This window comes from Brevibacillus sp. FSL K6-2834 (genome assembly GCF_038592925.1).
GTDB classification, from domain to species: Bacteria; Bacillota; Bacilli; order Brevibacillales; family Brevibacillaceae; genus Brevibacillus; species Brevibacillus borstelensis.
On the sequence record NZ_CP151945.1, the window covers coordinates 4,647,060 to 4,704,730 of the forward strand.

The window sequence follows — 57,671 nt, forward strand, 5'->3', positions numbered from 1 at the left end:
ATGTCGTCGTCTTCCTCCGTGATCGGCCGATTGACCTCGATCGCCCATATATACCCCAGGACCTCGCTCCCTTTGCGAATGGCGATGGCTACCCGCTTGCCCAGCCCGACCTCGTCCTTTGCCGGGATGTGCACAGGCTCATCCTTGGTCAGCAGCTCCTGAAACACGCCGTCTTTCCACAGCCGGGTCAGCACCTTCTCAGGCACGCGCCGGCCCATGATCGTCGACCACCTGGCCTGATCGGTGCTCTCGCTGTGAGAGCTGTAGGCGATCAGCTTGTGGTCGGCATCCTCAATTGTGATCGGGTTCTGCAGCAGCTCGCCGATGACATCAGCCAGCTCGTCGATATCGGCATGCTGAAATTGTTGGAAAACATTCGGTTGGTTTGACACGGCTCCACCCTCTTAACGCTCGTGTATTGCTATTTGTTTATTATAACGAAAAGACGTCCCGGTTCGTATCAAAAGTGAACGAAAAAAGCCGCTCCCGCAAACGAGAGCAGCTTTTCATACATTTACACCAGACGGGAAATCGCGTCCAGAATCTGTTCCTTTTGAAAGGGTTTGACCAAAAAGTCGCGGGCACCATTTTTCATTGCTTCCAATACTTTTTGCCGATGGCCGATAGCAGAGCAGATGAGTACCTTTGCTTCCTGGTCGATGGCCAGAATCTCACGCATCGCTTCGATTCCCTGCATTTCCGGCATGGTAATGTCCATCGTGACGACGTCAGGCTTCAGTTCCTTGTACTTTTCAATGGCCTCCACACCGTTGGCCGCCTCTCCGCACACCTCGTGCTTCCCGGCTACCATGTCGGCCAGCATTTTCCTCATAAACGCCGCATCGTCTACAATCAACAAACGGGCCACGTAGTTTTCCCCCTTGAATTGTCTCGCACTTATCCTTTAACTTTTACAAAAAATCAGAGACTTGTCCACGAGAGAAAATGGCTATTTTTGTCGAACGTACAGTTTGCGATCCGGCTGGGTTCCCTGAGGGAAAATGCAGATGAAACACGAGGAGCAGCGGGCTTTTTGACTCTCCTTCTACTCCGCTAAAAAGCCGACGGACCGTTCGGTTTCTCCTGTCTGGACGGAAGGGCTGCTTGGTTTTGGATGTGGGGTCGTCTCGCCAATCTCGGGAAGATCTACCTGCCTGATTTCATCGGGAATGTCGATTTGGGGAATTTCAATCAGATCTTTTTCCACCTGCCGCACCTCTCTTTTTTGTCTTTCGTAATTGCTCACGGTTATCATTCCCTGCCGTCCACTCCCCCATTCCCCTTTCGCATGATCACGCGCCAGTTGGACATAATGTAAAAGGCGAACTGCCGAATTGTTTGCGCACGTCTATTCCATTTACTGGAGGGTATGCAGATGAACAATCGTCATCAATACGATCTGGGACAAGCTCACCAACAATATGCCCACCTGCACCAAAGCCACGCTCAGGCTCACCAGCAGCAAGCGATGTACCATCACCAGCAGGCCGAAATGCACCAGCGAAACGCCCACGCCTACTCGATGCAACAAGGTCAGGGCCATATGATGTATCCGAATCAGCCTGCCTACAACGAGAAAAACACCGCGTACAACGACCAGGTTTCCCCGGCCGCCCTGGTTTTCCGCGGTCACATTTCTCCTGAGGCGATTCAATCGCTCAGCCAGTACCAAAACCCGTATGCCACTCCAGCCAACCCTGCCCTGTCGCAGCATGCGGCTCACGCGGTTGAGAATCAACGCGCTCTGCAAAGCGGCTATCGTTTCTAAATCGGTTTTCTGTAATTCAAAAGGAGGTCTGTACTCTAGGAGTACAGGCCTCCTCTTTTTTCCTGCGGGAGGATTTTTGTCTCATTTTGTAGAAATGTGTTCAATTACGTTTTCATTTTTGTGGAGGAGACACTCATGCCCAAGCTTCAACCGTTTCCCGCTTTGTTTGCCTGCCTGGTGATCGGGTTGCTTTTGCTGAATACAAGTCAATTTTTGACCAGTATGAAGCATATACGGCAAATGGAGGAAAAAGGAGTGCCTGGCCATCGGCTGCACGTCGCCCTGATGCTGGAAGGTCCCACCTACGACCAGGGGTGGAACAGCAGCGCCCTTGAAAGCTTGACAGAGCTGCAGAAGCAATATGGGTTCTCACTGGAAGTAGCAAGCAATCTGGACCCTGAAAAGATTACAGCGGCCGCCGAGCAGTACGCCTCCAATGGCTATGATCTCATATTCGGACATGGTGTCATTTTTTCCGAACCTTTTACAAAAGTGGCTCCGTTTTATCCGGAGACCCGTTTTGTTTCCTTTAACGGAGAAGCTCCACACTCCAACCAGACCACCATCCGCTACGATATGTGGCCCGCAGGATACCTGGTAGGAAAGCTCGCCGCGCAGATGACCCGTACGCGAAAGGTCGGCTATATCATCGCGGACAAGCCCACCGAATACGATCAATTGAATGGCTTCACACAAGCAGTCAAAGACACGAGCGGAAAAACAAAAGTGATCGTCGGCAAGGTTAGCGATTTCAATGACATCGCAGGAGCCACCAAGGCGGCAAAAGAGATGATCTCCAAAGGGGTCGACGTGGTCTACACCACGGGGGACAGCTTGAATCTGGCCGTCATTACCGAAGCGCAGCGTGCCAATATCTACGCGATCGGCTACATCGCTGATCAACGCTACATCGCACCCAATCACGTAATCGCGTCGATGATTCAGGACGTTCGACAATGCTATCGGACGGTCATGTCTCAATTTACTGCCGGAAAATTGCCTTCGGGCAGCGTTACCTACGGGCTGAAAGAAGGAGTAAACCGTCTGAGCTCGTTTGGACCCATGGTTCCCAAAGAAATACGCGAAGAAATCAAGCGGGAGCTGGACAAGTTGATTCAGCGCCGCTAGATGTTTGGAGGATAGACATGATGTCTCCGTTTCGCAGCTTAGGTTTTCAGAAGAAAATCATGCTCAGCTACTTGGTCATGATGCTGCTGATCGGGTGTGTAACGACCTTGTTCAGCTACCAGATGACCAAGGTGACATCCGATGAGATGCATCTGACCCAAAATGTTCTTCCTCAGGCCAGTGCTCTTTTGGATGTGAAAAACCAGCTCTACCTGAAGACATATGCCTTGAAAATGTACACCTTGACGCGACAGCCATCTTTCCTTGATCAATACTACACAAATCTTGTCAACAGTGCCCGGTTCTCCTCTGTTCCCAAAACGGAAGAAAACGGTGAGCTGCTCACGGTCATCGATTTGATCTCGCAGCTCGATTTCATCTTCTTGAACAAAATCAATCCCCTGCTGCAAGCAGGCAACGTAACGGCTGTCAGCTATGTACTTGAGACAGACGTGCAGCCAAAAATCAACGAATTGGAACGGCATCTGACCTATTCCCTCAACCGCCTGGAGTACCAGACGAACAAGGAATTTCAGAAAACGAATGAGACCTTGAAGGTTTCCCTGATCCTGACGTACAGCGTATCTGTCGCTTCTATTTTATTCGGACTGTTTTGCACGTTTTACTTCCGAAGAGAGCTGCTGCGTCCAATCCGGTCTTTGATCGAACAAGTCCGGGAAGTGTCCAAAGGAACATTCGGCCAGCAGATTGTCTACGACACCAAAGATGAATTTCATGAACTGGCGCAGGAGTTTAACAAAATGTCGACCAGCATTGCCCGACTGTTCCAGCAGGACGAAGCCCGCAGACAGGTGCTGGAGGAAGAAAAGAATGTCAGAGAGCAGATTCTCAACTCCCTCCCGGTCGGCGTCATTACCCGCCATTTTCATTCGGAATGGGTACACATCAACCAAAAAGCAAAAGAACTCGTCCGCCTGGATTCCAGTCATTTCCCCATGACCAAAGACCCCGACCTCTGGAGTGGCGGACCGGGGGAGCAGACACCCTGGTTTGAAAATCGGAAAATCTCGCTCTATCGCGAGAATGAAACGCCATTTACTGCGCTTGTCTCCTACGTGCCGCTGCGGAATCAGCACGACCAGGAAGCTGGATGGATGGTCGCTTTTTCTGACATCACCGAACAAGAGCAAGTCCAGGATTACCTTCACCAGTCGGAAAAACTGGCGATGGTCGGCCAACTGGCCGCAGGCGCTGCCCACGAAATTCGAAACCCGCTGACTGTGATCTACGGGTTTATTCAATTGCTCCAGCAAAGGCTGCCTGAGGAAGAAAGAGACCGCCACTACCTCCCTTTGATCTTGCAGGAAATCGAACGGGTCAATCATATCGTGACAGAGCTTTTGATGCTCTCCAAGCCGTCGGAGCCCAACTATCGCGAGGTGTCGCTGACAGAGGTGCTGCACTCCATCCTGCCGTTGATGAAGGGCGAAGCTGCCCTGCACGGAATTGAAATCGTCGACCTGCTGGAAAAAGATACGCGGCTGGAGGTTGACGTCGAGCAGCTCAAGCAGATTTTGCTCAACCTGATGAAGAACAGCATCGAGGCGATGAAGCACGGGGGATCGCTCTGCATCGGAAGCAAGGTGATTGATTCGACTGTCCAAATCCGCGTGGCCGACACCGGTTCGGGCATTCCTCCCGAGCATCTGGTACGCATCTTTGATCCTTTCTTCTCCCTCAAGGAAGAGGGAACGGGACTTGGCTTGCCCATCTCCCGCCGCATGGTTGAAAACCACGGCGGGAGCATGCAGATCTTCAGCGAGCCGGGCAAGGGAACAGAAATTGTCATTTCCCTGCCGCTCTGCCGCCATGGACGCGCTTAGGCCCGAGGAGCTGCCAGCCAGTCAAACATCCGCCTCGTGTACGCCTCCAGTACTTCTCCTTTGAACAAGTGGCTGGCACCCTCCGCCAGCCACAGCTCATGGGGCTTTCCGTTTGCTTTCAGCGCATCGGCCAGGCGCCGGGCGTGCTCAACTCCGACATTCCCATCTTCTGTACCGTGGATGATCAATACCGGACAGCTAATTTCCGCTGCGCGAAAAATCGGCGAGCGCCATCTGTAGGCCTCTTCCTGCTTGCGTGGGTGGCCGACCACACGGCGAAGCATTCTCCTTAAATCAATGCGCTCCTCGTACGTCAAAAACAGATCGGATACACCTCCCCACACAACCGCAGAGCGCAGACCTGGGCACTCGATCGCCGCCAGAAGCGCCATAATTCCGCCTCGTGAAAAGCCATAGACGCTGATCCTCCCGCTGTCTACACCGGGCATCCGGCAGAGCAGCTCATAAGCGGAAAAGACATCGTGCCGATCCTCACCGCCAAACTCGTCTCGCCCCTCTCCTCCTTCATTGCCCCGATAGTGAGGGGCAAGCACGACATAGCCAAACGAGGCCATCTGGCTAATCCGCTCCGGCCGGACCTTGCCCACCCCCTTGATGCCCCCGCGGCAATAAAGCAGCGCGGGCAGGCATTCCCCCAACTGGGCATCGGGCACAGCGAGCGCCGCTTTGACCAGAAGTCCCTGACTGTAATAGCTGACTGTGTAGAGACGGACACCGGGCTCAACAGAAAGCTCCGGGACAGCTTCTACAAACGGCTCCAAATAGTTGCAGGCGGTTTCTGCTTCCACTTTACTCTCCCTCTCCTTTCTGATCCTCGAAGCTGGCGTCAGCCCCGATCAAATCAGCCAAAGACTGCGACAACCATTTCTTATATACTGTCTGCTGAGGACCTCTTTAGATTCCCCACAAGAAAAAAAGACGGGTGCTCCCGTCTTTTTCCTGCTCTGATATGGTTAGGCCCTAGTAGCCGCGTTTTGCGTTCTTTTTGTTGATCGTAGCAAGGTTCTCCTCACTGTGCTTCAACCATTTTTTCATCTTGTCCTCGAAGGAAGCTGCGCTATCGCGTCTTGAATTGCCCCCGCGGTCGCCTCCACGAAATCCACCCCCGCGACGCTCTTCACGCTCTGGACGCTCCGGCGCAGGCAGTGCGGCGCGAACCGAAAGCGAGATCTTACCTGCATCATCAATGGAGAGGACTTTTACTTTGACCTGATCTCCTACGGAAAAGTGATCGTTGATATCTTTGACAAAACCGTTTGCTACTTGGGAAATGTGGACTAGCCCCTGCTCGGTTTCGCTGACTGCTACGAACATCCCAAACGGTTTAATTGCTGTCACTTTTCCCTCGATGATGCTTCCCACTTGTACTGCCATTCAGTTTGCACTCCTTTTATCATTTCCCAAAAATGGTGAGAACCTCTACTAGAAGCCTCATTACATTAGTATAGCAGAGATAATCAATGACTGAAAAGCCTATTCTTTCTAGGAACGCTCTATTACCAGCTTACCCCGTCTGGGATGATCGGTAGAATGCTCCTGCTATTCCGATCTCCGCTATTTTTTTATTTGGCAGCAGATGCAATCATTGGTTCCACTCCCATCTTTTCCTCCAGTCTGTCCTTCATCCTAGGATGGATAACACTTTGCCATTTTATCACCTTGTTTTTCGGCTTCTCCAAAGCGACCATACGGCAATGATCAGCAGCATCGTACACACGCCGATCCCATCCAGGACTACATCGGCGACCTGTCCGGTCCTGTCAGGGGTAAACGTTTGATGCCATTCGTCCAGCACGGCCACAGCCAGGCTTAAAAAAGCGCTCCAGGGCAAAGCCACCATAGCAGTCAAGCGCTGACGCAATACCCGATACCACGCCGCCGCCAAAATGGCAAATACAGAAAAATGCGTTCCCTTGCGGAGAAAGAACTCAATAACCCCTGCTACTCCATTATTGTCAATACTGATCTCTTTTTTTCCATACTGAAAGGAAAAATCCTGCCAATTTTCTGAAGCCGTCCCTTCATCGACAAACTTTGAAATCGTACCGCGAATATCCTGCTTCCCGTACGGTGTCGATGATGAGATGAACAATCCCGCAAGTATGCCCACCAGCAGGATGATCTCAAGCACTCGTTTCGCTCTTCCCACTTGCCTCCTCCTTACCGCCGCTGCCTGTCTTATGCTGCTTTTCTTTCTTTTATCATAACAAAATATAGCAGCGGTCTGCCGCCAGCATGCAAGTTGTTTGTGAAAACGAGAAAATGCCAACCGCTATTGGTTGGCATCTCGCGGCGAAGCCGACAAGGGCAAGAAATCTTCTTTGGACAGCTCTCTCGGTCTCTCCGAAGCCGGCTGTTGCACCGAGTCTTCATACGAGTAAGGCTGCCCGTCCGGACTCTTTCGTTTCCGACCTCGGCTATCCAGACGGCGCACCTTTTCATTTTCCCGCCAGGTGTGCAGATGCTGCCGGATGGCGGGAACGCTCAATGGCTGACTGTACAATCGTCGATACTCGGAACCGAGATAGATGGCCGGTGTCAGAACGATGACGGCGTAGATGGCCAATAGCGTTCCGATCAAAAGAGCAGCCGCGAAGGGCGCGTGCAGATCATCCCCGTTGCCAAGTCCGCAGGCAAACGGCAGGCAGGCAACTGTCAGCGCTGCGAAAACACTGATCAGACCCGGGACAGACCTCGCAGCCTGGGCTCTGATTCCATCCAGAAGCGTTTCAGCGTCCTCTTTTGTTTCAGCAAGCCGGTTCAGGAAGATCACGGCTTGCTGCACCATGATCGCGGCCGCGGCAGCAATGCCGTAAAAGCCCATCACGTTCAGCGGCCGGTCAAACAGCAACAGGCCGAACATCACGCCGCCGGACAGCACAGGCAAAAGGGCAAGCGCAATGATACCGTCACGCATTCTGCGCAGAAGCAGCATGCTTGCCACTAGTATCGTCGCGATGGCGGCAAAGCCGGCGAGGAAACGTCCGGTCGCGTCTGTGTCATTTGTTGCCTCTTCCTGCTCTTTTTTCAATTCGGAAGCGCTTAAAATGCGATACCCCTCCGGAATCGGCGTTTCTTCCTCCATCTGGTGCGAAATCGAGTACGAGATGCCCTCAATCCAACTCTGTACGGAAACGGCGCTGCTTACCAGAAATACGTAATCGCCGTCCTCTCGCTGATAAACAGGCGGTTCATCCGTAAGCGACCAGTCGGCCAGCTCCTGCAGGCGAACGGCTCCCGCCGGAGTGCGGATCAAGATGTTTTTGACCTGGTCGGCATGCTCCATCCAGTTGTCGGGAAAGCGGACTGTCACCGGAACGCTCTGGCTGTTCCAGGTCATATTTCCCGCCGTCTGCTTTCCAAGATAGCTCTCCATCTGCCGCCGTACTTCGGCCTCCGTCACGCGGTAACGGGCAAGCACATCCTGTTTCGGTTTGATCGCGATATACGTACCTGTCGTACCGGAACCGAGACGCTCATCCGTGATGATTTCCTTGCCGTCTTTATCCAGCCAGCGCATTTCCTGCAAAAAGCTGACGACCTGCATCGCGATGCCTTTGGTCGTATGGAGAGACGGCCCCTTTACCGTGACCTCCAGGCGGGTCTTTTGATCATCCGAGACGACCATGGCAAACGGATCGGTACGGGGAATCTCCCTCAAGCTTTTCTCCAGCTCTTTTTCCAGGTCAATGCGGGTCCGCGTCCATTCGTCCTTCTCTTCCAGCTGAAGATGGAAAATTAGATTTTCCTTGGACGCCACCGTATAGACATCCCGTACCTCCTCGAGAGCCAGCAGACGCTCTTCCGCTGCTTTGGCAGCCTGCATGGCTTCATCGATGGTGCTGCCCTTGATCATCGCCAGGGAGAGTGTCTTTTTATGTCCGTCTGTTTTGCTGTACGGATCGACCGGCACAAATGAATGAAACAGAACCACTGCAATCAAGGAGACAGCCAACGCTATTCCAAATGGCAAAAATCTTTGCCCGACGGTTCGCTCCCAGCGGGAAACCAGATACTTTGTCCACTTGCCGCCTCTCCCCTGACGTGCTGGTCCAAAACCTTCGGGAAGCCAGGCAGCAATCAGGATCGGAACGATAAAGCCGTAGACGCCCAGCATTACCACCGTACCGATCAGCGTTACCGGCAGCACGTCATGCAGGAGCGGCAGGTCAGCAGACTTCATGATATCTGTCGTCATCAGCCCGGTCAGGCAGGCTGCGAGAATCACAATCGCAAGCAAGACCGGCTTCATCAACTCTCTTGCGTGATTCAGGCAATTCTCCTGGGAAGGAACCCCTTCCTGTCCGATCCGGTGAAAAAGCGGTACGCCCGCTCCTGCAAACAAAACGGCAAACAGCGCAACCGGCCCGATCGAGGTGAGCGTGAGCGGTATGCCGCAAAGCCACATGCCTCCCAGCAAGGCTCCCGTGGCCATCAGATGGGACAGAAGAGACAGGCTTCCTGCCATCAGGCTGCGGAGGATGATGCCCACAGCAAGCGCGTTGCCGAGTGTGAGCAGCATAACCAGCCAGCCTGTATCGCGAACAGCCGCGGTCAATTTGGCGGCAAAGTCATCCGCCAGGTCAATCTGGTACCGCCCTTTCGCCGCATTGTTCAATTCGCTGACCGTATTCATCACTTCAGCCCGGATCGAGGGAAGCTGGGAGCCTGCTGCTCCGTACACCGTGATACCGACAGCAGGCTCTCCTCTGTATACGTACACGGATTCCCCCTTGCTTCCTCTGAGGTCGCGGATGTCAACGAGCGTCTTCAAGGGGATGTAGCCCCGTTCGGTAGAGATGAGCTGTTTCCCCAGTTCCTGTGGACTCGTCCACTCCGCAGACCATTGAAGGTGAGTCTGATCCGTTCCCGTTCCGACGCTGCCGACTTGTTCCCGGGCAGCTTTTCCCTGAAGCTGGCCGATCACATCTCCGGGGGTCAGTCCGTATACCTGCAGCATCGATGGACGGAATACCAGCTCCATTTCCTGACGGAGGCTGGTATTGTCTACTTCCACACGCGCCACTCCCGGAATCGCCCCGATTTTTTCGGCCACTTCATACCGGGCCGCGTCAGAGATCGTTTGTACATCGGAGCCATGCACAAGATAGTAGCCAACGCGATCATCCGCCAGGTTGGACTGGCTAAGCTTCCAGTCGCTTACGGGGAGAGAGGCGGCCAATTCCCGCAGCTTGCTCTCCAGCTTTTCCCGGTCGTCCTCAAACAGACTGTTGCGTGTCTTGACCGTGATCATTGCTGAACCGGCCTGTGCTCTTGCCGATATTTTCAGGGCGAGACCTGTGGAGCGGATCGCCTCCTCAGCGGGTCTCGCCACTTTTTCATCGACCATCTCCGCGCTCATGCCTGAAGCGGTAAAACGAACCGTATACTCCGGCAGTGGCCGGTCGGGGAAAAGCCTGATCTCCATGCGGAGCGCGGCCCCCACGGCCAAAAGACAACAAACCAGCGCCAAAAGCTTGGCCAACGCAGGCCATGTAGAAGCAAACGTCCGGTTATTCATCTTCCACCTTCACCGCCTCGCCGTCCACCACGTAGGATAGTCCGGAGGAGACGATCTGATCCCCCTGCTGCAATCCTTCCAAGACCTCGTAATGGGTTCCGTACAAATTGCCAACCTTGACAGGCTGCTTTTTAATCGTGTTTTCTACAATTTTCATGACGTAGTAGGACTCCTCGGCAACACCTACGCTTGTGACGGGTACAAACAAGGAGTTGTTGGTCTTTACCTGGTAGACGCAGGTTACGGCCATTCCGCCTCTCCAGTGGTCCGCTTTTTCCCGGACAGTCACTTCCACCGGATAGGTGCCGGTCGCCGTATCCATCACAGGCGCGACAAAGGAGACGACCCCCTCCGCCTCCGTACCGTCCGCTGCCTTGACCACCACCGTCTTGCCTTTCTGCCAACTGCCGATCTGCCCGCTGTCCACTTGCAGCTTGACCAGCCACTGCGATGTATCCACCAGACGGATGACTTCGCTTCCCGGTCCGGTCTGCTCCGACTCGGTCTGCGCAATCGACGCAACCACTCCGTTAAAAGGAGCCTTCAGCACCGCGTCAGCCGCTTCCTGACGAGCTCGCGTCAACTGGACATTGGCCTGCTGGACTTCTGCGTTGGCCGCTTCGATCTCCAGCTTGTCGGCGCCTTTTTTCAGCTCGTCATAGCGAATCTGCTGTTCCTGGAAAGCAATTGCGGCCTGCCTGTCGGCAAGTGCCAATCGATCCAGCTCATCCTTGGCAATCGCGCCATTTGCATACAAAAGCTGTGCCTGGGCGTGCTCTTCGGCAGCCTTGGCAGCGTTCTGCTTTGCTTTTTCCACCTGCAGCCGCTGCGTCTCCAGCTCATGCTGCTCGGGTCCCTGCAAGGTCTTGGCGCGGCGGACGCTGGCACTGGCTACTTGCCCCTGAGCGGCAGACACTTCCTGCTGGAATACCGACGTATCGAGAGAAGCCAGGGTTTGTCCCGCTTTGACCTCGCTGCCCTTTTGCACAAATATTTGCGCGATTTTTCCCGAACGTGCAAATGAAAGCGAGAGTTCTTTCAAAGGCGAGATCACGCCGGAAATTTCCTGTGTCAATCCGTCTTGCGGCGGTTCAACTGTATAAGCGTTTACGGTCTTTACCTTGATGACTGTCTCTTCTTCCAGCCGCTTCAAACTTTGTACGCTCTCACTCAGCTTCCCGCACCCCGTCAGCAACAGCGCAACCAGCGTGAGCCCGATCCATTTTTTCATTCCATCAGCTCCTGCTCAAAACTTTTTTCCCTAAAATGAACATAAAATGACAAAATATATTTTACAGAAGGGTCGGATTATTTGTACCACTTTTCTGTCATTTTTTATTTTTCTTTATTAATCTCCGGCTGCGTTCGTCACTCGTTTGTAACTCTTCCTGTTATTATAGTAGAAAAAGTGGAAATCCTCACGCTTTTCAGTTCGCAGCATCTCCGTTTTCAGAGGGATTCCATTTTTGACAACGCTTTCAGCTGTGTGCAGTTCAATTTTGATGGTGGGAGTGAGCTTCATGGCAAAAATCTACACGTCCTACGCGGACATCGTGGCTGACATCCACGACGGAGCCACCCTTTTGGTCGGCGGCTTCGGTCTCGTCGGAATTCCTGAGAATCTGATCATTGCTTTGCGAGACAAGGGCGTGAAGGACCTGACTGTCGTCTCCAACAACTGCGGCGTGGACGACTGGGGTCTTGGCCTTTTGCTCAAGGAAAAGCAGATCAAAAAGATGGTCTCTTCATACGTTGGCGAAAACAAGGAATTCGAGCGGCAGTTCCTCTCGGGAGAGCTGGAAGTGGAGCTGACGCCGCAGGGTACACTCGCTGAACGGATTCGGGCAGGCGGTGCCGGAATTCCCGCCTTCTACACCCCTGCTGGAGTAGGAACACCAGTCGCAGAGGGCAGAGAGACCCGCGACTTTGGCGGCAAGGAATACTTGCTCGAATATGGCATCACAGGCGATTTCGCCTTGGTCAAGGCGTGGAAGGCAGACAAGATGGGCAACCTCGTCTTCCGCAAAACGGCTCGCAACTTCAACCCGATGATGGCAGCTGCGGGGAAAATAACGATCGTCGAGGTAGAGGAAATCGTGGAGACGGGCGAGCTTGATCCCGATCACATTCACACGCCGAGCATTTACGTGCAGCGCCTGATCCAGGCCCCCTCTTTTGAAAAGCGGATCGAGCGCAGAACGGTGCGTCAATAACGGGAGCCATCCAGTAAGAACGAAGGAGGACAACGCTATGTCTCTTACGCGTGAACAAATTGCGATGCGCGCCGCCCAGGAAGTGCAGGACGGCTTTTATGTAAATCTGGGAATCGGCATGCCGACGCTTGTGGCCAACTACATTCCCGAGGGGATGACCGTCGTGCTGCAGTCTGAAAACGGACTGCTCGGGATCGGTCCCTACCCCACTGAGTCCGAGGTAGACCCCGATCTGATCAACGCCGGAAAAGAAACGGTCACGGCAATACCGGGCGCCGCTTACTTCTCCAGTGCCGAATCGTTTGCCATGATCCGCGGCGGCCACATCGATCTGGCCATCCTCGGCGCGATGGAAGTATCCGCTGCCGGCGACCTCGCCAACTGGATGATCCCCGGCAAGATGATCAAGGGCATGGGCGGCGCCATGGATCTGGTGCACGGCGCCAAGAAAATCGTCGTGATCATGGATCATGTGAACAAGCACGGCGAGCCGAAAATTTTAAACGAGTGCGCCCTGCCATTGACCGGAAAAAGAGTGGTCAATCGGATCATCACCGACCGGGCCGTGCTGGACGTGACCCCGGAAGGTCTGCTGCTGGTGGAAGTAGCGGAAGGCTACACGCCGGAGGATATTCAGGCCTGCACGCAGCCAAAGCTGTTGGTGTCCAGCGTGTTAAAAACAGTCAAGGTCTAGGCAAAGTGAAAGCCGCCGTGAACATATCCCGGCGGTTTTTTCTTGGCAAAATGGATGCGATTTCTACGGGGCTGCCGCGCCGTCAGCGGGCAAACGGAAGAAATGAATCCGACCTTGTACTTACGCTAAACCAAAAAGCGGTTTTCCATTATGTGTATAATAACAAGAGAAAAACATTCGCTTTTTACCGGATCGGAAAGGAGAATTCCCGATGATGCCTGCTGTCGGTTGTCTTGTTTTGCACGGATTCGCTGGAGATATCCGCGATGTACTCCCCCTGGCCAACGCTCTGCGCGCCGAAGGGTATCACGTAGAATGCCCCACACTGGAAGGACACGGGCTGGACAGACGGGTACTTGCCAAAAGCACGCGCAAGGACTGGCTGCGTTCCGCAGACGAAGCCTACAAACGCCTTTCCCTGCGCGCCCAGGAGATCATCGTGATCGGTTTTTCCATGGGCGGCCTGCTCGCCATCAACCTCGTCCACCGCTATCCGGCGCGGCTTTTGATTACCATCAATACGCCTTACGCCTACTGGGATGTCGAACAGGCGCTTGCTTATTTGCGCGAGGATTTTTCTTCCCACTCGCGCAGGTATGTACAGGGACTGGTCAAAATTCCTGTCCGCAGCATGCTGCAGTTCCGTCAGTTGCTTGCCGAGACGAAAGCGATTCTGCCGCAGGTTTCGATCCCTTACGTCCTGCTGCAGTCGCGCCGGGATGACACTGTTCAGGCTCGCAGCGCCGAGCATTTGGCCAGCAGCGTTTCCCCCTCTTGCGCTCCACATATCACCTGGTATGATCGTTCCGGTCATATGATTTTTCACGATGCCGACCGGGATGACGCCATTGCCCGGGTTCTAGCTGCGGTACGCGAGCACTCTCCTGCTCCGCCACCCGAGGGAAACGAGAAGCAATGAGACACCCATGCCCGTGAACAGCAACGGCAAGCCTGCCCTTTCCTCTACCCAGAAGGCAAGCATTGGCCCTAGCGCCGCCCCCAAATCGGTCATGACCGAATAGACCATCATCGCTGACGAACTGTTTTCCCGGCGAGACGCGTCATCCGCCGCCAGTGTGTCCATGACTGTGGTCAAAATGGTGGCGGTTACCTGTATTCCAAGCAGAGCCAGCAAAAAAAGCGGCAAGGACAGGCCCGCTGCGACACAGATGAAAAGAATGGACGTTGCCAGCATCGAAATGACAAACAGCTTGCCGCGTCCGTATCGATCCGACAGCCTTCCAAACCAGGGCGCCAGCCACGGTTCCCACAGCCAGCGAGCTCCCTGCACCGCTCCGGAGATCACCGCCGAGCCGATCAGAATTCCGCCTATCACCATCGTCGGATGAAAAAGCTCAATCAGCCTGCTGAGGGAAGCCGTAAACATGCCCTGGTAGCACATCGCGACAAATAAGCCGGTCAACATCGTTGCCGCCATCCCCTTTGGCCAACGAAAAAGAGAGACAGCCTCAGACGATGGGGCCGAAGACATCCGCGGTTCTTTCACGAACGATGGCCGAATGGAGAAAAGCACCGGGAAAAACGCAAGCAATGAGGCACCTGCAAACACGAGCGCAGCCGTCTGAATGCCGCCCCATGCCGCCAAAATGGCTCCGAGGACCATCCCGACCAGACTGCCCAATCGATACAATCCGTTGTAAAGCCCCATGAAATGCCCTCTGTTGCCGTTATCTGCGACCTCCACGATGAGCGCAAATGCCCCCAGCCTCAGAAACGTCCAGGCAAGCCCCCATACCCCCCGCATGATCAGCCAGAGCCAAAAGCCTTGAAGCGAATAGGCAGCGGTGCTGACAAAGGTGAGCGCGACAGCCAGCAGCAAGCCGGAGCGTCCGCCGGAGCGCTCGTACCATTTGCTGACCAGCGGATTCAGCGGCACGCGCACCAGGCGATTGATCGAAAGAAGCACCCCAACTTCCCAAAGAGATTCCAGCCCTGCCTCTTTCCAATACAGCGGGAGAACGACGTACAGCATCGAGTCTCCCAACAAACAGAGAGCCGTCACGATTGAGAGCATGACGACTTCTTTTTTTCCTGTTTCTCTACTCCTTGAATGATCCATGCCGTTCCCCTTTACTTTCTCTGTCTTCTCTCTATACACTACGAGGTAGAATCAATCAGTTCCAATACATATTTTCGCCTGATTCATAAACAAAATGGATGATTGGAGAGAGAGCGTATGAATCTGCATGCCCTGCGCATCTTTGTCGAGGTGGCTTCCAAAGGAAACGTGACAACTGCGGCCGCTTCCCTGTCGATTAGCCAACCGGCGGTATCCGCACAGATTCGCAAGCTGGAAGCAGAGCTGGGAAAACGGCTCCTGGCCCCGAAAGGCAGAGGCATCGTCCTTACTCAGGAAGGACAATTTTTGTATGCGCGGGCACGCCGCATCTTTGATTGGGAAAAAGAGCTGGAAGCGGAGTGGGAAGACGTCAAGTCTGGCATGCGCGGCCGGCTGCGGGTCGCCTCAACCTTTCTGCCCTCGCTGTATTTTGTTCCCGCCTGGCTGGCCTCTTTTAAACGACGTTATGAGCAGGTGGAGGTGGAAATGCGCACGGGCAATTCCCAGCAATCGCTCCAGCGCCTGCTCCGCAATCAAGCTGACGTCGCCGTGATCACGAACGAGTCCTGGGACGACCACCCTGTCAGAAAAGAGCTGATCACGAATGTAGAATACTGGTTTGTCGTGCCTCGCGACCATCCTCTCGCCGGTCAGGAGGTTCCCCTGAAGGTTTTGATGCGGGAGCCGTTTCTGCTGAGAGAAACGGGCAGCTCTACACGCGAAAAGCTGTTCTCGCTCTGCCGGGAGCATGGGGTCGCCCCGCCGAAAGTCGGGCTGCAGTACCACGGCTTGGTTGAATCCATTCAATCCGTCAAGGCCGGGTATGGCGCCATGCTGGCACCAGAACCGGCTGTCAGCGATTTGGTGCAGCGAGGGGAGGTTGGCCGCGTCCGTATTACCGGCGTTGAGATCGAGCGTCCGGTATACATATGTACACGGCTGGAGGATGAAGAGATTGGTCCCATTGCTGCGCGCTTTCTTGACCTGGTTCTTGGCAGGAATGTTGACAACTAGCTTTAAGTTTGACTGAGCTGGATTTTGCAGGCACCACACAAAAGTTGCACGATGTTCCTTTCATCCTATTTATCGCTTTATGTACGGAGAGAGTTGCAAGCATATTTGAAAAAACTGCCAGGAAATCAACATAACAAAAAACAGGTCTATTATGGCGGTATCTGACCATCATTGACCTGTTTTTTGTTATGCTATTGAATAACTTTCTTTTGTTCTGGATTAAAATAGAACTTGTCAGCCACATCAATCGATCCTCCGGTTGCGGACCACTGGGAGGTCGTGTTGGTCACGACAGCAGGTGTCGCCCTCACGGTGGGCGGCGTGTTCTTTCCGCCGCTGCTTCCCTTTGGCGTCTCGATCCTGGTCGGCGAAGGGATATCCGGTGTGATCGGGTACGCCTTTGGCATGCGCGGCGACGAGCTGCTGCCCCATTTTCCCGCATCGACGACCGCGTCAACGACGGTGGTAGTCGCGACGTCTTTCACAGTATCTACAACGGTGTCAATGGCCGCCGCTGAGCGAAGACAACAAAAACAGGTCTATTATTGCGGTATCTGACCATAATTGACCTGTTTCGTGTAACGCTATTACGTTAAATAGGGATATTTTTTCCAAACATTCTGTACGTACATCAATATTCGTGAATACTTCCTACAGATAGAACAAAGATTATGTTGGTGATGATGAGGTAAAGTGGTTCGTTCGGCACTGGGTAGCCGCCCCTCTATGCTAGGGAGTAATGATTATGACTCAAATGTAGTTTTATCTGGAAATACTCCCCCTTCTTTATACAAACATCTAGCCAGTCTTTGAGCCGCCCTGTCAAAATAAAATTTCGATTCGTGGGTTGAGTTTAATACTGGTTCAATTTCCCTAATAGTTTCGCTCTTTTTGTTCAATTCAATTTTTCCCAATATTTGCTCGTTCGGCCCAAAATGATAAACAACCTTCTCCTCATCCTCATAATCTTTCAGCAATAGTACAAATGACGCCATATTGATACCTCCTAAGGTCTCCATACTCTCCCTGATTTTTCAGCGGCAGAATGTGCTTTTTCGTAATCCGTCTTAAAAATACCTTCAAATTTTGATTCAAAAATTTCGTGATTAAGTAGTTCAATATCCTTTTGAGTATGTGTACCATTCTGTAACCTCTGCCATGCTTGAGCAATTTCATAATCAGGGTCGAATCGTCCATACCCACTTGATTTTGCATGTTCTTTAATAAATACATGTTCCTTAATCCGTTGAATACGCCACTCCGGTATACCAGTATTCTTCGCAATGGTACTAACATCTGATGTAGAATTTCTTATTGAGTCATACATTTTGATAGCTTCTTCTTCTTGACGAAGCCATTCTTTCAGGGACAGTTCTCTACCACCAGTCTGAATTTCACTCGTCCCCTTGGAAGAAAAATACTGTAAATCAATAGGTAACAAGAATTTTGATCCACTCTGCTCAGCCCCACTCTTCACCACAGCCTGCGCCGTTTCCTGCCCGGTAGAATACGCTTTGTTTAGTCCAATCGATCCTCCGGTCACCAGCAGCGCCCCGATGGCCGCAGCAATTACCGCCTTGCGGTAATTCACCTTTTCCCCACGCGCCCGGTCATCCATCACACTAACCGCAAAGCCTTCGCCTGCTCCCGCCGTTTTGCTCCGCAAGACCGTCGTTGCCAAGCTGCGGGAGATCGCACTGCCGATTTGCCGGAAGCCCTGGCTGATTTGTGTGCCTGCTTTTCTCGTGAACCCTGCGACAGCCCGGACAGGTGCCGTCATATTTTTCATCGTCAAAAAATGGTGCATTTCGGTATAAAAAGAGGCTCATTCCTTCTCATTGTTCAAGTTGGAATGCGCCTTTGAAAATTAATCTGCATTTTCTTCCCCGTCTAGATATAGAAAGTATGAATTCACCAGTTCAGTTTAATTTATTTAGGGATTCTATTGCCGATCCAGCAACCTCTATAACATACCAATTTACAGCAATTAGGAAATCCGATTTTTCATTCGATACAAAGTACTCCATACCATATGAGTTTTCCATTAATTCTCCAACCAATTTGGCATCCTTTACTACAACAACTGTATTCCTATCACGACTTTCTTGATCAAAGAAAATGTAAGCAGGTTCACTCTTTAAGTATTTTGAGTATGAAAACTCGTTTCCCTCCAACGGAATAGTCAGAGTTTCTTTCCCAATCGATAAGTGTCCCGTAATTTTAAAAGGAGTAAAAATGTCTATTACTCTGTTAATGTATTGTTTAGAATCTTTCTCATCCAATATAACTACTTCTATACCTAAATTTTTACCAACTTCAGCTAATTCCTGAGTATTTGGTTTAACATTCATAAACTCATCTCCTTGTTGCTGGAACATCATCTATAAAGATATGTCCCCTAATTCTATTAGCGCCTTTTCCGGGTGTTTGATAACCTATGTGAGGTTGATGAGGGCCTTCCTGTATTTTGCAACTCAAAAATGCAGAGTTTGGCGGCCAATTTATGCAGAACACTGCCAACATCAATACAAAAGAATTTAGGAAGACTTCATGCTGGATAGAGCATGGCGCAGTCGGTAGCTTTCTCCGGTAAACGCCAGAATATGGGCGTGGTGGACGAGGCGATCCACAAGGGCTGCCGTCAATCGCGTATCTCCAAACACCGTATTCCACTGCCCAAACTCCAAATTCGACGTCACAATCACACTGTTTCTCTCATAGCAGGCCGAGATAACATGAAACAACAGCTCAGCCCCCGTTTGGTGAAAGGGAACAAACCCAACCTCGTCCAAAATCAACAACTCACAGTCTGCCAGTTCTTTTTGAAACCGCATCAGTGCCCCATTCGCGTGTTTTTCCTGCAAGAGCGCAACCAGATCGGGAACACGGAAGAATCGAACGGCATATCCCCTTCGGCACGCCTCTACGCCAAGCGCTGTTGCCAGATGGGTCTTCCCCGTGCCCACTTTTCCCAGCATCAGCACATTTTCCTTGCGCTCCAAAAAACGTAGGTCGATCAATCCCTCCTTTGTACATGTTTCCGGTAAGGTGACTGCCTCAAAAGCGTAATCTTCCAGTGTCTTCAGTTGGGGAAACGCGGCTTTCTTTATCAGTCGCTTCAGCTTTGTCTCCTCCCGCCGTTGAATCTCCATCCGCAAGACTCCCAGCAAGAAGCTCTCCCGATCTTCAAACGGCACCTGTTCATAGGTTTCCATCACATGCGCCAAATGCAAAGTTTTGCACACCTTTGCCAGCTCTTCTCTCATTCCACCCTCACCCCCAGGATCCGGTCGTACTCATCCAGTATGGGTATCTGCCCGTGAAGGGCAGGGGGTGTATGCGACTCTGAAAACGGTTCCGGGCGGAAAACAGGGTGTTTTATCGCGTAAAGGGCATGCTCCAAGGCAACAGCCAGATGCTCTTGCTGATGCGACAATTCTCCCAGTACTTGCCCGATTTCCTTCAACGTATAGGTGTCGAGCAATCGATGGAGCAGGCGAATTCGTGCTTTTCGTGCATTCATGTCTTCCACCGTCAAAAACGTTTGGAGCGCCTGAGGCATCATATTGGTAAAGGAAGAATACATCACCGCCCGCGGGCGTTTTTCATATCTCTTCAATACCGCCTTCCAATCTACTGGAATGACTTTCTCCGTATAGGGACGAGGCAATGTCACAATCGGGGTGTATGTCCCGTCTGCCGTTAACACCTCCAGCACATCCCACTTGACTTTCACCAAAACCGGCTGCATGGCCCGACACTGCGGCAACGGGAAGAGAGCCGCGTCAAACGACAGCTCAGCGTATTTGTTCAGGTGGCACGTCTCCAGCCGGAAAATCTCCAGCGGTGTCGTCGGCAGCGTCAGCAGCTTGCATTTTTCTTGCTTCCACAACTCGGCAATGGTTTGCTTTTTCACATAGTGAGGGCGCTGCATATCCGCACGGGCAGCTTCCGCCAAATACGTCTCCAGTTGTTCCGGCGTATCGATAACCGGTGGCGGAACACACCAGTTCCGGCGTCCATACCCCACTTTGTTTTCCACATGGCCTTTCTCATGGCCGCTGTATGGATTGCAAAACAGGGGCTCAAAGCGGTAATGGGCGCAGAAACGCCGAAACGCTTCCGTACACTCTCGTTTTCCGCCTTGCTGGATGGACACAACAGCAGCGGACAAGTTGTCAAACCAAATCTTGCGAGGAACCCCTCCCATTTGCTGAAATAGCCGCCCTAAGGCCTCCAGAAAGCATTCCGTGTTTTCTTTCGGAACCGGGAACACAAAGGCGGCATTGCTGTACGGAAACGACAGGGTCAATACTTTCCGCTCCACCAGTTCTCCCGACTTGACCACGTACACCGTCCCAAAGTCAGCCTGGGCTTCCCCGCCTGGATGCTCCAAACGCTCAAAATGTTCGGCTCGTTCGGCTGCCATGGCTTTCTTCCGTTTGGAGACATATTCGGATACCGTTCGCTGCCCGCCAGGGAAGCCGTACTCATCCCGTAACCGCTGAAACATGCGGACGGCTGTATGGCGTTGCTTGCGTGGAAGACGCTCATCATCCTCCAGCCATGTGTCAATAATCTCTAAGTACGGTCCCAACACCGGATGGCGGCCTTTTCGCTTGCATACCGGTTCATTCCAATCGTCGCGATCCGCATATTTCTTGGCGGTTCGCCAATTCACCTGGACACGTTCCGCAATTTCCTGAATCGAACACCCTTCGACTTCCCGCAAAAATCGGATATACTGTTGTTGTGGCACTTTCAACATTCCTCTCACTCCCTCAGATTCTAGCCAAATCCAAGGGTAGATTTTGTAGGGGGATGTTGGCAAGTGCCTTTTTCATGGCCTCAGAATTGCGGTGGAACTCTGCAGTTTTCCGCCGCAATTCTCTGCACTTTTATCCTGCCATAAACACCTTCCCCCAAAGCTCCATTAGGTTTAACATTATTCCATTCTGGTATATCCATGTTTACACTTGCACCTCCAGGTCCTGACCACTCTACAGGCACACTTTTTCCGTTTATATCTTTCCCCCACTTTGTTACTGTAAATTGATCTCTAGAAAGACCTGTACGCTTAAATGCTTCATCAAGTCCATCTTTATAAGTTTTGCCAGACCCACGTAAATCTACATCTTTTTCCGGATCAAACTTCCAGTTATTACCAGTTAAATCTTCCCCCGTCCCTTTAAGCTCCATCCGCAAATCCACAGCTCTTGCCGCCGCAATCTCTTCATCCGTCAAAGTCGTCGGTACGCCATGTTGTCTCAGAAGATCGTAAGGGTCGCCCGTTCCCTCACCTCGCAGCACAGCCTTCAGACTATCCTCGGCCTGCTCAGCACCACTCTTCACCACAGCCTGCGCCGTTTCCTGCCTGGTAGAATACGTTTTGTTTAGTCCAATCGATCCTCCGGTCACCAGCAGTGCCCCGATAGCTGCCGCAATCGTCGCCTTGCGGTAATCCACCTTTTTCCCGCGCGCCCGGTCATCCATCACGCTGACCGCAAAGCCTTCGACAGCCCCCGCCGTTTTGCTCCGCAGGACTGTCGTTGCCAAACTGCGGGAGATCGCACTGCCGATTTGCCGGAAGCCCTGGCTGATTTGCGTCCCTGCTTTTCTCGTGAACCCTGCGACAGCCCGGACAGGTGCCGTCTTTTTCACTGTCTGCATGGATAAAAAACAATGGACAATATAAAAAAGAGGCTTTCCCCCTCATGGTGTAAGTTGGAATAAGCCTTTGAAAGTTTATTAAGTGTTTGGAAGTCTTTATGGTTTGTTAGTCGTATTGTATGATCTACCCTTAGTGATGTTAAGGGCTTGCGTATCTGAGTGTATTCCTTAAATTCTACTCTCATTATTCAAACTATTATCTTGTAGCCATTTCCTGGCTTCTTCACCTACTAGAATTACTGGTTGTTCTGGCGTCCCAATATTGATGCTTTTTATAAACGCCTCTTCTATTCCCCGAATTCCAGTTAATTTAGCTCCTTTTAATAATACTCTTTCAAACGTAGCTAATCTTATATCAGCATTACTTAAAATTGCGCTACGAAAATCCGTCTCATCAAAAAGACCAGCTATTAAATTAGCGTCTGATAAATCAGCTTTAACAAACAGCGTTTCAATACATTCACTATCAGCAAGTCTAGCAGCTTTAATATTGGCATTTGTGAAATTCACATACGAAACATTAGATTTACAGAAATCTGCTCCTTCTAAATTTGCTGATATAAAAGTTGATGAACATAGTAAAGATGATGAGAGATCTTTATGATTTAAATCCATGCCATCAAAGATACAAGCTGTAATATATGCTTGGTCTAGTGGGTACTGGGTTAAATCCATATTTCGCAAATCTATCTCATCCAAACCCAGTTTTTCACCTTGTTCTCCAATAGTTTCAATCCAAAGACGGTGCGATTCTAATTGAACGAGAATTTCTCTTTTATCAGTTGTCATACCTAACCTCCCTTATGGATACCAAATAATCCTATCTGATATTCCAGCTTCCTCTACTGCCCCTTTTAATTGCGCAACATGTTCGGGAATCATGTCACGCGTATCCACAATTACATTATAATTTTTATCCAGTTCTTTATTAATAGCCTTCATTCCGTTACTTACTGTAAATGCCCCTTTCTTAGGTGATGTATGACCATTCGGATAAGATACGAAACTTTTAACATCCCATTTTACATTATAAATTCTGCCCCACCATTACCTTGTGGATCACGTATAATCTTCCCTAATTTGCCTTGTTGCTCCAACTCGAGTCCTATCTCTCTTTCTTTCAAACCTTGATCCCTAATTTTACCACCATGAGAAGGATCGCCTGCTAAATCGTCAAGTTCCTTCTGAGTTCTTCCTCCGGTATAATTTCCAGCTTCATCATAAAGGCTTACCTTACTACCACCATTATCTGTCCCTTTAAGCTCCATCCGCAAATCCACAGCTCTTGCCGCCGCAATCTCTTCATCCGTCAAAGTCGTCGGTACGCCATGTTGTCTCAGAAGATCGTAAGGGTCGCCCGTTCCCTCACCTCGCAGCACAGCCTTCAGACTATCCTCGGCCTGCTCAGCACCACTCTTCACCACAGCCTGCGCCGTTTCCTGCCCGGTAGAATACGCTTTGTTTAGTCCAATCGATCCGCCGGTCACCAGCAGCGCCCCGATGGCCGCAGCAATTACCGCCTTGCGGTAATTCACCTTTTCCCCGCGCGCCCGGTCATCCATCACACTGACGGCAAAGCCTTCGCCAGCCCCCGCCGTTTTGCTCCGCAGGACCGTCGTTGCCAAACTGCGGGAGATCGCACTGCCGATTTGCCGGAAGCCCTGGCTGATTTGTGTGCCCGCTTTTTGTGTGAAGCCTGCGACAGCCCGGACAGGTGCCGTCTTTTTCACAGTCTGGACGATGGACTGCATTTTGCTGCCCGTCGTCTTCGCTACTGTTCGCAAGCCGCTTCCCACGTTGCTTGCCAGCTTCCCGATGCCTTTCCCCGTATTTCGTCCGAGGCTGGCCACTGCCCGGTACACACTGCTGTTTTTCACGGCATTTCCTGCGCTGCTGGCGGCACTTCTTACATTCTTCGCCACAGACGCTGCGCTCTGGGCCAGGCGCGTTTGCCCGATGCGTGCTGTAACTGCTCTCAGAGCGCCGCCTGCTTGTTTCGCTGTGCTTGCCAGAGCGCTGCGAAGAGCATTCTCCGCCTTGCCTGCCGCGCTCGTTGCCGACCGTACCGCATTTCCTGCTTGGGTCCCCAAGCGGGCTGCGGCACGGCCAACCGAGGTTTGCCGCACCCATCTGGCTGCCGCCCCTGCCGCTTGCGCTCCTTTGCCAACGGCGGTCCGGACAGCGCTGGTAGCCCGGCTCGTCAAGGCGGACGCTTTGCCAAGGGCATTTGCCACCGGTTTGAGGCGAGCGACTGCCGTGGCCGCTTTGCCGATTAAAGCGCCAGCACCAAAGCCCGCTGCCGACAGTACGCCGCCAAGCGCCATTTCCCGCAGCAGCTCATCGCCGCGCATGCCAAAGGCGTACCCGATCACACCGGATATCCCTTCGCCGACCAGGATCGAGACGCCAAACGGCAGCAGCGGCGGAAAGAACACGCCGCCCACGGTGAGGGCGACACCTGCTGTCGTGACCAACACGACCTCCCAGTGGTCCGCAACCCATTTTCCTGCATCGACGACCGCGTCAACGACGGTAGTCGCGACGTCTTTCACAGTATCTACGACGGTGTCAATAGCGTCCTTTACTGTTTCTTTTACGCTATCCACGGTGGACTCCCAAAGCTCCAAACCTTTGTCGAGCGCTTCGGAGGCTCCGCCGATCAGCCAATCCCAAAAGCCTGGCTTGCCCTCTTTTGCTTTCAGTTCGTCGCCTTTCCCAACGGGGTCGCCGCTTTTTGGGTCAAGATCGCTGGCTGTAGGATCAAAAGGAGCGCGGGTGTTTTCATGGGCTGGAGTACCGTGCTCCGGGTCTCCGCCTTTGCCTCGGTCATCTCCACCTTTGCCTAGGTCGTCTCCACCTTTGCCCAGGTTGTCTCCACCTTTGCCCCGGTCGTCTCCGCCTCTGCCCAGGTTGTCTCCGCCTTTGCCCCGGTCGTCTCCGCCTCTGCCTAGGTCATCCCCATCCCCGCGCAAATGGCCCGGTATCCGCCCGTCCCACATTCCTTCCGCATATGTCGCGTACATGATCCTGAATCTCATCAGCTCGTCGGGAGGTGCCCCAGCTCTTGCTGTTCCGCCCGAAATCGCATCATTTCGCTCATCTGCGCGCAGCATGTTTGGCTTTGGCTTGTCTGCCGCATACGTGGCCAGCGGCAGACAAAGAATCATTGCCAGAATCAATAACAAATAGTGCTTCCGAATCACCAGTGCTCCTCCTTATTTCTCCGGACATTCCTTTTTCTGCAATCGTTTCTTTTCCATATGGTAGTATTTGGATGAAAAGGCCACATGCAGCAAAAGTATGAAAATCCAGTGGGTACAACGGAGCAAGAGGAGGGCTCTTATGCCTGCGAAACAGGAAAAAGGCCGGAGTTAACAATCAATTAATCATTTTCTCTTTGTGATTAATGGAAGGTAATTTGGAACGCCTGAAGTGCTGGCCACTTCTTTGATACCACTTTCAAGACAGGAGGCGCTCCTGTGAAGACAATCCTGATAAAAAGATTTTTCACAAGTCGGAAAATATAGAATCCGACTCCTCCTCCGTGTTATGATAAACGCCAAAGTCACACAGCGGGAGGTTCGTATGGAGAATTATTCTTTATTTATTCTGATGTCCATTCTGCTGATCATCCTTCCCGGACCAGACACAGGACTGATTACGCAAAATACACTGGCGGCAGGAAAACAGGGGGGCATGAAAACCGTTCTGGGAAGTGCCGGGGGGCTGATGATCCATACGCTCGCAGTTACTCTCGGGCTTTCCTCCATCCTGGTCAAGTCAGCGTTTCTGTTTTCCATCTTCAAATACGTCGGGGCCATCTATCTGATCTATTTGGGGATTACCTCCCTGTGGTCGCTGCGAAGAAAAGCGACTGGCGGGGATGAGACAAGCGAAAATGCCTACAAGCACAAATCTCACTTTTTTCAAGGCTTTCTCACCAATGTGCTGAATCCGAAGGTCGCCGTCTTTTTTCTGACGTTCCTGCCCCAATTTGTCAAGCCGGGTACCGGCGCCTTTTGGCAATTTCTCGCCATGGGACTTACCTATACGGTCCTGACAGTCATCTGGTTCTTCTTTTATATCCATTTCATCAACTGGATTCGGGCCTGGATGAAAAAACCGTCGACACAGCGCGTGATTCAGGGGATGACAGGCGTGGCTCTGCTCGGATTCGGCGTCAAGCTTGCCTTGGAGAAACAGCCGTAAACCGCTGGGGCAAGTTGACATTCGGTAACTGTCATGTCAGAAACGAAGTGAAACGGCAGGCTTTCCAGCATACAGCCGTCCAAGGGAAAGCTGGTTGCTGGTTGCTTGTTTCCTGTCTCCTGCTTCCTGATCCCACCCCAGTCTTTTGCCGTAAAAGAAATGCAGATGGTTCGACCGCAAGCCAAGCTTTTCCAACAAATGTAAACGCCCTTCCTGTCAGGAAGGGCGAAATAGCAAGCTCCCTTCCTTCCTGGAATGGGAGCTTCTCTGTATCTGCGAAAATATAAGCTCACGGATGGAGCGCTTTCTCGCCTTATCCTTTGAGGCCGTTACGGGAAAACAATCGTCTTGTTGCCATACACCAGTACACGGTCCTCCAGATGCCAGCCGACGGCACGCGCCAGCACGGTCCGCTCTACCTGACGCCCCAACTGCTTGAGCGTTTCCACATCCTCCTGATGCGTCACTCTCTGCACATCCTGCTCGATGATCGGGCCTGCGTCCAGCTCCTCCGTCACGTAGTGGGCTGTCGCTCCGATCAGCTTAACGCCACGGCGGTACGCCTGTTCATAAGGCTTGGCTCCGACGAATGCAGGCAGGAACGAATGGTGAATGTTGATGATTTGCATCGGGTACTCCTGCAAGAAGCGCGGGGACAAAATCTGCATGTAGCGAGCCAGCACCAGAAGGTCGACATTGTCCGGCACAGCGGCCAACTGGGCTTCCTCCGCCTCGGCCTTGCGATCCTTGAGGACGGGAATGTGCCGATATGAAATGCCAAAGGACTCCACCGTCTCTTTCATGTCTGGATGGTTGCTGATGACGACCTCGATGTCGGCATGCAGGGCACCCGACTTCCACAGCCAGAGCAATTCGAGCAAACAGTGGTCTTCCTTGGAAACGAAGATGGCCATTTTTTTGCGTCGGTTGGCCTCGACCAGCGACCATTCCATCGAAAAGCTTTCCGCGACCGGGCGGAACGACTCCTTGATCGCTTCATAGCGCTCGGCCAGATTGACGACGTCGAATTCGATGCGCATGAAAAAGCGGCCTGTTTCCGGGTCGGTCGTGTACTGGTCGGACTGAACGATATTGGCTCCCTGTTCGAACAGGAAATGGGATACAGCGGCGACGATCCCGGCGCGATCGGGGCAGGAAATCAGCATGCGGGCCCGATCCTTGTTCTTTTGCCGGTACGCCAGCCATTCTCTCTCTGACAAAAGATGCATGGTTCTACTCCTCCAACTTTGCTTGAAAATGTTTTTGACATTATATCATGTCCGACATTGATGCTCCGAGCGAACTTTTTTGATTGGAATGCAAAAAGAAGGCTTTGCTCAAACCTTAGTGGAGGAGATGAAAAAGGAGAAAACTGCTCAGGATGCTGTTTGAAGAAGTAACAAACCTATTTGAAAAACCTCCCGTTCCCGCTTGTTTGAAAGAGGAATTCCAAATAGCTGAAGCGAACATCTTTTACAAAAATTTTACCGAAGAGGAGAAGCAAAATGCCGCAACCGCTGTTAAAAGGGATTGAAGGTGTATTTATTCCGGTCAAAAACCCTGGATTATCTGCCAAGTGGTACGAAGAAAAATTGGGCTTCAAACTTCTTTATGTGGAAGCGGAAGCGGCTGTTTTGAAGATTTCAGATGAGTCAAAAACGGTCGTATGCCTTGTAAAAACGGTACAACACCAGCCGATGGAGTTTCCCGAAAATAACTTCGGCGTAGGCAAATACTACAACTTTATTTCGGATGACATTGAAAAAACTCACCAGCTTTTGATTGAGCAGGGAGTGAAAGTCAATTCGATTGGCGGTGAAGGGGCTACCCGATTTTTTACTTTTTACGACCCGGACGGAAATCCTTTAGGGGTTTGCCGATAGCTGAAAAAACAAAGTGCTTAACCAGTGTGTTTTTCAACTACCTTCTCAAGATGAACGCTCGCTCGTTTTCGGCCGCTTCATGAAGGAAGAGTCCGCCTCTATGACCGGCAAATGATTGAATTTTACAAAGGAGAAATGAAAGAGCCCCAGGACTTTCTTGGTCCCGGAGCCTTTATCCACCTAAGTTCTTTTCAATCCTGAATCCTGCCTCAGATTGATTTCCATCTGATAAGTCACGCATAGTATGGTGAGATTACCCAGATTTCTTTTAAACATCAGATCCTCTGATCTTTCTCCTGTCCTTCGACCCGCTATACTCCCCCCTGCCCTTCCTCCTCCGTAAAACAGCGCGAACGAGTGAGGAACCTGACGCCGTGAGGAGCTTCCAGAGAAAAGCCGCTGCCCCTGCCGACTACGACGTCGATGATAAGCTGCGTGTGCTTCCAGTATTCGTACTGCGCTGCTCCGATGTAGAACGGACAGCCGCCGATTTCCCCGAGGAGCACGTCTTGATCGCCCACCCGGAACTCCCCTTGGGGATAGCACATCGGAGCGCTGCCATCGCAGCAGCCGCCTGACTGGTGAAACATGAGCGGGCCATGCTGCTCTCGGAGCTTGTCGATCCAGACCAGCGCTTCCGGAGTCGCTACTACCTTTTGGACCATCACTTTGCCCTCCGTATGATGACTTCTCTCACCAATTAGAAAAATCCGAGTGCATTCGGGCTGTAGCTGACCAGCAGGTTTTTCGTTTGCTGATAGTGGCCGAGCATCATCTTGTGCGTTTCACGGCCGATGCCTGACTGTTTGTATCCGCCAAAGGCCGCGTGGGCCGGGTAGGCGTGATAGCAGTTGGTCCAGACACGGCCCGCCTGGATTCCGCGTCCGAGCCGGTAAGCCGTGTTGATGTCACGCGTCCAGACGCCTGCGCCGAGGCCGTAGAGCGTGTCGTTGGCGATCGCCAGCGCTTCGTCAAAATCCGCAAAGGAAGTGACCGACACGACTGGTCCAAAGATTTCCTCCTGGAAAATGCGCATGCTGTTGTTCCCGGCGAAGATCGTCGGCTTCACATAGTATCCGTCCGCCAGATCGCCCGGCAGCACATTTCGCTCGCCCCCGGTGAGCACCTCTGCCCCTTCCTGCTTGCCGATATCGATGTAGGAAAGAATTTTCTCTAGCTGATCGCTGGACGCTTGGGCCCCGATCATCGTCTCCGTATCCAGCGGGTTGCCTTGTTTGATTTGTTTGGTCCGCTCGACGGCTCTCTCGATGAACTCCCCGTAAAAGCTTTGCTGTACCAAGGCGCGGGACGGGCAGGTGCACACTTCGCCCTGATTGAGGGCGAACATCGTGAAGCCTTCCAGGGCTTTGTCGGCAAAAGCATCCTGCTGGTCAAAGACATCTTTGAAAAAGATATTCGGAGACTTGCCGCCCAGCTCCAGCGTCACGGGAATGATGTTCTCGGAAGCGTACTGCATGATCAGACGTCCTGTCGTGGTTTCCCCGGTAAAGGCGATCTTGGCGATTCTCTTGTTGGTGGCGAGCGGCTTCCCTGCCTCGATGCCGAAGCCGTTGACCACGTTGACCACGCCGGGCGGCAGCAGGTCCCCGATGAGCTCCATCAGCACCATGATGCTGGCGGGTGTCTGCTCTGCCGGCTTCAGGACGACGCAGTTGCCTGCCGCCAGCGCCGGAGCCAGCTTCCACGTCGCCATCAAGAGCGGGAAATTCCAGGGGATGATCTGCCCCACCACGCCCAGCGGTTCATGGAAATGGTAGGCGACCGTGTCATTGTCGATTTGGCTGATGGTTCCCTCCTGGGCCCGAACGACACCAGCAAAATAGCGGAAATGGTCGATGGCAAGCGGCAGGTCGGCATTGAGCGTCTCGCGAATCGGCTTGCCGTTGTCCCACGTCTCCGCCACGGCCAGCATCTCCAGATTTGCCTCCATCCGGTCTGCGATCCGGTTTAAAATAAGGGCTCGCTCTGCGACAGACGTACTGCCCCACGCTGTCTTTGCAGCATGGGCAGCGTCCAGGGCCTTTTCAATGTCTTCCGCCCGGGACCGGGCTACCTCGCAGAACACCTTTCCATTGACCGGGGAAACGTTTTCAAAATACTCCTCCTGTACAGGAGCTACCCACTCGCCGCCAATATAGTTTTCATAGCGCGTGCGAAACGTTACTTTGCTGGCGGGTTGTCCCGGCTGTGTGTAGATCATCCTCAAAATCCCTCCCATAAATTACCCGCTTACTCCATCGTCAGAACGACGCGTCCGTTGATCTGTCCTTTTACCATCCGGTCAAACACTTCGTTGATCTTGTCGAGCGGCTGTGTCTCGATAATGGCCTTCACTTTTCCGCGGGCGGCGAATTCAAGCGCCTCCTGCATATCCTTGCGCGTGCCGACAATCGACCCTTTTACCGAAACGCCGTTCAATACGGTGTCAAAGATCGGGATCGGCAACTCGTCATTGGGCAGACCGACGACGACGACTGAGCCCCCGCGCCGAACGGAACGGTACGCCTGTTCAAAAGCCTTTTTGGTAACGGCAACACTGATCGCTGCATGCGCGCCGCCGATCTCTTCGGAAATCGCCTGAACCGGATCGACCTTGGCCCCGTTCACCGTGACATCGGCTCCCAGTTCTTTGGCCAGCTCCAGCTTCTCATCGTGGATGTCCACCGCCGCCACGTTGTAGCCCATCGCTTTGGCATACTGGAGCGCCAAATGTCCCAGTCCTCCAATGCCGTAAATCGCCACCCACTCGCCCGGCTTTACATTTGCTACCTTGAGCGCCTTGTATGTCGTGACGCCGGCGCAAAGGATCGGAGCTGCATCCACATCGCTGATTCCGTCCGGGATTTTGGCTACATAGGCTGCCGGAGCCTTGCAGTACTCCGCATAGCCGCCGTCCACCGAGTATCCGCCGTTCTGCTGTTTCTGGCACAGCGTTTCCCAGCCGGTCAGGCAGTAGTCGCACTCGCCGCAGGCAGAGTACAGCCAGGGGATGCCCACACGGTCTCCCACCTTCAAGGAGGCGACTCCCTCTCCCACTTTTTCGACGACCCCGACGCCTTCGTGACCGGGAATGACCGGAAGCTTCGGCTTGACGGGCCAGTCCCCGTGAGCTGCGTGCAGATCCGTATGGCAGACGCCGCATGCTTTGATCCTTACCAGCACCTCCCCTGGACCAATTTCTGGAACAGGCACTTCCTTCACTTCCAATTTCTCGTGAAACTGATTGACGACTGCTGCTTTCATGAAGAATCCCTCCTTGAAAATTGAGTGGGTCACTCTGGAGTATTCTTCATGCAACCAACATGCCAGTTCTAAATAATACCAATTTTCAGTCAAAATATGCCTGGTTGAGCCAAAATTTTGGCACCCGGGACAAAATAACGGCCCATCAGCCGACGATTTGTCCTTGGAAGCAATTTCAAGCCATATTACAATGAAAACGAGAACAGCTAATTTGGAAATAAAGGGGTGTTCAGATGCAAATATCCAAGTTCGCCACTCCGGAAATCATTTTTGGCAACCAGTCGATCAGCCAGATCGGGGAAAGCTTGAGCCGCTTGGGAGCCAGAAAGGTCTTTCTCGTCAGCGACCCGGGAGTCCTTGATGCCGGATGGGCAGAGCAAGCCATCAAGTATATAAAAGAGAGCAACCTGGATTACCACCTCTGGACCCATGTGACCCCCAATCCGAAAGATTACGAGATTCACGCCGGTGCCGCGGAATACCGTGCCCACGAATGCAATGCCATCGTCGGCGTCGGCGGAGGAAGCGCGATGGATGCAGCCAAAGCAATTGCCCTGCTCGGCACAAACGACGGAAGCATTCTTCAATACGAAGGCGTGGACAAAATCGAACGGCCTCTGCCGCCCATGGTGATGCTTCCGACCACAGCCGGTTCCGGCTCTGAAGTTTCGCAATTTTCAATTATCGTTGACTCTGCCCGCAAGGTGAAAATGGCGATCATCTCCAAGTCGCTGATTCCCGACATCGCGATCATCGACCCGCAGACGCTGATGACAAAGGACGGCCGGCTGACTGCCAACACCGGCATCGATGCCCTGACCCACGCTATCGAATCTTACATTTCGCTGGCCGCCACGCCGCTAACCGAAGTGCTCTCTCTTTCCGCGATGCGGATCATCTCCCAAAACCTGCGGCCTTCTGTTGCCAGCCAATACAATCTCGAAGCCAAGCAAGCGATGGCGATGGCCAGTCTGCAAGCCGGCATCGCCTTTTCCAACGCCATTTTAGGGGCCGTTCACGCCATGTCGCATCAGCTCGGAGGCCTGCTGGATACTCCACACGGCGAGGTGAACGCGATTCTGCTTCCCTACGTGCTGGAATACAATTACATTGCCGCTCCGGAAAAATACCGCAAGATGGCGGAAGCGATGGGTGAAAACGTCGCCGGACTCAGCCTCCATGATGCTTCGCGGCTGATGATGAAAGCCGTTACCAATCTCACCGGCGACCTGCAGATCCCTGTCACTTTGTCCGAATTGGGCCTGCAGCCCGAGCATATCGAGCTATTGAGCCGCAACGCCGTTCAGGACGTATGCATGGCCACCAATCCCCGCGACATGAGCGCAGAAGACGTCAAGGCCCTGTTCCAAAAAGCCATGTAGGAGGACGTATGCATCACAAAAGGGAAATCCTCGAAAAGCTGACCGGCGTGGAATCGTCGCGCAAAACGTACTATAAGGAGCTCAACCTCGTCGTCGATGAGATGAAAAAGAAAAACCGACAGCTGGAGGTTATGAATCGCCTGACCAAAATCCAGGTAGACGCCGACTGGACGGAAGTCAGTCTCTATTTGGCCGAGCAGCTTTCCCGGCTGATCCCGTTCGATCAGTTCATCCTTACCCTGGTCGAGCGAGCGACGATGTTTTCCCACATCGCACAGCGCGAGCAGGATGACTGGCACTGCCGTACAGTTACGCGCCCGCTTCAGCAAAAAACACCTGTCAGCACCGAACAACTGAACGCCCTGCTTCAAACGGAGCATCCGGACTGCCATGTGACATCGGTTGCGCTGCAAAGCAGGCTGCAGCGCGTATTCGGCTTTCTCACGCTGCTGCACGATACGCCTGTCGAAAATGATTCCGAGCACCTTGTCCTGTTCCAGCAAATCGCCGAGCACGTCGGCGTTTCCGTGGAAAACATGATTTTGTTCAAAGATGTGAGCGAGAAAGTGAAAATCGAGGCACAGCTTGTTCAATCGGCGAAAATGGCAGCAATCGGCGAGATGGCAGCGGGCGTGGCTCACGAGTTGAACAGCCCGTTGACGGCGATTCTCGGCAACATTCAGCTCCTGATGAGGGAAATCAAGACAGAGCCGTATTCGCAAATGATGAACGATATATATCAATGCGGTGTCCGTTCCAAGAAGATCATCCAAAATCTGCTGACCTTCTCCAGGCAGGAGGAATATCCCTTCGAGCGGCTGAACATGAACGATCTGGTCGAGGATGTTCTCGGCTTGATCGGCTACCAGCTTACCGTCTCCGGGGTGACCATCGCCAAAAAACGGTCGGACAAGCCGCTGCTTTTCCGGGGCAGCCGGCACCAGATCGAACAGATCATCATCAATCTCTTGCTCAATGCCCGCGACGCCCTTCAAGGTGTGCCGTCACCGACGATCACCATCGAAACCTTCCAAACCTTTTTGCCAGAAGGCCCATTTGTCGGCTTATCCGTTCACGACAACGGCGTCGGCATTGAAAAAGAGCATCTTCCGCAAATCTTTCATCCCTTTTTTACGACCAAGGAGCAAGCCAAGGGAACGGGACTCGGCCTGTCGGTCAGTCTGGGCATTGCCGAGTCCCACGACGGCAAGCTGATGGCCCAAAGCGAGGCGGGCAAGTTCAGCTGCTTCACCTTGCTGCTGCCAACTACAGCTCATGAGGAGAATGACGGTGAATAGGAAAAACGTACTCATCATCGATGACGAAGTGGAAGTGACTTCCTTCTTTACGTATTTTCTCAAGGCGAAAAACTGCCATGTGACCGTCGCCCATTCTGGAAAAGAAGTGGAGCTTTTGCTCGCAGACAACGCTTCCGCCGGGTATCAGTTGGCGCTGATTGATTTGAAGCTGCCCGATGCCAATGGACTGGAGCTGCTGACGGCCATCAAGAACCGGTTTCCCGCGTGCGAAGCCATGGTCATGACCGGCTACAGCACGATCAAATCCGCTGTCACCGCCATGCAGCTCGGTGCCAGAGACTACCTGGAAAAGCCTTTTGACGACCTGGACAGCCTGGAGACGGCCATCTTTTCCGTCCTGGAGAAAAGCACCGAGCGCTATGATCGGCTGGCCCAGACAGCCCGCCACTACGGCATGGTTTACGCACCGGCAAGCCCCATGGTGAAAGTATTGTCCCTCGCCGAGAAGCTGGCCAAAAAGGCAATCAATATCCTGATCGAGGGCGAGACCGGCACCGGCAAGGAGCTGATGGCCCGCTTTCTCCACGGTACAAGCACGCGGTCATCCTTCCCCTTCGTCGGCATAAACTGCGGCGCGATCCCGGAAACGCTGCTGGAGAGCGAATTGTTCGGCCATGAAAAAGGGGCCTTTACAGGAGCCGTAAAGGCGCGGAAAGGCTTTTTTGAGCTGGCCCATAATGGCACCCTGTTCCTCGATGAGATCGGAGAGGCTCCCCTGTCCATTCAGGTCAAGCTGCTGCGCGTCATCGAGACGGGCGAGTTCATGCGCATCGGCGGGGAGCAGACGTTGAAGAGCAACATCCGGTTCATCTCGGCGACGAACCGAAGTCTGGAGCAGGAAGTGGAAAAGAACGGGTATCGCGCCGATTTGCTGTACCGGCTGGAGGGGGTAAAGCTGTCCATCCCGCCGCTGCGGGAGCGGCCCGATGATATACCGTTCATCGTCCAGGACTATCTGGAAAAGAAATTTGGCGGCACACGCCGGGTCGATGCGGAAGCGATGGCCCTGCTTACAGCCTATCACTGGCCGGGAAATGTGCGGCAGCTGCTCAACGTAATGAACCAAACCGCTGCCATACACGATTGCCCGGTTTTGCTGCCGGAACACCTGCCCGCAAATATCGTCGAAAGCTCGCCTCGTTCCCTCGCAAATACAAACGGACCGCTTGCTGTCCACCGTTTTGTGGAGCAGGAAGCGATCCGCTTTGTCGAGAGCGTCGTCGACCGGATTGGGTCGGTAGACGAGATTCATTTTGAGCAGCTAATGGAACGAATTCGCAGGCTGGAGACAGAGATCGGCCGTCACATCATCCTGAAAGGCCTTAAAGAGACGGACGGAAACAGGCAGCTGCTCAGCGAAAAGCTGGGCATTTCCAAGCGTACGCTCCGCTACATCCTCAATGAAAAAGAGTAAGGAACATACTGTCATGGACGGTTGGCGATACCGTACAACAGAATATCCACCGTGGCTGCGACCTGTTCCTCGTCCGTGCGCTTGGCAAACTCGTCCGGATCGGTCACATGCTTGAACAGCACCAAACCAATCAGGGAGGAGAGGATCGCCCGGAACACGGCATCAGACGGGAGCGGCCGCAGCTCGCCTGCCTCCGTCCGATCCTTGATCAACTGGGCGGCAAGCCGCTTGATTTCTTGAAAGACCGTAGACAAAAGCGTCTCGCGAATCTCGTCGTGGAAAAACGCCTCCTGCAGCAAAATGCGGACATGCTTCTCGTTGGCCGCCACCAGGCTCAAGCGGTTTTGGTACAGCTCCTGAAGAATTTCGCCGAACGAAAGCTCTTTTTGTCTGTTGAAAATCTCCCGCACATCACGGAGGATAAACGGGGTGGCAATTTTGACGAGGACAGGCGCCACGACAGCCAGCAAAATGTCCTTCTTGGATTTGTAGTGGCGGAAAATGGTCCCTTCCGCCACGCCCGCCTCCTTGGCGATCTCCGCTGTCGAGCTTGCATGAAAGCCTTTGGTCGCAAACAGCTTGATCGACGCCTGCATGATGCTGCGCTGCTTTTCCGTCATTTCGCTCTCGTCCTTCAGCTCCTCGACGAACTGCAACAGACTCTCTTCAAACGATTTACCAGAATCCACGGCCTCGCTCCTCCATCCTTCTCTATCATTGCACTCGTGCATCTACTCTATTTTTTTGCGGAAACGAAGAATGGCTACACTGATCATCAGCAGGAAAAAGACAACCATTCCGATCATATCCTTCCACAGGGCTTCCAAACCGACGCCCTTGAGAAAGATCCCCCGCAGAATTTCCAGAAAATACGTCAGCGGGACAATCCCGCCTAACCATTGTATCACGACTGGCATCGTCTCGCGCGGAAACATGAAGCCGGACAGCAGGACGCTGGGCAGAATGAAGGCAAAGGCGATCTGCATGGCCTGAAGCTGAGTGCGGGCCACGGTGGAGATGAAGATGCCGAGCGTCAGCGTAGTGACGAGAAACAGCACTGACAGAGAAACCAGGAGTGCAGCGCTGCCTTTTACCGGGACGCCAAACCAGGCGGTACCGAGCAACAGCACCAGGCAAAACGAGAAAAATCCGATGAAGACGTAAGGCGTAATCTTGCCGAGCAAAAGCTCCAACGGACGGATCGGCGTGACGATCAATTGCTCCATCGTTCCCCGCTCTTTTTCCCTCACCAGGGAAAACGCGGTCAGGATCATCGTTACGTTCTGCATGATAAGGCCGATCAGGCCGGGGATGTTGAAGACGATGCTCTCCATGTTGGGATTGAACAGGACGCGGGTGTCCAGCTCAACGGCTGGCTCCATCGGGCCGAGGCCCTGCTTTTGCATGCGCTCCTCCTGTATCGTGATCGCGTTGTTCTGGACGATCAGTTGGGCATTCGAAGAAGCCGTCCGGGCGATGTTCGGGTCGGAGCCGTCGATCAGCATTTGCACCTCTGCCATTTCCCCCCGATCCCGTTTTCTGACGTAATCCGGAGGGATGACGAGCGCTACACTGGCACTCCCGTCGTCCAGCATGGCTTCGATCTCGCTGTAGCTGCCCGCATGCGCCACTACCTGAAAGACGCGGGTGTTTTCCAACTGGCTGACAAGCTCACGGCTGTAGGCGGAAGGGCTCTGATCCCAGACTGCCGTCTTGATGTCACTGACGTCCGTGTTGACCGCATACCCGAACAAAAACAGCATCATCAGCGGCATCGCCAGCGCAATGGCGAGACTGGGGCGGTCCCGCTTTACTTGAATGATCTCCTTTTTCACTACGGACCAGTAGCGTGCAGGTGAAAAGCGGCTCATCTCCCCTCCCCCTTTACCGGCACGAGGACGTCTCCTGTTCCCCCGCCGCCGCCCTTTTGCCCAGCCGCCTGCCGCGCTTCTTCCTCTTTTACCAGCTTGATAAACACGTCCTCCAGATTGTCTGCCCCGTGGTGCTCAATGAGCTCGGACGGCGATCCCTGAACGAGCAAGTTGCCGAAAAAAATGAATCCGATCCAGTCGCAAGTCTGCGCCTCATCCATATAGTGGGTCGTCACCAGGATGGTCATTCCCTGTCTCGCCAGGTCGTGAATGACCTCCCAAAAAATGCGGCGGGAAACAGGGTCGACCCCTGCGGTCGGTTCGTCGAGGATCAACAATTCAGGACGGTGCAAAAGGGCGCAGGAGAGCGCCAGCCGTTGTTTCCACCCTCCGGAAAGAGAGCCGGCCAGCTGTTTTTCCCGCCCGGTCAGACCGGCCATTTCAATCAGCTCCCTCTTCCGCTGGATGCGTTCCGCTTTGCCGAGCTGGTACACACCGGCGTAAAAGTCAAGATTTTCATCTACGCTCAAATCTTCATACAGACTAAACTTTTGCGACATGTAGCCAATTCGTTGTTTGATCGCTTCGCTTTGCGTCATCACATCGTAGCCGAGAACAGTGCCACGCCCCGAGGTCGGCGTCAAAAGTCCGCAGAGCATCCGTATCGTCGTCGATTTCCCGGAGCCGTTCGGGCCGAGAAAGCCGTAAATGGAGCCTTTGGGCACGGAAAGCGTCAAGCTGTTGACCGCGATGCGCTCCTGGAATCGCTTGGTCAGCCGCTCGCAGCTGATCGCGACGTCATTTGGCTGATTGTCGTGCATTTGCTTGTCGGCCTCTCTCCTTTTCATCGCGCTTCCCCCTCTGCGAGAAAGCGGACATCGGCAGGCATGCCGGGCCTCAGCTTATCCAGGCCCTCGGTGATCCGAATCGTGACAGCAAACACCAGCTTGGTCCGCTCATCCGGGGTTTGTACGTTTTTCGGCGTGAATTCCGCTTTGTCGGCGATAGTCTGAATCTGGCCCGCAAACACTTCGTCCGGGTACGCATCCACTCGTATTTCCACCTTTTCCCCGATCTTCACCCGGGCTAATTCCGCTTCCGGGATGTATACCTTCAGCTTCAGATGATCGGTTTTCATCATGGTAAAAAGCGTCGCCCCTTGCTTGGCTACCTCCCCTTCCACTACGGAGGATCTGAGCAGAATGCCGTCAGCAGGCGCTTTGATTACGGTCTTTTCCATCTGCCATTTCGCCTGGTCAAGACGGGCGTCCGCCTGCTGTACCGCGGCCAGCAATGCCCGGATTGAATGGCTCGTGCTTCCCTCCTTTAAAAGCTCCAGATCAGCGACAGCTCCCTTTCTCTGTGCCTCTGCCGTCCCTTTTTGCGCGAGGGCTGCCGCAATGTCCTGCTGAACGGAATCATACCGGGAACGCGCTGCCTCCAACTGTGCCGCCAGTTGATTTGCCTGGGTCTGGGCCTGGTTGACCGCTTCCTGGGCGGCTTCATACTCCTTTTTGGCAATCGCCCCCCGCTGAAACAAGGCAACTGCTTCCTTCAAGCGATTTTCCTGAAAGGCCAGCGTTCTTTTGGCACCTTCCCACTGCATTTCGACCTGGGCAACCTGATCCTTGCTTTGGGCCAGAGCCGCCTGGGCCTGCTTGGCGCGCGCTTCCTGAAGAACAATTGTGGCATCCGCTTGCTGAACGAGGGCAATTCCTTTTTGGATGGACGGATTGCGGCTTCCCGCTTTGGCTTCATCCAATTTGGCCTGCGCCTGCGCTTTGGCCGCCTCGGCTTCGTTTACTGCCGCCTCATAATTTCGCTTGTCAATCTCCGCCAGCACCGAGCCACTGTGAACAACGTCTCCTTCCCCGACCTTGACGCTTTGAACAAGCCCGGCCGCTTCTGCTACGATCGGCACCTCCTCCGCTTCAATCGTTCCGGAAAGCGGCCGTTCATCCGGTTGAAACAGCGAGCAGCCGGATAAAAAGAGAAGCGATACAGCGAGCAAAGAAAACGGCATTGTGCGAAACATCGGATCACCTCATTTTTAATAGTGAGTACTCACTCATTTTTAGGCGAATAAAAAAACATCCTGTCCACCAAAGACAATGGCTGCCTGCTCGGTACGTCCGTTTGTGGTGAAAAAGATGCATGAAATTCCTTGCAAACCAAAAGCGAGTGATTACTCACTTGTTTATACTCGCATTATAGGAGCATCTCCTCTCTTCTGTAAAGACCTATTTCCAAGGATTTGGATAGTCAAACCATTCTCTTTGTCCGGCGCTGTATTTTTCCAGCAGGGCAGCCGCAGTCCTGCAGGCAAACTGATGCTCCTCCTCATCGATGGCCCCTTTCTTCAAGGCATCCTCCAGTTCGTCCTCATCCAGCAAATACACTTCGCCGTTCGGCAGCACCACGATATCGAGATACAGGTCGTCGTAATACAAATATCCTTGCTCATCCTTTCCGTGCCGCTTGCAAATATCGATATACCATTGGATCGTTCTTCCCTGGGCATCCAGCATTTTGGTCACAGCGTAGCCGCAGCCGTCCGGGAAATACTGCAGGTAGCAATACCCCTTGTCGCCTACACACATACGCTTTCCGCCCACCGTCATAAATGCCGGCTCATGCACCTGATCCAGTGTCAAGCGGACAGCATAGCCCGTGAACTCCGCAGATTCCACCCGTTTCTCCAGGTAGCCCAGCTTTTTTACCCGCCGCCAGTTGGGCCGATCGGCTCTTTTTCGTTTCATCCTGCATTCTCCTTTTCCCTAGTTTCCACGTTCACTGTAACATGTTTTCCCTGTTCCTGTAAAAAAGCAAGCCGGCATACAAAAAAAACCGGCCATATCCTGACCGGCTGCAAATGCTCTCTCTTTTATGGTTGAATGAGTGTCCCTGTTTTTGCATCAATGGCAAGCGGCTTCTCGTTCCGCATGGGGTATGGATAAACCAGTTGCATACCTGTGTCTGTTTTCCCCTGGTCATTTGTGCGATAAGCCAGCTCTGGCTTCACCTTCTCCGCGAACACCTTCATGGCCTCCTCCAGCGAAATAACATCCTTTGCGTTTGGCAACTGGGGGAGTGCTTCTCCGAACGGACCAGCCATGCCCGCGATTGTTCCACTGGTTCTGTCTACATATACGTCAAAGCTGTGATTGATCACCGGAATCCCCTGATGCACCCAGGAGAACCGGTACAGCGTTTGTTGTCCGTCCTGCACCTGACTGATCATTTCTATCTCTTCCACGCCGGCAGGCAGATAACGGGCCAGCCTTTCTATCGCGATCCGCCGGGCTTCCTCCACTCCGATTTCTTGATTCCCTGCCTTCGCAGCAGCGTTTCTGGTCGTGAACGAAAGAACATTTCCCTTTTTGTCCATGCGGATTCTCGCGGATTTTCCTCCGTCCCACTCCCAAAGGTATTCGAAGGTTGAACCATTGATCATTCTGACAGGCTTACTTCCATTCTTTATCTTTACTCCGAACTCATCTCGCAGCAGCCCGGAAGCCGCATCGACGTCTAATGCTCGGAGCGGTTTTGCTTCAGGCTGTACGCGGATGGTTTCCGCTGCCTGGCTTCCATGTGCCGCTACTTTTCCGCTAAGGGCGTCCACATAGCTGATTTGCAGCGGCTGATACCGCAAGACAGGCTTTTCGCCTTTGGCATAGACGAGTCGCAGCGTAGTCGCCAGCTTTTGTGCGGCCTCTGCCTGATCGATCATTGGCTTCTGAGCGGAGCCGGAAGAAAATGAATGTTGCTCGCTTGGATAGATTTCCATCCCGACTACTTCCGACCCTTTGTCTATTTTCACAACCAAACTGCTTTCCTCTGCGGGAATTCCCTCTACGACGCGACTGAAAGCGACGATCCCCTCTGCCAACCGGGAGCGGGCAGGGTTGAAACGGTATTGCCTGCTCTCTTGCCCCAGCTTTTCCTGCAAATATCTCTCCGCTTGCCTCTGAAGCCCGCTCGTGCTGACCGACTTCTGGTCCGCTGCCGACAAACCGTCTCCCGTAACTGCTGCCGATCGTTCTGCGGACTGTTCTTCGCTGTGGACGGTTCTTTCGCGCTGCGCCCGGGCTTCTCCGGCTTCTTCTGTTTCCCCTGCTTCCTCTATACCGAGCTTGTGTCCTGTTCCCTGCCCATTTGCCGTCTGCGGCAAAACCAAGCTTTTCTCCCCATCAGAAGAAAGCTCTCCGTTTGTTGAATACGGGGGGACAACCGGGGAGCGGAAAATGCCCGGGACTTGTACGGGTGCCGAAGCTGCGTAGGCGCTTTCCTCCCTTTGTCCGTGATCTGCTGTGGAGGGAAGATTCGCTTTTTCTGTAACTGCTCCCTGCATCCACACGCCGATCAAAATGGCGGCAGAAGTGCCAAGCGAGTAGGTCATTACTCTGGTGATCCTCTCTGTCCGTTTCATCTTTCTCGCCTGCCGGGCCAGCATTTCCTCCCCATATCGGACCCACTCTTCCCGCGGAGCCGGCACCGTCGCCCGGTACCTGCGAAGAGATTTTTCGATCTGTTCTTCATCTGGCAAACTCACTGATCACCCCTCCTTCTTCTCCGCCCATATATTTTTGCAGCATTTTCAGCGCCCGGTGATAGTCGACCCTGACCTTTGCCTCCGAGATGTGCAAAAGCTCGGCTGTTTCTTTGATCGAATACTCTTTGATGCCTCTGACGATCACGATTACCCTGTAGTGCGGCTTCAGCTTTTGCAGCGCTTCTTTTACCATCCGCATCTCTTCCTTTGCCGCAAGCGATTCTTCCGGAAGCCCGTCCTGGGACCTCATGTCATCCAGCAGGGTGGCGGAAAACAGACGGAGCCACTTTTGCTTCCGGTATTGGTCTATGGCGGCATGCCTTGCGATGGAAAACAGCCAGGTTCTCATCGAGACGCGTCCGTCATAGCGAGGCAGAGCTTTCAAGAGGCGCGTAAACACCTCCTGGGTCATATCCTCTGCATCCTCCCGGCGCCCGGTAAAGTAATACAGGAACGTATAAACATCCTCGTAATAGGTCTTGTAGATCGTTCGAATGCGCTGCTCGAGATCGTCCGTCACCGCTTCCCCTCCTTCTCCTCTGCGTGGTCGGATGTTTGCCAGCCATTCCAGGTTGTATATTTGCCAGCCATTTAAAAGAAGCCTTGCGCTTCCTCAAAATTACTCTTTCCAGGAGAGCACTTTGCCCGTAACCGCGTCAACTCTTTGCCCGCGGACGACGTCTGCTGCCTTGTACACAAGCCTTGCTTGCTGATCCGTTTCTCCGAGCGTATATACAAGCGTCAACGGAAATTCCTTCACGTAATGAGCTGCCGCTTCCGCCGGATCAATCGCTTGATCAGCCTTCGGGAAATTCACTTGCTTTCGGACACTGAGCGATGTTTTGATGACTTTTCCTGTTTCCGCATCGACGTTCACTTCGTATCGCCATTCCCGTACCGGAATTCCCTCGTGCAACAGGGCAAATTCTGCGCGATAGGTGTTGCCGTGTTTCATGTAGCGCGGGCTTTCCAGCAGCATGACTTCCTTTTCGCTCGCGGGCAGATACGTTTCGATCTCCTTGATTGCCGTTTGCAGGGCTTGCTCCGCTGTGATCTTTTTCTCTTTGCTTCCTCCGGCAATGACATGTGCCGTATTTTCGTAGGAAAGAAGGCTGTTGGTCTTGGTATCGATGACGACAGTAGCGATCCGTTCCTCGTCTTTCGTCCATTCGATGGTCTTTCGATTGAATTTTTCCATTATGTCCTCGCTTGCGACGGCTCCCTCTGTCTGAATGCCCCGCTTTGCCAGGAAAGCGGCGGCTTCTGCAGCATTTTTTGCGACAGGAGCCTCGCCCTTGGGCTGGACCTGAATGATCTTGTGATAGCTGTTCTCTCCTGTGTCCTTCCCTGTCTTGGCATCCAGCTCACCAGAGAAAGCGAAGGTGTAGCGGAGAGCTGCACTGCCCTCCTTCGTTTCGTACTGCAAACGCAGGTATTGTGCCAGCTCCTTTTCGGCCTGGTCCTTCGTTATCACTCCCTCGGGCTTCGGAAATACATATTTGTCCCGGGAAAGCGCCAGAGAAGCCATAACGGTCTTGCCGACAATTTCACCGCTGCTGTCCACATCGATCATGACACTGTCATTTTGCAAGGGGATTCCATTCACACCCCGGGAAAAAACGATCGAGTCCGCAGAGGCAGTCAAGCTCGGATTGTACTGATAGTCGCCCATGCCTTCTCCGTACCACTTCTTCATAAAAGCTGTCGCCTTTTCAATGGCTTTGTCCAGCGAATATGTGGAAGGAGGAGTCGTCCCTCCGTTCATCCGGTGAAATCCCTTCCACTCTCCCGTACTTCCGTCCACGTACAAGGAAATTCGGGGAAATGGCGTTTCCTTGGATTGCTGCAAGACGACCACCACCTGGCCACCCTCTCCCGGCTCGACTACTTTATAGGGGTATTGATCAAGATAAGGGAGCATTTTTTTCGCTTGCTCCAGCGCTTTGTCCGCCTGCTCCATGAGCGCCGGCACTACCTGTACCTGGACGGTTTTACCAGCCGCAGGCAATGGCTGATTTGCCGATACCTGCAGCGGGGCGGCAACTGCAAGACTGGCCAACAGGGCAACGAACGCGTAGCTTTTTGTTTTCACAATGATTTCCTCCTCTTCCATTCTCCATCATACTTGCTTTCACTCCAATATTCGGGTGAATCTGGAATTTGTTTCAATTTTGCTCAAAAAAAATTCCGGTTCCCTTAAAGGAACCGGACCTCGTCATCAAACGAGAGGGCGTAGCCGCCAGCGAGAAGGTACAAATAGCTCTCCTTCACGCTCCTGCCGACAATCTGCTCGATTGCCTGCCGGTAGAGGCGTATTTGCTCGCCGTACCGCTCAATCATATTCTGTTTCACAGCTTCGGACTTCTCCATCGCTACTCTGTCTGTCTTGAAGTCAAGCAATACGAGCCCGCCGTCATCTTCCTCCAGCAAACAATCGATAACGCCCTGCACGATGATTTGCTCCTCGCTTGCACCGCTCATTTCAGGCTCCACGAGAGAAGCTGGCCTCGCCAGGGTAAACGGCAATTCACGGTGGACCACCCGTGCCCGCTTCATCCGATCTCCCAGCGGCGAGGCGAAGAAACGAACGATCTGCATGAAGTCGATAGCCTGAACCTGCTCCTCCGTCAAAAAGCGGCGGGACAACAGCGAGGCAATCTGGTCGCGGACATCGTCCTCGTCCAGTGATCGTTTGAGATCGATGTTTTGCAGGATCAGATGGGTGATCGTTCCCCGCTCGGCTGCCGTGAGCGTGTGAGCGCCCTCCTCCATCAAAAACCGCGGCTTTTCCACAATCGTCGGGACGCGAAGCGGATAGCCTCTGGAAACAGCCTGTTCCCGCCGCTTCAGTTCGCTGACGGTCCATTTGGTCATCACCTGGGAAGCTGCCTGATGTGGATAGCTCCAGCCCAATTTGCGCTCAATCAGCCGCGCGCTTTCAGGATCAACAGGCCTATCCGGTACGGTCTCGCGCCTGGTGATTCGCTCCCAGTCAGAGTGCTGGCCGGAATTCCGGTCTGCCTCAGCCCTCAGATCGTCCGCGCGGTGGAAGAAAAACGACCATATGGACTCGTCCGGAACCGTTCGCACCATCACTTCGTCGCCGCCTCCGCACTCGCGGGGATAAGACCGGAGGGGACTTGCGAGCGGATGGCGCAGAAGCGCTCTGCCGACCCAATCCAGATAGCCTTTTGCTTGCAAAAGGTCTTCGTCATGCAGCCGCTCGCCGTCCCCCTGGCGTCCCCATGAGACGATGCTCTTGCACAAATCCTTGGCGGTTCCGAGCAGGACGAGCTTTTCCCTTGCCCGGGTGAGAGCGACGTACATTACTCGCATTTCTTCCGCCAGCATCTCGCGGCGCAGCTGCTGGCGGATGCCCAGTGCAGCCAGGCTCGGGTATCGCACCTGCAGCTCAGGCTCTACCGCCATCGGACCAAAGCCAAGGTCCTTGTGCAGCAAGAAGTGGCTTTTCATATCCATCGTGTTGAACTGCTTGCCCATTCCTGCGACAAAGACGACCGGAAACTCCAGCCCTTTGCTTTTGTGAATGGTCATGATGCGGACGACATCCTCGTTTTCGCCGATCGTGCGTGCCTCCCCCATATCGTTGCCCGCCTCCCGGAGCCGGTCGACGAAACGGAGAAAGCGGAACAATCCCCGATACGAGCCTGCCTCGTACTGACGGGCGCGGTCGTACAGGACGCGAAGATTGGCCTGACGCTGCTGGCCGCCCGATAGCGCCGCCACATAGTCGAGATAGCCCGTCTCGCGGTAGATCGTTGCGATCAGCTCGGCCAGAGAATCTCTTCTGGCCTGCGTGCGCCATTTGTCCAGCTTGCTGAAAAAGCGGCGCAAACGCTTCTCCCAATCCGCCTCTCCCTGCTGCTCCTCGATATACCGATGAACAGCCTGATAAAAGGGGATCGACGGATAGCTGATGCGAATCTGCGACAGTTGCGGCTCGGCAATGCCGACAATCGGTGAGCGCAGCACAGACGCAAGCGGGATGTCCTGAAACGGGTTGTCGATCACCCGCAAAAGCGAGAGCATGACCTCTACTTCTGTCGTGCTGAAATAGCCCTGGTTTTGCTCCGCATAGACGGGGATTCCGGCTGCACGCAGCTCCTCCATCATCGGCTCTCCCCACGCCGAGGTGGCCCGAAGCAGGATGACAATGTCGCGGTAAGCGAGCGGTCGCAGCCCTCCTGCCTTTTTATCGAAAACGAGAAGCGGCGCCTCGCCACTCCCCGGCTCCATCCAGCGGCGGATGCGCTCTGCGATCAGTCGGGCCTCCATTTGGGCCGCGCTCGCTTCTTCCAAAGCTTCTCCCAGTCCCGGAGCGGCTCCTCCGTCTGCGGAAGCTTCTCCGCCCTCTGCGGGGGGATTCGCCTGATCCTCCGCCTCTTCCTGTGAAGTCCGGTCAATCAGATGCAGCTCCACTTGCAGACGGTCAGGCTCCACCTCCGGATAGGAGGCGCGGCAGATCAGCTCAGCCGAACGGTCGTAGTCGATTTCCCCGACGCCCGGCGACATGATCTGCCTGAACAGGAAGTTGACCGCGTCTACGACTTCGCGGCGGCTGCGGAAGTTGGCCGCCAGATCGATCCGCTGTCCCGTCCCCCGGCTGTTTCCCGATGCATCCTGCAAGTCTGTTCCACCCGCTTCGTGCTGCTCCAGCCGGTCGCTCTCAGAGCCGGTCTCATAGCTCAAGTATTTCTCCAAAAACAAATTGGGCTCAGCCAGCCGGAACCGGTAAATGCTCTGTTTGACATCTCCTACCATGAAGCGGTTTGCTATTTCGTGCGAATCCGGTTCACGCGATACCATGCGCAAAATCGTTTCCTGAACAAGGTTGATGTCCTGATACTCGTCGACGAGGACCTCTGCATACTGATCGCGCAACTGGAGGGCAAGCGCTGAAGGCTGCTTCCCGCCACCACCGCTGCTGTCTGACTCCTCCGCCTCAGCATCGGCTCTCGTCAAAAGCCGGAGAGCCAGATGCTCCAAATCACCGAAGTCAACCAGCGCCCGCGCCCGTTTTTCCTGCGCAAAAGCCGCGTCAAACTCCGTGACCAATCGGGCCAGCGTCTGCATCGACGGAGCCAGCCTTTCAAGGTCCGCCAGGTACTGCTCCGCCGGCATGGAGAAGTTTTGCTCGACCAGCTCGCCAAGCGCTTTCTTCACCTCATTGCGAAGCCCCTGCACCTGTTCCTTGAGATCCGGGTCGACATCCTTGACAGACGGCAAACGTGCAAAGGAAATGCCTCGGACTGCCTGCTCCGTCTCTGCCCATCCCTGACGGCACGCCGCTACTGCCCGCTCCAGGCCAGCCGCCTCCGCTTCCAACAGCGGAACGTAAGCAGCAGGCCCTTCCGGTGAAGCAGCCAGGAGAACGGCTCGTCTCAGCTTTCCTTCCAGACCTTGCAATTCCCATCTCAGCGACTGCAGGATGCTTTTCGTCCACTTGAGGCCGTCCATCGACTTTGCGGACGCTGTCGCAAACATCTCGGCAGCTTCTTCCAGCCATCCCTTCGGATCCGGATTGCTGCGTGAAAACTCGTACAGGCGCAACAGCAGCCCGACAAGGATCTGGTCATCCTGTCCGTCCAGCATCAGATCGGCCAAACGTTGAAAATCCGGGTCTCGCTCGTACCACTCCTCCAGCATTTCCTCCAGAATGTCCTGGCGGAGCAGCTCGCCTTCCATCTGGTCGGCAATGCGGAAGTCGGGATCAAGCTCCACGAGGTAGTAATACTGGCGCAAAAGCCCCAGACAAAAGGAGTGAATCGTGGTGATGGAGGCCCGCTGCAGCAGGGCCAATTGTTTTCGCAAATGAGCGGACTGCGGCTTTTCCTTGAGCGCCTTTCGCAACGCTTCGCTGATCCGGTGCCTCATCTCCGCGGCGGCCGCATTGGTAAAGGTAACGACCAGTAATTCATCCACCCCGACGGGATCGCTTTCGTCCATGATCCGGCGAATGATCCGCTCTACGAGCACTGAGGTTTTCCCGGAGCCAGCTGCTGCCGCCACCAGCAAATTGCTTCCACGGCTCGTTATCGCCTGCCACTGCTCGTCGGTCCACTGCTCAGGCTTTGCCTGCGGCTGACTCGATTGCTGCTCCATCGCTATCCACCTCCGCATCTGTTAATTGCCCGCTCTGGAGCATATCCCATATTTCCTTGTTGTTCCACTTGGGAAGCTGGCGCAGCTGATTTGCGTCTCCATCCGGGTCGTATTGGCAGACAGGCTTGTACGAGCATCGATCGCAAGCAGTCAACGTTCCGCTCACATAGGGGGAAATCTCAATGTCGCCGTCTGTCATCCGCGCGCTCAGCTCTTTTACCGTGGTGCGGACGAACTGTTGGAGCGCTTGAAACTGCTCCGCCGTTGCCACAGAGGAACGAGCCGACAAGGTGCCGTCCTTTTTCAATTCAAACGGAACCAGTTCGGAAGCCCCCTGCTCCACCTGTGCGTCCATCATGCGGGCCAATTCCGGGTCGGCCAGCATCAAGCCTTTCATCCGCAATCGCTTTGCCCGCTCCTTGGCCGCTTCATCACTGGTCAAAAGCCGCTTTGCCGTGACAAACGGGTCCGCTACCTGGTAGTAAAAGACACCAGCCATCTCTGCCTTTTGGCCGAGCCATTCCTCTGCATTCGTCACGACCACATCGAGGTAGACCAGAAGCTGCAGATTCAGACCGTTGAACACATCAGACAGCAGGAGCTGCTTCGGACTGGATTTGTAGTCAATCACGCGCAAATACGGGATCTCGCTGTCGAGAGATTGGTCGACACGGTCGATTCGCCCGATCAACTGGACAGAGGAGCCGTTGGCCAGCCGCAGTTCGAGTCCAGGCAGATCTCCGCCAGGGCCAAACGCCACCTCCAGACCTACAGGGGCAAAGCGGCTCCGCTTCGCATGCTCGCCCAGGACGTAGATGGCTCTTCCGACCGCCCGTTTCAGCTTGCCCGACAGGTATCGGTACCGGGCCGTCCGGGTGAGGATGCTGCTGCGGGTCGACGGCACCAGCTCGTCAACTACTTCACCGGCCAACTGCATGCTGTTCGCTTCGGTCAAACGGCTCCATTCCAGATGTTCCTCGTTCATCTTTTCGACTGCGCGCTTGAGCGAGGCGTGGAATAGCTCGCCCACGTCAAAACGCTCCAGCTTGTATAGCTGCCGCTCTCGCAAGCGCAGGCCGTGCGAGGAGTAATGAGAAAATGGACAGGTCTGGAAGCGTTCCAGCCGGGAGACGCTCATCTTGAGACGGTCCCCGTAAAGGGCTTGGCTCGTCTTCCTGTCCAGCGGCATCGGCCGGTTTGTGTAGCGCAAGCCGGACAGAAGCCACTTCTCTCTGCTCGCGTCGGGAGAGTGCCGCAGAAACCAGTCGTATACCTCCCACCAGAAAACGGGCAGGCTGCCGCTCTCCTTCATTTCCCGCACGAGCGTAAGCAAATGGCTGAATACGCGTCGCGGCGAGCCCAGCAAAAAGGAGTCCGCCTCGGCATTCCCGCTCGGCTCATTGTGGAAAAACCGGTAAGGCACATCCGGGATAACTTCCCGGATGCGGGCAAACACCGAAGAAGGCAAAAGCGCTTTCCCCTCTTCATCTGCCAGCGCACAGCTCAAATACAGCCGCTCCGCCGGACGGGTCATCGCCTGATAGAGCAGAAACGGTTCGGCCATCAGCCGCTGCTTGGCTGTCGGCGCGAGCTCCATGCCCATTTCCGCGAGCCTTTCCCGCTCCGCCTCGTCCAGCACGCCGTCTTCCTTCGGCTTGAGGGGAATGACTCCTTCGTTGACCCCAAGCAGAAAGAGAGCCCGTACATCCGGCTGGCGGGAACGCTCCATCGACCCGACCAATACTTGATCCAGCGCAGGCGGCACCAGGCCAAGCTCAATGCTTTCCAGTCCGCTCTCCAGGACGCTGGCAAACGTGTCGATGTCCATCTGCTCCTCGCCCATCACTTCGACGACCTGGTCAAAGAGGCTCATCAGCCCGTTCCAGACCTGCCCGTGCATCTGGGCATCGTCCAGCTCTCCCGACTGCTCTGCCGTTCTTTGCCACTTTTCCAGTATGCCTGGTACGTCGAGACTGACCAAAAAGCGGTAGAGAGCTGTCGCCATCGCGCGGACATCTTTCTTTTCCGCCTGCTTCAACTCTTCTTCAAACCGGCGCAAGGGCGCTGCGTACTGTCTTCGCAATTCATCTGCCGCCTGATCCTCGGCAGACTCTCCGCCAAACCGCCACGGCTTCTCATCCGACCAATAAGAGCCGTATACGCCATGTGCCAGCACATAGTTTTCCAGCAAGTCGACTTCTCGCCGAATCACGTTCAGTGGAACCTGCTCCCCGCTGTCGGAAACGCGTCCCTCCGGTGTGACCAAATCTGTCTTCAGGCAGCGGAATACCGCTTCATACCGCCATCTGGCCGTGACCACCTCCAGAGCGGAACGGACCAATTCCATCAGCGGATGGTGCATGACCGTGCGCTTCTGATCCAGGAAGAACGGGATCCCGTAATCGGTAAACACGGTCGCAAGCTCGTCCGCATAGGTGCCGATCTCGCGCAGCAGTATCGCCATGTCGCGCCAGCGATACCCCTCCGTGCGCGCAAGCTCGAGAATCTGCAGAGCGACCGCTTCCACCTCGGCCCGGCGATTGGCGGCCGACAGCAGACTTACTTCATCCGCTCTTGCGGGAGGCGGAGGAGTACCCGGGTCTCCCCACGCAAAGTAACGATCCTCCAGCTGGCGAAGCCACGGACTGTCGGCAAATCTCCCCGGCCCGGTCAACAGAATCGGGCTTTCGACCGCTACGCCCGCTTCTTTGGCCATCTTCTCCAATGTTTGATAGGTGCGCAGAGTCGGATGAAACAATCCGAGCTCATCAGGGGAGGCATCCCGTTCGGACGGGTCGAGGCAAAGCGCAATCGTGACCTTTTTGGCGCAGACCATCAGTTGCTCGATCACCCGCAGCTCCTGGTTCGTAAATCCGCTGAAACCGTCGATAAAAATCTCGGTCTGGGCGATGTAAGCGGAATCTTTGATCATGACAGCAACGCGGTTCAAAATATCGTCCGCATCCCAGTACCCTTGGGCGAGATGAGCCTCGTACGCATTCATGACCAGTCTCAGATCATGTATTTTTTGATTGAGCGTCCCGCTTCCCCAATCGACGTTTTCCGTATGGGTAAAGCTGACGCCGTATGACTTGCACTCGCTGATCAGACGGCCCAACTGGGACGTAAAACCGGGCTGCAGCGCTGCCCGCCTGAATACCTGCAGCTCTTCCTTGTAGCGCTCCAGCAGCAGGCGCAGGACCATTTGCTTGCCCAGGTCATCGACAGGCACGAGCGTCAAATCGCCAAGCTCCTGCAGCAGCCGATGCGCCAGCCGCCCGAAGCTGAGGACCTGTGTGCCGATCACGCCGTGCAGTCCCGGGATGGAAGCGAGTGCGTACTCCGCTTGAAAGCTGGCCTGCTCAGGAACGAGCAAAATCATCGGCGAACCGAGCGCGGACTGCTTCAGCCGCGCTTCCATTTGGTTCAGGATGGTTTGCGTCTTGCCTGTTCCGGCACGGCCCAGGACAAATTGTACTGCCATGAGCACTCCTCCTCGTCGTTGTTGATTATTCTGTCTCCATCCTGATCGTGCTGCCTTCGCCCATAGGCTCCGCCGGCGTGATGATCAGTCTTCGCGGCATGCGTACACGAATCTCCGGAACATGGCTGATCACGCCAATTGTAAAGTCGTCCATGCGCAATCTCTCCAATGCGTCCATGACCACCTCCAAAAGCTCCGGATCAAGCGTGCCGAAGCCTTCATCGAGGAAAAAGAACTCCAATCTGCCGCCCCGCATCTGAATCTCCATGGACAAGGCCAAGGCCAGCGACAGGGACGTCAGGAAGGTCTCTCCCCCTGACAGCGTGCTGATCGGCCTGCGCATTCCTCCCGCGCCCTCGTCTCTTAAGACAAATTCGCCTTCGTCGCCGATTTCCAGCGCATAGCGGTTTTTGGTCATCCGCATCAGGTGGTAGGAAGCGTCTCTGGCGATCGAGGCGAGCTTTTCCTCGGCGATGAACTGCACGAACGCCTTTCCTTCCAGCAGCTTTTTCAGCTCCTCCAAACGGCTTTGCTCGTCCATCTCCTCTGCGAGCCGTTTTTCGATTGAAAGCCATTTTTCATGGTTCTGCTCTACCTGGGCAAACGTTTGCCGGGTGACTGCCACCTGCTCCTTGGCCGCCTGATGCCCCTCTTCCGCTTCGTCCCAGGCCTGCTTGGCCGCTTCCCATTCCACTTTGGTGACATGCCTTCCGTCCAATGCCTTCAGCAGCCGCTCCTCATCGTACCGCAAACGGGCTAGCTCCGTCTGGTACGCGGAAAGCTGCTCCTGCAAAGACACAAGCCGATCCCGCTCACGGTACAGCTCTCCTGCCCGTTCCGGAGTGCCGAGGCCGCTCTCCGCCAGCGAGCGGTGCATTTGTTCTGCCGCTTCCGTTCGCTGCCGGGACAGTACCGCATAGCCTTCTGACAGCTTGACTACGGCATTTTGCACCTCTTCCCGGGCCTCTCGTGTTTCTTTGCGCTTGTTTTCCGCTTCGTCCAAAGAGGTGCGAAGCTGCTGCAGAGTCTGCTCCACGGTTGTCAGCAGCTTCCGCGCGGGCTGTCCGCCCGTCCGCTCCAGCCACATCCCGTGCTTTTGCTCCCACAGCCGCTTTTTTTCCTCCAGCCGCTCACCAAGCAGCGCCTGCTGCGAGTGCAGGGCGGCATGGCGCGAGACCGCTTCCTGATAGCCTGCCAAAAGCGACTGGTACAGCGACTCCTTTTCCGCCCTCGCTTGCTGCAGAACCGACGTTTCCCGGTCGCGCTTTCCGATCGCTTCCCAATGCTTTTCTATTTCCTCAACCTTGACGTCGCCCAGTCTGTCCTCCAAGCGCCGTTTGGCTTCCTCCGCTTGAACGGCCGCGGCTTCCAGACGGGCTTTTGCGGCTGCTTCTTTTTTCAAAAGCTGTTCGCCGAGAACGGCGCTTCGCTCATACATGCGCTTTTTCTCCGCTTCCCGGTCGCGCAGCCCATCCGCCCATTTTTGCAGGCGTTCCCGTTCCGCTCTGTACGCCTCTCGCGCTTCCGCTTCGCTCTTCAGAGCCGCCTCTTCCTGCTTGTACATCTGCAGCAGTTTGGTGATGTCGCCCACCGCCCATTTTTCTCCAAGGGCAGCGCACTCGCGACGGATCGCGTCAATTCTTTCCATCAATACTGCACGCTCTTCGCCGAGGGAGATCATCCGCTGCTCCCACAGCTTCCACTCTCCCTTTGCCGTCTGCAAGGCCTCGAACGCTGTCCGGATCTGCTGCTCCGCGTGACGAACAGCTTCCTCCGTCTCCCGCATCTGCTGACGGATGCTTTCTCCTGCAGCCTGCTGATTGTCCGACTCAGGCTTTTTCTCCTCCGGCTCTTCCAGGCAAGGATGATGGGACGAACCGCATACCGGGCACGCTTCCCCGGGGTTCAGACGATCACGCAGCATTCTGGCCATATTCACTTCCCGCCACTGCTCCCATTCAGCACGGAGACGTTCGAGTTCGCTCCGCCGTCTCGCCTGGGCTTCCTCTTCCATTTTGACTTTCGCTTCGCATGCGTGCAGACGGGTTGCGGCCTGTTCCTGTTCGCGCTGGGCTGTCTGCCGCTTCTCCTCCCAGTTGGCGAGTGCCTGCTCCTGCTCGCGCCATTGCCTGCCCCATTGCTTGATCTGGGACAGGGCGTCGAGTTTCTCGGTCCACTCGGCTTCGGACGAAGGCGGAGTTGCCTCAAGCTGGGCAAGCTTCGTCCTGGCTTCCGCCAACTGCGAGGCGCTTTTCTCCCATTCCTTTTGTGCCATCTCCAGCTCCGAGGCGGCAGACCTCCGCTCCGATTCAACACCCTCCAGCTCGGTAGCCAGCTCTTTGCGCTTCTGTTCTTCCCGTTCCCAGATCAGCTTGGCATCCCGCAGGGCGACGATGAAATCGCGCCATTCCGGCTTTACCTGGGCCGCTTCCAGCGATTTTTCCAGTTCGGCCCGCTCGCTCTCCAGGCGGTTCAAGGACTCTTTGTCACGGGCCAGCTGTTGTTTTAGCACAGTCAGCTCCTGCGACACCTTTTGCCATTCCTGTTCAAGCACGGTCCATTCCGCGCGCAGAGCGGACAGCTCTTCTTCCCACTCCGCAGCCTGGATCAGCCTGCTTTTCCGCTCGATCATAAGCGGCTCCTCCCGCTGCAGCTCGGAAGCGCATTTCACATACGACTCCTCCGCCTGCAGATGCGCTTGCTGGACGACTTCCTGCTTCTTGCGCGCGTCCTCCAGTTGAACAGCCGTCTCCTTCCACTCAGTGTCCAGACGTTCAAACTGCTGGACCTGCGGCCATAGCCTGACACTTGCATCTAGCTGCTTTGCGAGCCGCTCCCATTCAGCGGCTTCCTCCGTCCGGGCCAACTGCTCTGCGAGGCGCTCGCGGACACGCTCCAGCTCCTCCTGCCAGCGGTATACCTGCTCCAGCTCCTTGATCATTCCCGCGAGGCCATCCCGCTGCTCTGCATAGACGCGCTCCTGCCGAGCGGCTTCCTCCCACGTTTTCCGGGCTTGCTCCAGCGCCTCCGGTCCAGCATCCCCGAGCGCCGCCTTCTCCAGCTCGATTTTATGAAGCCGCTCCCGAGTCGCTTCCAGTCCCGCCCGAACGCGCTCACTCAGTTTTTCACCGTAGATATGTAGATGAAACATCCGCTGCAGCATCTCATTGCGGTCGCTCCCCTTGAGCGTCAAAAAGCGGGAAAACTGTCCCTGCGGCAGCACGACAGCCCGGGTAAAATCCTGCAGCGTAAGCCCAATCAAAGACTCGACAGCCGCCGTTGCCATAGTCGCCTTCGATTCCAGCACGACATCCGGCGTCTCTTCGTCTGTTCCGCACTGGATCAGGCGGACCTCCGGCTGTCTCCAGTTTCCGTTTTTATTCAGGCCAAATTCCCGTTCGATCGTATACCGCTTCCGCTCAGCACCCGATCCCAGCTCAAAGGTGAACGAGACAAATACCCGCTGCTCCAACTGGTTGAGCACATCCTTGGGATGGCTGCCGCCGCCGAGCCTGACGACCTGTCCGTAAAGCGCGAGCGTGATCGCGTCCAAAATCGTCGATTTCCCGCTCCCGGTCGGGCCAAAGATTCCAAAGAGACCGGCTTCGCACAGTTTTTCAAAATCGATCTCCTGCATCTCCCGATAGCTATGCAAGCCGGCAAGCTTCAGTCGTATCGGCTTCATCTCGTTCCCTCCTCTTCACCGATTTGGTTCAGCAGACGCTGAAACAAGGCGACCAGCTTCTCGTCCGGCTCTGCCCCGCGCTTTCGTTCATAGAAGCGGCGAAACAGCTGGTCAGGCAGCAGCTCGCTCAGCTCCGCTCGCTGCTCGCTCGCCGAGTCCGCCGTTTCCTCGCGCACCACAACCCGCTGTACTTTGAGAAAATCATCGCTCATTTTGCGCAGCCGCTGAAATTCAGCCGGGTCGATCACGTCCGATACGTGCAGCTCCAAGTCGATCCATGCGCCGGCGTCCCTGCCTTCCTCCAGCCATTTTTCCACCTGCGCAATCCCTTCTGTAGCCTTCCAGCGCGCCAGCGGCCTGCCGCTTGTCAGGTAGACGATCTCCTCTTGCACTTCCTCTCCGGGAACGACATCCACGATCACGACAGCCTTGCTCTGTCCTGCCTCCGAAAAGGAGTACCCGAGCGGCGACCCGCTGTAGCGAATGAGCGGCTTCTCTCCCAGCTTTTGCAGACGGTGCAGGTGGCCGAGCGCCACGTAATCCGCTTTTTCCGGGAAAGCCGACGGGGAGACGGTCAAGGCTCCGCCGATCTGAATAGGCCGCTCGGAATCGCTTTCCCTGCCGCCCATGACAAACAGGTGGCTCGTCACCAGATTGACCGTATCCTCACGGAAATGTACCGACAGCTCGTCAAGCAGCGTCTTGATCCGCTCAGAAAATGCGAGCTGCATCTGCTCCTGGGTAAACGTATCGCTTAACAGCTCCTTGAGGCGGGCTTCCGATGGATACGGCAGGGCCAGAATGACCGCGTGGTGTTCCACGCCGGGAACGGCCAGCTCCATCCACGATGGCCCTCCGTCCAGTACCCGCACCTTATCTCTGGGGGCGTCGCTCCCCGACAAGATCGGCGTTTCTTTGGGCAGTCCCAACAGAACGATGCCCTGTTTCGACGCAATCGGCGCCGCCGCCCGAACCCGCTCCGGCTGATCGTGGTTACCCGCAATGACGACGACAGCCCGCCGCCCTCCAGCGGACAAGCGCTCCAGCGCCGTATAAAACAGCTCCTCCGCCCAGGCAGGGGGGTTGACTGAGTCATAGACGTCCCCGGCAATCAACACGAGCTGAACGTCTTTTTCCTCCGCAATCCGGCAGAGCTCGTCCACAAAATCAGATTGTTCTCCCCGTCTGTCACGCCCCTCCAACTGACGACCGAAATGCCAATCCGCCGTATGTAAAATACGCATGCTTGCACCTTCTCCCGATCATGTGTTTGCGTTCATTGTATCACAGAAAACCCGGTGTTTGCCGAGCCATTGAACAGTTAACAATAATCGCCACTTCCATGTAACTTTTTCTCTCTCAAACTCGTCCTCACCTGTAGAAAACATGAGAGGGGTTAACCAAACGCGTGAAACCTGCCAACCTGTTCGTCGCTGTCCCTGCCCTCTTGCTGGCGTTTTCGGTTTCTGTCTCTGCCGATGCTGCGTCATCTCCGCCCGGCAACAATCAAGCCGGTACAGCTGCTTTGGCTGATACAGCTTCTGCGGTAGTTCCGGCCAAAGCAGCTCCTGTCGAAGCTCCGGCCAAAGCTTCACCTAAAACTCCATCAGTAAAGGCTGCCTCTTCTGCAAAGGGTGAAATCCGGCAGGTACAGGCATGGATCAATGCCGAAGCGAAGAGGAAAATAGCGGACGATCGACTGGAAGACTTCAGCTATCGCTGGATTCAACTGGATGACGACCCGGAGCTGGAGCTTGTGGCAAAAATAAATGACAGTGTGCGGCTGGGCCACTTCTATGTACTCGACCGCCGCCCCAACGGCACCTATGCGCTCTTGACCGAGCAGCCGTGGAATGTCCCGCATTTGGACCTGGAGCGTTGGGACTACAATCATTTTGACAATCCCAATTGGTCAACCATCCCTTCAGGTGAAGAAGGCAAGGTAGGGGGAAAACGGCTGTTTGAAACGCTTAGCAAATCCGGGGGCACCGGCATAAGCGTCTACTACGCCCATCTGTGGTATATCGAGAACGGAAAGTTTGTGGAGGCTTGGGAAGGGACAATGCTGGAAACGGGCTCCGTACCCGGAGGCCAGTCATTCCAGACGATCGGCCAATATCAAATTGTCCAGACGGGCCCTGTTCCTCTGCTTTACTACTGGAAAACGATGCGTGAGCTGGACCCTGATAGCGGAAAGCCCCTTTCTTCTTCCTCTGTGCAGACAGAAGTTCACGTCTTTCCGTTTGAAAACGGCCGCTTTACATCTGCTGCTGCCGCAAAGAACTGACCAGCGGATTTCTGCCCGCTCAAAGCCCGGCATCTTTGCTGCTCCATAAAAAAGCCGCCTCTCCGGCGGTCCCGGGAAAGGCGGCTTTCTGCTTGCTTGCTATTGTTGCTGTCTTTTTGTCCCCTTCTCCGGTGCCTTCAACGATTGCAGGCACATATAGCACATCGTTCCGAAGAGACATGTAATGACGGCAGAGTGAAAAATCGTCGAGTACAGCGTCAGGCGGGACAAGACAACCCAGCCGC

General features: G+C 54.4%; 49 protein-coding genes (2 of these 49 cut by a window edge). 15 read left to right on the forward strand and 34 right to left on the reverse strand.

From position 1 onward, the window contains the following. From NST96_RS22775 to NST96_RS22785, 3 genes are all read right to left on the reverse strand, one after another. On the reverse strand, positions 1-392 hold the start of the coding sequence (locus NST96_RS22775; RefSeq protein WP_003391242.1) for a helix-turn-helix domain-containing protein. Its footprint begins 844 nt before the window's first position; the window shows 392 of its 1,236 coding nt (coding positions 1-392); it begins with the start codon at positions 390-392; its stop codon lies beyond the left edge, outside the window. A 122-nt stretch (positions 393-514) separates the two neighbouring features. Beyond that, positions 515-868, reverse strand: coding sequence for a response regulator (locus NST96_RS22780; RefSeq protein ID WP_003391241.1), 354 nt, complete (start codon positions 866-868; stop codon positions 515-517). Positions 869-1,045: 177 nt separating this feature from the next. Beyond that, complete coding sequence (locus tag NST96_RS22785; RefSeq protein ID WP_141334198.1) at positions 1,046-1,246, reverse strand: hypothetical protein; 201 nt, start codon at positions 1,244-1,246, stop codon at positions 1,046-1,048. Between the two features lie 129 nt (positions 1,247-1,375). Here NST96_RS22785 and NST96_RS22790 point away from each other — a divergent pair, with 129 nt between their 5' ends. From NST96_RS22790 to NST96_RS22800, 3 genes are all read left to right on the forward strand, one after another. Beyond that, positions 1,376-1,768, forward strand: coding sequence for a hypothetical protein (locus tag NST96_RS22790; protein WP_342404728.1), 393 nt, complete (start codon positions 1,376-1,378; stop codon positions 1,766-1,768). A 135-nt stretch (positions 1,769-1,903) separates the two neighbouring features. Then, positions 1,904-2,896: a BMP family ABC transporter substrate-binding protein gene (locus tag NST96_RS22795; protein WP_035980137.1), complete on the forward strand. Its 993-nt coding sequence runs from the start codon at positions 1,904-1,906 to the stop codon at positions 2,894-2,896. 20 nt (positions 2,897-2,916) lie between these two features. Next, positions 2,917-4,740: an ATP-binding protein gene (locus NST96_RS22800; protein WP_003391236.1), complete on the forward strand. Its 1,824-nt coding sequence runs from the start codon at positions 2,917-2,919 to the stop codon at positions 4,738-4,740. Here the strand turns inward: NST96_RS22800 and NST96_RS22805 are convergent. The 5 genes from NST96_RS22805 to NST96_RS22825 form a co-directional block, all read right to left on the reverse strand. Beyond that, on the reverse strand, positions 4,737-5,549 hold the full coding sequence (locus NST96_RS22805; protein WP_003391235.1) for a prolyl oligopeptidase family serine peptidase: 813 nt from the start codon (positions 5,547-5,549) through the stop codon (positions 4,737-4,739). The genes NST96_RS22800 and NST96_RS22805 overlap by 4 nt on opposite strands. A 172-nt stretch (positions 5,550-5,721) precedes the next feature. Further along, the gene (locus tag NST96_RS22810; RefSeq protein WP_003391231.1) at positions 5,722-6,135 is read right to left on the reverse strand and encodes a S1 RNA-binding domain-containing protein; all 414 of its coding nucleotides are present in this window, start codon (positions 6,133-6,135) and stop codon (positions 5,722-5,724) included. Positions 6,136-6,415: 280 nt separating this feature from the next. Then, positions 6,416-6,910, reverse strand: coding sequence for a VanZ family protein (locus tag NST96_RS22815; RefSeq protein ID WP_342404733.1), 495 nt, complete (start codon positions 6,908-6,910; stop codon positions 6,416-6,418). Positions 6,911-7,033: 123 nt separating this feature from the next. Beyond that, on the reverse strand, positions 7,034-10,282 hold the full coding sequence (locus NST96_RS22820; protein ID WP_311068074.1) for an efflux RND transporter permease subunit: 3,249 nt from the start codon (positions 10,280-10,282) through the stop codon (positions 7,034-7,036). Further along, positions 10,275-11,513 (reverse strand): efflux RND transporter periplasmic adaptor subunit, encoded by a 1,239-nt coding sequence (locus NST96_RS22825; protein ID WP_024985369.1) that lies wholly within the window; start codon positions 11,511-11,513, stop codon positions 10,275-10,277. Before NST96_RS22825 ends, NST96_RS22820 begins: the two co-directional genes overlap by 8 nt. A gap of 289 nt (positions 11,514-11,802) precedes the next feature. Here NST96_RS22825 and NST96_RS22830 point away from each other — a divergent pair, with 289 nt between their 5' ends. From NST96_RS22830 to NST96_RS22840, 3 genes are all read left to right on the forward strand, one after another. Further along, positions 11,803-12,495 carry a CoA transferase subunit A gene (locus NST96_RS22830; RefSeq protein WP_003391224.1) on the forward strand — a complete coding sequence of 231 codons (693 nt, stop codon included), beginning with the start codon at positions 11,803-11,805 and terminating at the stop codon, positions 12,493-12,495. 37 nt (positions 12,496-12,532) lie between these two features. Then, positions 12,533-13,189, forward strand: coding sequence for a CoA transferase subunit B (locus NST96_RS22835; RefSeq protein WP_024985370.1), 657 nt, complete (start codon positions 12,533-12,535; stop codon positions 13,187-13,189). Between the two features lie 211 nt (positions 13,190-13,400). Continuing rightward, positions 13,401-14,108 carry an alpha/beta fold hydrolase gene (locus NST96_RS22840; protein WP_003391219.1) on the forward strand — a complete coding sequence of 236 codons (708 nt, stop codon included), beginning with the start codon at positions 13,401-13,403 and terminating at the stop codon, positions 14,106-14,108. Here the strand turns inward: NST96_RS22840 and NST96_RS22845 are convergent. Next, the gene (locus NST96_RS22845) at positions 14,049-15,269 is read right to left on the reverse strand and encodes an MFS transporter (RefSeq protein ID WP_342404737.1); all 1,221 of its coding nucleotides are present in this window, start codon (positions 15,267-15,269) and stop codon (positions 14,049-14,051) included. The genes NST96_RS22840 and NST96_RS22845 overlap by 60 nt on opposite strands. A gap of 117 nt (positions 15,270-15,386) precedes the next feature. Here NST96_RS22845 and NST96_RS22850 point away from each other — a divergent pair, with 117 nt between their 5' ends. Both NST96_RS22850 and NST96_RS22855 read left to right on the forward strand, forming a co-directional pair. Then, positions 15,387-16,283 carry a LysR family transcriptional regulator gene (locus NST96_RS22850; protein WP_342404739.1) on the forward strand — a complete coding sequence of 299 codons (897 nt, stop codon included), beginning with the start codon at positions 15,387-15,389 and terminating at the stop codon, positions 16,281-16,283. A gap of 231 nt (positions 16,284-16,514) precedes the next feature. Next, on the forward strand, positions 16,515-16,841 hold the full coding sequence (locus NST96_RS22855) for a hypothetical protein (RefSeq protein WP_152562180.1): 327 nt from the start codon (positions 16,515-16,517) through the stop codon (positions 16,839-16,841). A 185-nt stretch (positions 16,842-17,026) separates the two neighbouring features. On the opposite strand, the gene NST96_RS22860 is transcribed toward NST96_RS22855, so the two are convergent. The 8 genes from NST96_RS22860 to NST96_RS22895 all read right to left on the reverse strand — a co-directional run bounded on the left by NST96_RS22860 (position 17,027) and on the right by NST96_RS22895 (position 25,156). Further along, complete coding sequence (locus NST96_RS22860; RefSeq protein WP_342404742.1) at positions 17,027-17,278, reverse strand: hypothetical protein; 252 nt, start codon at positions 17,276-17,278, stop codon at positions 17,027-17,029. 11 nt (positions 17,279-17,289) lie between these two features. Next, positions 17,290-18,072, reverse strand: a complete 783-nt coding sequence (locus tag NST96_RS22865; protein WP_342404743.1) for a hypothetical protein — start codon at positions 18,070-18,072, stop codon at positions 17,290-17,292. A 130-nt stretch (positions 18,073-18,202) separates the two neighbouring features. Further along, entirely contained in the window at positions 18,203-18,634 is a 432-nt protein-coding gene (locus tag NST96_RS22870) for a hypothetical protein (RefSeq protein ID WP_024985374.1), read from the reverse strand. 186 nt (positions 18,635-18,820) lie between these two features. Further along, a complete protein-coding gene (gene istB / locus NST96_RS22875; RefSeq protein WP_023555238.1) occupies positions 18,821-19,549 on the reverse strand; it encodes an IS21-like element helper ATPase IstB in 729 nt (242 codons plus the stop codon). Beyond that, the gene (istA, locus tag NST96_RS22880) at positions 19,546-21,051 is read right to left on the reverse strand and encodes an IS21 family transposase (protein ID WP_023555239.1); all 1,506 of its coding nucleotides are present in this window, start codon (positions 21,049-21,051) and stop codon (positions 19,546-19,548) included. Before istA ends, istB begins: the two co-directional genes overlap by 4 nt. Positions 21,052-21,131: 80 nt before the next feature. After that, on the reverse strand, positions 21,132-21,839 hold the full coding sequence (locus tag NST96_RS22885) for a polymorphic toxin type 47 domain-containing protein (RefSeq protein ID WP_342404744.1): 708 nt from the start codon (positions 21,837-21,839) through the stop codon (positions 21,132-21,134). Between the two features lie 282 nt (positions 21,840-22,121). Further along, positions 22,122-22,742 (reverse strand): pentapeptide repeat-containing protein, encoded by a 621-nt coding sequence (locus NST96_RS22890; RefSeq protein WP_122957766.1) that lies wholly within the window; start codon positions 22,740-22,742, stop codon positions 22,122-22,124. Positions 22,743-22,975: 233 nt separating this feature from the next. Further along, complete coding sequence (locus NST96_RS22895; protein WP_342404745.1) at positions 22,976-25,156, reverse strand: hypothetical protein; 2,181 nt, start codon at positions 25,154-25,156, stop codon at positions 22,976-22,978. A 382-nt stretch (positions 25,157-25,538) separates the two neighbouring features. On the opposite strand from NST96_RS22895, the gene NST96_RS22900 reads away from it, so the two are divergent. Next, positions 25,539-26,162, forward strand: a complete 624-nt coding sequence (locus NST96_RS22900; RefSeq protein ID WP_024983577.1) for a LysE family translocator — start codon at positions 25,539-25,541, stop codon at positions 26,160-26,162. 329 nt (positions 26,163-26,491) lie between these two features. On the opposite strand, the gene purU is transcribed toward NST96_RS22900, so the two are convergent. Then, positions 26,492-27,391 (reverse strand): formyltetrahydrofolate deformylase, encoded by a 900-nt coding sequence (gene purU / locus NST96_RS22905; protein ID WP_327926249.1) that lies wholly within the window; start codon positions 27,389-27,391, stop codon positions 26,492-26,494. A gap of 152 nt (positions 27,392-27,543) precedes the next feature. Between purU and NST96_RS22910 the strand changes: the two genes are divergently transcribed. Both NST96_RS22910 and NST96_RS22915 read left to right on the forward strand, forming a co-directional pair. Continuing rightward, entirely contained in the window at positions 27,544-27,696 is a 153-nt protein-coding gene (locus NST96_RS22910) for a hypothetical protein (protein ID WP_155807957.1), read from the forward strand. After that, positions 27,668-28,045, forward strand: coding sequence for a VOC family protein (locus NST96_RS22915; RefSeq protein ID WP_003391708.1), 378 nt, complete (start codon positions 27,668-27,670; stop codon positions 28,043-28,045). Before NST96_RS22910 ends, NST96_RS22915 begins: the two co-directional genes overlap by 29 nt. Before the next feature lie 311 nt (positions 28,046-28,356). Here the strand turns inward: NST96_RS22915 and NST96_RS22920 are convergent, their stop codons facing one another. From NST96_RS22920 to adhP, 3 genes are read right to left on the reverse strand one after another with little or no spacing between them, the layout of a single operon-like run. Continuing rightward, on the reverse strand, positions 28,357-28,710 hold the full coding sequence (locus tag NST96_RS22920) for a DUF779 domain-containing protein (RefSeq protein ID WP_122958197.1): 354 nt from the start codon (positions 28,708-28,710) through the stop codon (positions 28,357-28,359). 35 nt (positions 28,711-28,745) lie between these two features. After that, positions 28,746-30,266, reverse strand: a complete 1,521-nt coding sequence (gene adh, locus NST96_RS22925) for an aldehyde dehydrogenase (protein WP_003391710.1) — start codon at positions 30,264-30,266, stop codon at positions 28,746-28,748. Positions 30,267-30,295: 29 nt separating this feature from the next. Further along, complete coding sequence (adhP, locus tag NST96_RS22930) at positions 30,296-31,309, reverse strand: alcohol dehydrogenase AdhP (protein ID WP_003391711.1); 1,014 nt, start codon at positions 31,307-31,309, stop codon at positions 30,296-30,298. A gap of 233 nt (positions 31,310-31,542) precedes the next feature. Here adhP and NST96_RS22935 point away from each other — a divergent pair, with 233 nt between their 5' ends. From NST96_RS22935 to NST96_RS22945, 3 genes are read left to right on the forward strand one after another with little or no spacing between them, the layout of a single operon-like run. Then, a complete protein-coding gene (locus NST96_RS22935; RefSeq protein ID WP_339166574.1) occupies positions 31,543-32,691 on the forward strand; it encodes an iron-containing alcohol dehydrogenase in 1,149 nt (382 codons plus the stop codon). An 8-nt stretch (positions 32,692-32,699) separates the two neighbouring features. Then, positions 32,700-33,989: an ATP-binding protein gene (locus tag NST96_RS22940; protein WP_003391713.1), complete on the forward strand. Its 1,290-nt coding sequence runs from the start codon at positions 32,700-32,702 to the stop codon at positions 33,987-33,989. After that, entirely contained in the window at positions 33,982-35,424 is a 1,443-nt protein-coding gene (locus tag NST96_RS22945) for a sigma-54 dependent transcriptional regulator (RefSeq protein WP_003391714.1), read from the forward strand. The genes NST96_RS22940 and NST96_RS22945 overlap by 8 nt, the downstream gene beginning before the upstream one ends. Positions 35,425-35,435: 11 nt before the next feature. Here the strand turns inward: NST96_RS22945 and NST96_RS22950 are convergent, their stop codons facing one another. The 12 genes from NST96_RS22950 to NST96_RS23005 form a co-directional block, all read right to left on the reverse strand. Then, positions 35,436-36,113 (reverse strand): TetR/AcrR family transcriptional regulator, encoded by a 678-nt coding sequence (locus NST96_RS22950; protein WP_003391715.1) that lies wholly within the window; start codon positions 36,111-36,113, stop codon positions 35,436-35,438. Between the two features lie 42 nt (positions 36,114-36,155). Then, positions 36,156-37,295 (reverse strand): ABC transporter permease, encoded by a 1,140-nt coding sequence (locus NST96_RS22955; protein ID WP_003391716.1) that lies wholly within the window; start codon positions 37,293-37,295, stop codon positions 36,156-36,158. Next, positions 37,292-38,143 (reverse strand): ABC transporter ATP-binding protein, encoded by an 852-nt coding sequence (locus tag NST96_RS22960; protein WP_003391717.1) that lies wholly within the window; start codon positions 38,141-38,143, stop codon positions 37,292-37,294. Before NST96_RS22960 ends, NST96_RS22955 begins: the two co-directional genes overlap by 4 nt. After that, complete coding sequence (locus NST96_RS22965; protein ID WP_122958198.1) at positions 38,140-39,330, reverse strand: HlyD family efflux transporter periplasmic adaptor subunit; 1,191 nt, start codon at positions 39,328-39,330, stop codon at positions 38,140-38,142. Before NST96_RS22965 ends, NST96_RS22960 begins: the two co-directional genes overlap by 4 nt. A gap of 205 nt (positions 39,331-39,535) precedes the next feature. Next, on the reverse strand, positions 39,536-40,054 hold the full coding sequence (locus NST96_RS22970; RefSeq protein WP_122958199.1) for a DUF402 domain-containing protein: 519 nt from the start codon (positions 40,052-40,054) through the stop codon (positions 39,536-39,538). 125 nt (positions 40,055-40,179) lie between these two features. Beyond that, on the reverse strand, positions 40,180-41,847 hold the full coding sequence (locus tag NST96_RS22975; RefSeq protein ID WP_122958200.1) for a YcdB/YcdC domain-containing protein: 1,668 nt from the start codon (positions 41,845-41,847) through the stop codon (positions 40,180-40,182). Further along, entirely contained in the window at positions 41,831-42,367 is a 537-nt protein-coding gene (locus tag NST96_RS22980; RefSeq protein ID WP_003391727.1) for a sigma-70 family RNA polymerase sigma factor, read from the reverse strand. The genes NST96_RS22975 and NST96_RS22980 overlap by 17 nt, the downstream gene beginning before the upstream one ends. A gap of 99 nt (positions 42,368-42,466) precedes the next feature. Beyond that, a complete protein-coding gene (locus NST96_RS22985; protein ID WP_035990349.1) occupies positions 42,467-43,939 on the reverse strand; it encodes a PepSY domain-containing protein in 1,473 nt (490 codons plus the stop codon). A gap of 104 nt (positions 43,940-44,043) precedes the next feature. Further along, entirely contained in the window at positions 44,044-47,970 is a 3,927-nt protein-coding gene (gene addA, locus NST96_RS22990; RefSeq protein ID WP_031931640.1) for a helicase-exonuclease AddAB subunit AddA, read from the reverse strand. Beyond that, positions 47,933-51,454, reverse strand: a complete 3,522-nt coding sequence (gene addB / locus NST96_RS22995; protein ID WP_031931641.1) for a helicase-exonuclease AddAB subunit AddB — start codon at positions 51,452-51,454, stop codon at positions 47,933-47,935. The genes addA and addB overlap by 38 nt, the downstream gene beginning before the upstream one ends. A gap of 25 nt (positions 51,455-51,479) precedes the next feature. Continuing rightward, complete coding sequence (locus tag NST96_RS23000) at positions 51,480-55,139, reverse strand: AAA family ATPase (protein ID WP_342404760.1); 3,660 nt, start codon at positions 55,137-55,139, stop codon at positions 51,480-51,482. Then, positions 55,136-56,383 (reverse strand): exonuclease SbcCD subunit D, encoded by a 1,248-nt coding sequence (locus NST96_RS23005; protein ID WP_024983588.1) that lies wholly within the window; start codon positions 56,381-56,383, stop codon positions 55,136-55,138. Before NST96_RS23005 ends, NST96_RS23000 begins: the two co-directional genes overlap by 4 nt. Before the next feature lie 164 nt (positions 56,384-56,547). Here NST96_RS23005 and NST96_RS23010 point away from each other — a divergent pair, with 164 nt between their 5' ends. Next, complete coding sequence (locus NST96_RS23010; RefSeq protein WP_227277674.1) at positions 56,548-57,426, forward strand: hypothetical protein; 879 nt, start codon at positions 56,548-56,550, stop codon at positions 57,424-57,426. A 99-nt stretch (positions 57,427-57,525) separates the two neighbouring features. Here NST96_RS23010 and NST96_RS23015 read toward each other — a convergent pair whose 3' ends face one another. Beyond that, positions 57,526-57,671 carry the 3' portion of a heme A synthase gene (locus NST96_RS23015; protein ID WP_003391752.1) on the reverse strand. The gene runs 775 nt beyond the window's last position, so the window shows 146 of its 921 coding nt (coding positions 776-921); its start codon lies beyond the right edge, outside the window — the gene reads right to left on this strand; it ends in the stop codon at positions 57,526-57,528.

What these genes read in the sequence shown, in the direction of transcription:
- NST96_RS22920 (WP_122958197.1), bottom strand. Translation starts at nt 28,710, where the DNA reads ATGGTCCAAAAGGTAGTAGCGACTCCGGAAGCGCTGGTCTGGATCGAC.
- NST96_RS22825 (WP_024985369.1), bottom strand. Translation starts at nt 11,513, where the DNA reads ATGAAAAAATGGATCGGGCTCACGCTGGTTGCGCTGTTGCTGACGGGG.
- NST96_RS22940 (WP_003391713.1), top strand. Translation starts at nt 32,700, where the DNA reads ATGCATCACAAAAGGGAAATCCTCGAAAAGCTGACCGGCGTGGAATCG.
- NST96_RS22820 (WP_311068074.1), bottom strand. Translation starts at nt 10,282, where the DNA reads ATGAATAACCGGACGTTTGCTTCTACATGGCCTGCGTTGGCCAAGCTT.
- istB (WP_023555238.1), bottom strand. Translation starts at nt 19,549, where the DNA reads ATGAGAGAAGAGCTGGCAAAGGTGTGCAAAACTTTGCATTTGGCGCAT.
- NST96_RS22795 (WP_035980137.1), top strand. Translation starts at nt 1,904, where the DNA reads ATGCCCAAGCTTCAACCGTTTCCCGCTTTGTTTGCCTGCCTGGTGATC.
- NST96_RS22960 (WP_003391717.1), bottom strand. Translation starts at nt 38,143, where the DNA reads ATGAAAAGGAGAGAGGCCGACAAGCAAATGCACGACAATCAGCCAAAT.
- NST96_RS22840 (WP_003391219.1), top strand. Translation starts at nt 13,401, where the DNA reads ATGATGCCTGCTGTCGGTTGTCTTGTTTTGCACGGATTCGCTGGAGAT.
- adhP (WP_003391711.1), bottom strand. Translation starts at nt 31,309, where the DNA reads ATGAAAGCAGCAGTCGTCAATCAGTTTCACGAGAAATTGGAAGTGAAG.
- NST96_RS22835 (WP_024985370.1), top strand. Translation starts at nt 12,533, where the DNA reads ATGTCTCTTACGCGTGAACAAATTGCGATGCGCGCCGCCCAGGAAGTG.
- NST96_RS22970 (WP_122958199.1), bottom strand. Translation starts at nt 40,054, where the DNA reads ATGAAACGAAAAAGAGCCGATCGGCCCAACTGGCGGCGGGTAAAAAAG.
- purU (WP_327926249.1), bottom strand. Translation starts at nt 27,391, where the DNA reads ATGCATCTTTTGTCAGAGAGAGAATGGCTGGCGTACCGGCAAAAGAAC.
- NST96_RS22910 (WP_155807957.1), top strand. Translation starts at nt 27,544, where the DNA reads ATGCTGTTTGAAGAAGTAACAAACCTATTTGAAAAACCTCCCGTTCCC.
- istA (WP_023555239.1), bottom strand. Translation starts at nt 21,051, where the DNA reads ATGTTGAAAGTGCCACAACAACAGTATATCCGATTTTTGCGGGAAGTC.
- NST96_RS22800 (WP_003391236.1), top strand. Translation starts at nt 2,917, where the DNA reads ATGTCTCCGTTTCGCAGCTTAGGTTTTCAGAAGAAAATCATGCTCAGC.
- adh (WP_003391710.1), bottom strand. Translation starts at nt 30,266, where the DNA reads ATGATCTACACACAGCCGGGACAACCCGCCAGCAAAGTAACGTTTCGC.
- addB (WP_031931641.1), bottom strand. Translation starts at nt 51,454, where the DNA reads ATGGCAGTACAATTTGTCCTGGGCCGTGCCGGAACAGGCAAGACGCAA.
- NST96_RS22860 (WP_342404742.1), bottom strand. Translation starts at nt 17,278, where the DNA reads ATGGCGTCATTTGTACTATTGCTGAAAGATTATGAGGATGAGGAGAAG.
- NST96_RS22965 (WP_122958198.1), bottom strand. Translation starts at nt 39,330, where the DNA reads ATGTTTCGCACAATGCCGTTTTCTTTGCTCGCTGTATCGCTTCTCTTT.
- NST96_RS22850 (WP_342404739.1), top strand. Translation starts at nt 15,387, where the DNA reads ATGAATCTGCATGCCCTGCGCATCTTTGTCGAGGTGGCTTCCAAAGGA.
- NST96_RS22845 (WP_342404737.1), bottom strand. Translation starts at nt 15,269, where the DNA reads ATGGATCATTCAAGGAGTAGAGAAACAGGAAAAAAAGAAGTCGTCATG.
- addA (WP_031931640.1), bottom strand. Translation starts at nt 47,970, where the DNA reads ATGGAGCAGCAATCGAGTCAGCCGCAGGCAAAGCCTGAGCAGTGGACC.
- NST96_RS22935 (WP_339166574.1), top strand. Translation starts at nt 31,543, where the DNA reads ATGCAAATATCCAAGTTCGCCACTCCGGAAATCATTTTTGGCAACCAG.
- NST96_RS22890 (WP_122957766.1), bottom strand. Translation starts at nt 22,742, where the DNA reads ATGACAACTGATAAAAGAGAAATTCTCGTTCAATTAGAATCGCACCGT.
- NST96_RS22870 (WP_024985374.1), bottom strand. Translation starts at nt 18,634, where the DNA reads ATGAATGTTAAACCAAATACTCAGGAATTAGCTGAAGTTGGTAAAAAT.
- NST96_RS22955 (WP_003391716.1), bottom strand. Translation starts at nt 37,295, where the DNA reads ATGAGCCGCTTTTCACCTGCACGCTACTGGTCCGTAGTGAAAAAGGAG.
- NST96_RS22865 (WP_342404743.1), bottom strand. Translation starts at nt 18,072, where the DNA reads ATGAAAAATATGACGGCACCTGTCCGGGCTGTCGCAGGGTTCACGAGA.
- NST96_RS22810 (WP_003391231.1), bottom strand. Translation starts at nt 6,135, where the DNA reads ATGGCAGTACAAGTGGGAAGCATCATCGAGGGAAAAGTGACAGCAATT.
- NST96_RS22830 (WP_003391224.1), top strand. Translation starts at nt 11,803, where the DNA reads ATGGCAAAAATCTACACGTCCTACGCGGACATCGTGGCTGACATCCAC.
- NST96_RS23000 (WP_342404760.1), bottom strand. Translation starts at nt 55,139, where the DNA reads ATGAAGCCGATACGACTGAAGCTTGCCGGCTTGCATAGCTATCGGGAG.
- NST96_RS22915 (WP_003391708.1), top strand. Translation starts at nt 27,668, where the DNA reads ATGCCGCAACCGCTGTTAAAAGGGATTGAAGGTGTATTTATTCCGGTC.
- NST96_RS22900 (WP_024983577.1), top strand. Translation starts at nt 25,539, where the DNA reads ATGGAGAATTATTCTTTATTTATTCTGATGTCCATTCTGCTGATCATC.
- NST96_RS23005 (WP_024983588.1), bottom strand. Translation starts at nt 56,383, where the DNA reads ATGCGTATTTTACATACGGCGGATTGGCATTTCGGTCGTCAGTTGGAG.
- NST96_RS22790 (WP_342404728.1), top strand. Translation starts at nt 1,376, where the DNA reads ATGAACAATCGTCATCAATACGATCTGGGACAAGCTCACCAACAATAT.